The organism is Chryseobacterium polytrichastri (genome assembly GCF_900142445.1).
In the GTDB taxonomy this organism is placed as follows: Bacteria; Bacteroidota; Bacteroidia; order Flavobacteriales; family Weeksellaceae; genus Chryseobacterium; species Chryseobacterium polytrichastri.
The window spans coordinates 115,343-164,886 of the sequence record NZ_FRAV01000009.1 but is presented as its reverse complement, the minus strand read 5'-3'; the positions used below and the strand labels follow the sequence as shown (position 1 = coordinate 164,886).

The 49,544-nt window shown below is 32.8% G+C and carries 41 protein-coding genes and 17 tRNA genes (1 of these 58 cut by a window edge); 50 read left to right on the top strand and 8 right to left on the bottom strand.

Translation table 11 applies throughout. The features are described from left to right. Window positions 1-822: 822 nt before the first annotated feature. Complete coding sequence (locus BUB80_RS08005) at window positions 823-1,728, bottom strand: AraC family transcriptional regulator (protein WP_073292403.1); 906 nt, start codon at window positions 1,726-1,728, stop codon at window positions 823-825. 94 nt (window positions 1,729-1,822) lie between these two features. On the opposite strand from BUB80_RS08005, the gene BUB80_RS08000 reads away from it, so the two are divergent. The 34 genes from BUB80_RS08000 (at window position 1,823) to BUB80_RS07865 (ending at window position 23,830) form a co-directional block, all read left to right on the top strand. Next, entirely contained in the window at window positions 1,823-2,962 is a 1,140-nt protein-coding gene (locus tag BUB80_RS08000; RefSeq protein WP_073292402.1) for an acyltransferase family protein, read from the top strand. Window positions 2,963-3,180: 218 nt separating this feature from the next. Continuing rightward, window positions 3,181-3,825 carry a hypothetical protein gene (locus BUB80_RS07995; RefSeq protein WP_073292401.1) on the top strand — a complete coding sequence of 215 codons (645 nt, stop codon included), beginning with the start codon at window positions 3,181-3,183 and terminating at the stop codon, window positions 3,823-3,825. Beyond that, window positions 3,825-4,958: an AAA family ATPase gene (locus BUB80_RS07990; RefSeq protein WP_073292400.1), complete on the top strand. Its 1,134-nt coding sequence runs from the start codon at window positions 3,825-3,827 to the stop codon at window positions 4,956-4,958. The genes BUB80_RS07995 and BUB80_RS07990 overlap by 1 nt, the downstream gene beginning before the upstream one ends. Then, entirely contained in the window at window positions 4,931-5,674 is a 744-nt protein-coding gene (locus tag BUB80_RS07985) for a hypothetical protein (protein WP_073292399.1), read from the top strand. Before BUB80_RS07990 ends, BUB80_RS07985 begins: the two co-directional genes overlap by 28 nt. Next, window positions 5,665-8,058 (top strand): hypothetical protein, encoded by a 2,394-nt coding sequence (locus BUB80_RS07980; RefSeq protein WP_073292398.1) that lies wholly within the window; start codon window positions 5,665-5,667, stop codon window positions 8,056-8,058. The genes BUB80_RS07985 and BUB80_RS07980 overlap by 10 nt, the downstream gene beginning before the upstream one ends. After that, window positions 8,048-9,691 carry a hypothetical protein gene (locus tag BUB80_RS07975; RefSeq protein ID WP_073292397.1) on the top strand — a complete coding sequence of 548 codons (1,644 nt, stop codon included), beginning with the start codon at window positions 8,048-8,050 and terminating at the stop codon, window positions 9,689-9,691. The genes BUB80_RS07980 and BUB80_RS07975 overlap by 11 nt, the downstream gene beginning before the upstream one ends. Window positions 9,692-9,731: 40 nt before the next feature. After that, window positions 9,732-10,706 (top strand): soluble NSF attachment family protein, encoded by a 975-nt coding sequence (locus BUB80_RS07970; protein ID WP_228433726.1) that lies wholly within the window; start codon window positions 9,732-9,734, stop codon window positions 10,704-10,706. A gap of 854 nt (window positions 10,707-11,560) precedes the next feature. Then, window positions 11,561-11,633, top strand: a tRNA-His gene (locus tag BUB80_RS07960). Window positions 11,634-11,740: 107 nt separating this feature from the next. Beyond that, a tRNA-Ile gene (locus BUB80_RS07955) sits at window positions 11,741-11,814 on the top strand. Window positions 11,815-11,821: 7 nt separating this feature from the next. Next, window positions 11,822-11,895: transfer RNA gene (locus tag BUB80_RS07950), tRNA-Lys, on the top strand. A gap of 95 nt (window positions 11,896-11,990) precedes the next feature. Next, window positions 11,991-12,064 (top strand) — tRNA-Arg (locus BUB80_RS07945). 7 nt (window positions 12,065-12,071) lie between these two features. Next, a tRNA-Asp gene (locus BUB80_RS23590) sits at window positions 12,072-12,143 on the top strand. A gap of 68 nt (window positions 12,144-12,211) precedes the next feature. Beyond that, window positions 12,212-12,283, top strand: a tRNA-Pro gene (locus BUB80_RS23585). Between the two features lie 172 nt (window positions 12,284-12,455). Beyond that, window positions 12,456-12,529, top strand: a tRNA-Ile gene (locus BUB80_RS07940). A gap of 6 nt (window positions 12,530-12,535) precedes the next feature. After that, a tRNA-Asn gene (locus tag BUB80_RS07935) sits at window positions 12,536-12,607 on the top strand. A 173-nt stretch (window positions 12,608-12,780) separates the two neighbouring features. Continuing rightward, window positions 12,781-12,862, top strand: a tRNA-Cys gene (locus BUB80_RS23580). 168 nt (window positions 12,863-13,030) lie between these two features. Then, a tRNA-Cys gene (locus BUB80_RS23575) sits at window positions 13,031-13,112 on the top strand. A 172-nt stretch (window positions 13,113-13,284) separates the two neighbouring features. Then, window positions 13,285-13,366: transfer RNA gene (locus BUB80_RS23570), tRNA-Cys, on the top strand. 156 nt (window positions 13,367-13,522) lie between these two features. Beyond that, a tRNA-Cys gene (locus BUB80_RS23565) sits at window positions 13,523-13,604 on the top strand. Window positions 13,605-13,777: 173 nt separating this feature from the next. Next, window positions 13,778-13,915 (top strand) — tRNA-OTHER (locus tag BUB80_RS23560). Window positions 13,916-14,003: 88 nt separating this feature from the next. Continuing rightward, window positions 14,004-14,076, top strand: a tRNA-Glu gene (locus tag BUB80_RS07930). Between the two features lie 77 nt (window positions 14,077-14,153). Further along, window positions 14,154-14,227: transfer RNA gene (locus BUB80_RS07925), tRNA-Leu, on the top strand. A gap of 85 nt (window positions 14,228-14,312) precedes the next feature. Then, a tRNA-Phe gene (locus BUB80_RS07920) sits at window positions 14,313-14,388 on the top strand. Between the two features lie 78 nt (window positions 14,389-14,466). Further along, window positions 14,467-14,537 (top strand) — tRNA-Trp (locus BUB80_RS07915). A gap of 129 nt (window positions 14,538-14,666) precedes the next feature. Continuing rightward, window positions 14,667-15,152 carry a ribonuclease H-like YkuK family protein gene (locus tag BUB80_RS07910; RefSeq protein WP_054510553.1) on the top strand — a complete coding sequence of 162 codons (486 nt, stop codon included), beginning with the start codon at window positions 14,667-14,669 and terminating at the stop codon, window positions 15,150-15,152. A gap of 109 nt (window positions 15,153-15,261) precedes the next feature. Further along, window positions 15,262-16,038, top strand: coding sequence for an ATP-grasp domain-containing protein (locus tag BUB80_RS07905; protein ID WP_073292394.1), 777 nt, complete (start codon window positions 15,262-15,264; stop codon window positions 16,036-16,038). An 18-nt stretch (window positions 16,039-16,056) separates the two neighbouring features. Beyond that, window positions 16,057-16,620, top strand: a complete 564-nt coding sequence (locus tag BUB80_RS07900; protein WP_073292393.1) for a DinB family protein — start codon at window positions 16,057-16,059, stop codon at window positions 16,618-16,620. 4 nt (window positions 16,621-16,624) lie between these two features. Beyond that, window positions 16,625-17,638 (top strand): RNA ligase, Rnl2 family, encoded by a 1,014-nt coding sequence (locus BUB80_RS07895; protein ID WP_073292392.1) that lies wholly within the window; start codon window positions 16,625-16,627, stop codon window positions 17,636-17,638. Between the two features lie 50 nt (window positions 17,639-17,688). Next, window positions 17,689-18,279, top strand: coding sequence for an RNA ligase 1 family protein (locus BUB80_RS07890; protein ID WP_073292391.1), 591 nt, complete (start codon window positions 17,689-17,691; stop codon window positions 18,277-18,279). A 201-nt stretch (window positions 18,280-18,480) separates the two neighbouring features. Further along, window positions 18,481-19,425, top strand: coding sequence for an MBL fold metallo-hydrolase (locus tag BUB80_RS07885; protein WP_073292390.1), 945 nt, complete (start codon window positions 18,481-18,483; stop codon window positions 19,423-19,425). A 24-nt stretch (window positions 19,426-19,449) separates the two neighbouring features. Further along, the gene (locus tag BUB80_RS07880; RefSeq protein ID WP_073292389.1) at window positions 19,450-20,013 is read left to right on the top strand and encodes a metallophosphoesterase; all 564 of its coding nucleotides are present in this window, start codon (window positions 19,450-19,452) and stop codon (window positions 20,011-20,013) included. A 77-nt stretch (window positions 20,014-20,090) separates the two neighbouring features. After that, complete coding sequence (locus BUB80_RS07875) at window positions 20,091-20,636, top strand: 3'-5' exonuclease (RefSeq protein WP_073292388.1); 546 nt, start codon at window positions 20,091-20,093, stop codon at window positions 20,634-20,636. A 24-nt stretch (window positions 20,637-20,660) separates the two neighbouring features. Then, entirely contained in the window at window positions 20,661-21,209 is a 549-nt protein-coding gene (locus tag BUB80_RS07870) for a 3'-5' exonuclease (RefSeq protein WP_073292387.1), read from the top strand. A gap of 1,109 nt (window positions 21,210-22,318) precedes the next feature. Further along, window positions 22,319-23,830, top strand: coding sequence for a slipin family protein (locus tag BUB80_RS07865; RefSeq protein WP_228433724.1), 1,512 nt, complete (start codon window positions 22,319-22,321; stop codon window positions 23,828-23,830). Between the two features lie 126 nt (window positions 23,831-23,956). Here BUB80_RS07865 and BUB80_RS07860 read toward each other — a convergent pair whose 3' ends face one another. Beyond that, window positions 23,957-24,403, bottom strand: a complete 447-nt coding sequence (locus BUB80_RS07860; protein WP_073292386.1) for a VOC family protein — start codon at window positions 24,401-24,403, stop codon at window positions 23,957-23,959. 316 nt (window positions 24,404-24,719) lie between these two features. On the opposite strand from BUB80_RS07860, the gene BUB80_RS07855 reads away from it, so the two are divergent. The 3 genes from BUB80_RS07855 (at window position 24,720) to BUB80_RS07845 (ending at window position 27,870) form a co-directional block, all read left to right on the top strand. Beyond that, complete coding sequence (locus tag BUB80_RS07855; RefSeq protein WP_073292385.1) at window positions 24,720-26,237, top strand: TROVE domain-containing protein; 1,518 nt, start codon at window positions 24,720-24,722, stop codon at window positions 26,235-26,237. 744 nt (window positions 26,238-26,981) lie between these two features. After that, window positions 26,982-27,515: a DUF6584 family protein gene (locus BUB80_RS07850; RefSeq protein ID WP_073292384.1), complete on the top strand. Its 534-nt coding sequence runs from the start codon at window positions 26,982-26,984 to the stop codon at window positions 27,513-27,515. Between the two features lie 118 nt (window positions 27,516-27,633). Further along, complete coding sequence (locus BUB80_RS07845; RefSeq protein WP_073292383.1) at window positions 27,634-27,870, top strand: phosphate ABC transporter substrate-binding protein; 237 nt, start codon at window positions 27,634-27,636, stop codon at window positions 27,868-27,870. A 1,506-nt stretch (window positions 27,871-29,376) separates the two neighbouring features. Here the strand turns inward: BUB80_RS07845 and BUB80_RS07840 are convergent. The 3 genes from BUB80_RS07840 to BUB80_RS07830 form a co-directional block, all read right to left on the bottom strand. After that, a complete protein-coding gene (locus tag BUB80_RS07840) occupies window positions 29,377-30,879 on the bottom strand; it encodes a tetratricopeptide repeat protein (RefSeq protein WP_073292382.1) in 1,503 nt (500 codons plus the stop codon). Window positions 30,880-31,841: 962 nt separating this feature from the next. Then, window positions 31,842-32,177 carry a hypothetical protein gene (locus tag BUB80_RS07835; RefSeq protein WP_073292381.1) on the bottom strand — a complete coding sequence of 112 codons (336 nt, stop codon included), beginning with the start codon at window positions 32,175-32,177 and terminating at the stop codon, window positions 31,842-31,844. An 11-nt stretch (window positions 32,178-32,188) separates the two neighbouring features. Continuing rightward, a complete protein-coding gene (locus tag BUB80_RS07830; RefSeq protein ID WP_073292380.1) occupies window positions 32,189-32,617 on the bottom strand; it encodes a helix-turn-helix domain-containing protein in 429 nt (142 codons plus the stop codon). A gap of 719 nt (window positions 32,618-33,336) precedes the next feature. Between BUB80_RS07830 and BUB80_RS07825 the strand changes: the two genes are divergently transcribed. Then, entirely contained in the window at window positions 33,337-34,875 is a 1,539-nt protein-coding gene (locus BUB80_RS07825; protein WP_073292379.1) for a SulP family inorganic anion transporter, read from the top strand. Window positions 34,876-35,103: 228 nt separating this feature from the next. Here the strand turns inward: BUB80_RS07825 and fusA are convergent, their stop codons facing one another. Continuing rightward, window positions 35,104-37,170 (bottom strand): elongation factor G, encoded by a 2,067-nt coding sequence (gene fusA, locus BUB80_RS07820; RefSeq protein ID WP_073292378.1) that lies wholly within the window; start codon window positions 37,168-37,170, stop codon window positions 35,104-35,106. Window positions 37,171-37,746: 576 nt separating this feature from the next. Here fusA and BUB80_RS07815 point away from each other — a divergent pair. From BUB80_RS07815 to BUB80_RS07785, 7 genes are all read left to right on the top strand, one after another. After that, entirely contained in the window at window positions 37,747-38,412 is a 666-nt protein-coding gene (locus BUB80_RS07815) for an HAD family hydrolase (RefSeq protein WP_073292377.1), read from the top strand. A 5-nt stretch (window positions 38,413-38,417) separates the two neighbouring features. Next, window positions 38,418-39,242 (top strand): phosphoribosyltransferase family protein, encoded by an 825-nt coding sequence (locus BUB80_RS07810; protein WP_073292376.1) that lies wholly within the window; start codon window positions 38,418-38,420, stop codon window positions 39,240-39,242. After that, window positions 39,232-39,786 (top strand): TerD family protein, encoded by a 555-nt coding sequence (locus BUB80_RS07805; RefSeq protein WP_073292375.1) that lies wholly within the window; start codon window positions 39,232-39,234, stop codon window positions 39,784-39,786. Before BUB80_RS07810 ends, BUB80_RS07805 begins: the two co-directional genes overlap by 11 nt. Window positions 39,787-39,792: 6 nt before the next feature. Beyond that, the gene (locus tag BUB80_RS07800; RefSeq protein WP_175549577.1) at window positions 39,793-40,953 is read left to right on the top strand and encodes a toxic anion resistance protein; all 1,161 of its coding nucleotides are present in this window, start codon (window positions 39,793-39,795) and stop codon (window positions 40,951-40,953) included. 15 nt (window positions 40,954-40,968) lie between these two features. After that, the gene (locus BUB80_RS07795) at window positions 40,969-41,913 is read left to right on the top strand and encodes a hypothetical protein (protein WP_073292374.1); all 945 of its coding nucleotides are present in this window, start codon (window positions 40,969-40,971) and stop codon (window positions 41,911-41,913) included. Window positions 41,914-41,981: 68 nt separating this feature from the next. Continuing rightward, window positions 41,982-42,590: a TerD family protein gene (locus BUB80_RS07790; protein WP_073292373.1), complete on the top strand. Its 609-nt coding sequence runs from the start codon at window positions 41,982-41,984 to the stop codon at window positions 42,588-42,590. 86 nt (window positions 42,591-42,676) lie between these two features. Further along, a complete protein-coding gene (locus tag BUB80_RS07785; RefSeq protein ID WP_073292372.1) occupies window positions 42,677-43,720 on the top strand; it encodes a TerC/Alx family metal homeostasis membrane protein in 1,044 nt (347 codons plus the stop codon). A gap of 268 nt (window positions 43,721-43,988) precedes the next feature. On the opposite strand, the gene BUB80_RS07780 is transcribed toward BUB80_RS07785, so the two are convergent. Further along, complete coding sequence (locus BUB80_RS07780) at window positions 43,989-44,987, bottom strand: catalase family protein (RefSeq protein WP_073292371.1); 999 nt, start codon at window positions 44,985-44,987, stop codon at window positions 43,989-43,991. A gap of 178 nt (window positions 44,988-45,165) precedes the next feature. Here BUB80_RS07780 and BUB80_RS07775 point away from each other — a divergent pair, with 178 nt between their 5' ends. The 5 genes from BUB80_RS07775 (at window position 45,166) to BUB80_RS07755 (ending at window position 49,043) form a co-directional block, all read left to right on the top strand. Then, on the top strand, window positions 45,166-45,600 hold the full coding sequence (locus BUB80_RS07775; RefSeq protein ID WP_054510526.1) for an FKBP-type peptidyl-prolyl cis-trans isomerase: 435 nt from the start codon (window positions 45,166-45,168) through the stop codon (window positions 45,598-45,600). Window positions 45,601-45,724: 124 nt separating this feature from the next. After that, entirely contained in the window at window positions 45,725-46,675 is a 951-nt protein-coding gene (locus tag BUB80_RS07770; protein WP_073292369.1) for a hypothetical protein, read from the top strand. A gap of 66 nt (window positions 46,676-46,741) precedes the next feature. After that, complete coding sequence (locus BUB80_RS07765) at window positions 46,742-47,152, top strand: Rrf2 family transcriptional regulator (RefSeq protein WP_073292368.1); 411 nt, start codon at window positions 46,742-46,744, stop codon at window positions 47,150-47,152. Between the two features lie 58 nt (window positions 47,153-47,210). Next, complete coding sequence (locus BUB80_RS07760; protein WP_073292367.1) at window positions 47,211-47,864, top strand: NAD(P)-dependent oxidoreductase; 654 nt, start codon at window positions 47,211-47,213, stop codon at window positions 47,862-47,864. 12 nt (window positions 47,865-47,876) lie between these two features. After that, a complete protein-coding gene (locus BUB80_RS07755) occupies window positions 47,877-49,043 on the top strand; it encodes an MBL fold metallo-hydrolase (RefSeq protein ID WP_073292366.1) in 1,167 nt (388 codons plus the stop codon). Between the two features lie 74 nt (window positions 49,044-49,117). Here the strand turns inward: BUB80_RS07755 and BUB80_RS07750 are convergent, their stop codons facing one another. Next, window positions 49,118-49,544: the 3' portion of a M23 family metallopeptidase gene (locus BUB80_RS07750; protein ID WP_083547110.1), read on the bottom strand. It continues 608 nt past the right edge of the window; only the last 427 of its 1,035 coding nucleotides appear in the window; the start codon falls outside the window, past its right edge — the gene reads right to left on this strand; it ends in the stop codon at window positions 49,118-49,120.

Here is a 49,544-nt window from a genome sequence, read left to right as displayed (position 1 = left end):
ATGTAGAATTTGGTTTTCTTCTTCAAATTTTACAATCTCAAAATATTCAATCAACAGTTCAGGTAAAAATAATTTAAGCAGTTCGGCATCATTTAGCATTATACAAAAATAGCATTTTTTATTTTCTCCCCAACTTTTGAGACTGATCCAATAAAGCCCTCTCAATAAAAATTGCTATATAATTATCCCCAATAATATCCACACTCTTTGTCATCCTGGAAGGATCTAAACAATGTTTTTAAATCAAATTTTATATCTACATTTTACGAAAACCAATCACCAATCCATTCTTTTTTCATTCATTTAAAAATCTGCTTCATCCGCTTGATCTGTGAGAGATCATTCTTCTAAACTTTAGCCTCTTGTCTAAGTGAAGAATCCTTTTTACCACAATAAATGCAATCAGAAAAAAACAAAGCTTCATTATTATACAGAGTCTCCTACTCATTTAGTTGAAGGCTTTTTCGTTTGTTATGAGTTAGTAGGTTTAAAAATGAGATGTTGAAACATGGTTTTTCTGGGTGTCACCACAAACCTCACAGGTTTTCAAAACCTGTGAGGTTTAGATTTATACGGTTTCACTCAGCAAAGATTGATGTGCTTTGAATACTTCAGCAAATTATTTTTTTGACAACTATTTATCTTAAAGACAAAATTCTTAGCCCTGATAGTAGCGGTTACCCCGCAACACGGAGCTGGAGATGAGAGGGTTTTAGCGTTGGAGCGCATTGTGGCGTGAGGAGTATGAGCGAATAGCAGGAAATAGCTCCTGAAAAATAGCCTAACCTAGACTTTTAAAGATTTTAGATACTTATTAAATTCTTAATTTTTAATAGAATCGTGAAATAAAAATTCATTATTTACTTTTTCAGACTTCCTGTACTGCGTCGGTGTCATATTTTTAACCTTTTTAAAAACTCTGTTATAATAAGGGATATCATTGAATCCAGAGGCTATACAGATTTCTGCAACTGACAATTTTGTTTTTAATAACATCTGACATGAAGATTCAATTCTGAAATCAGTTAAATAGGTGAAAAAAGAGGTGCCAGTCATTCTTTTAAAAAATACACAAAATGATGATTTCTGCATGCCTACAGATTTAGAAATTTGTTCGAGGCTAATATTTCCTTGAAAATTTCTTAAAATAAACAAATGTATTTCCTGAAGTTTCTTTTCTTTTTTATTTTCAACGATGGGGCGCCCAACGATATGCATTTCTTTGCAATGAGAAATTAATTGTAAGAGTTTAATGAAAGAAGAGAGCCTTTCAATACTATCCTGATGAACCATAGAGGCCATTAAGGCTTGTAGCTTTTCTAGTAATTCACCTTCAAAAGAGACTGCGTTTTCATTGCTTTGAAGTTCCGAAATACTGGAATATAATTCAGGGAAGAGATTTTTGCAGCTGATTAAAAAATCATTCTCAATAACAATCGTAATATTTTCAATCTTTCCTTCTTCATCATGTACGGATTCATCAAAAGACCAACAATGCGGAATATTGGGAGGAATAAGAATAATCTCCCCTCTAGAAAAATTTTCAACTACATCGCCAATAATTCTGGCACCACTTCCGGTGATGATATAGGACAGCTCCCACGTTTGCTGCTGATGAAGAGGAACCTGTTGATTCCATATAATATGCACATGATCAAAATGAAAGGTATTATTGTTTGTAGTTGGATAATATTTTAATTTTGTGCTATTAAAAGATTTAGAAATCATAATAATGTAAATATAAGACAATAATTAAAAAATATAGAACAATATTTTTAGAGTGGTACGTTTTATTTTTACATTACATTTTTTTAAGTAAAATATGAATAACGCTTTAAATATTTCTCAATCGAGACCTCACTATGAAATTCTGGATGGTCTTCGTGGTGTAGCAGCCATTATGGTTATTTTTTTCCATGTTTTTGAAACATTTTCAAATGGGGATCATACCAAACAATTCATAAATCACGGATATTTGGCGGTAGATTTTTTCTTTATGCTTTCAGGTTACGTTATCAGTTATGCATATGATAATCGTTGGAGCCAGATGACTTTAAAAGATTTTTTCATCCGTCGTTTGGTAAGATTGCAGCCTATGATTATCATTGGTTCCTTGGTAGGAGCAGTTTTATTTTATTTCCAATATTCAGAAGGGTTGGGATGGGGTGGTATCTCGACAACTCCGGTTTGGAAATTACTGTTAGTTATGTTCATCGGGATGACAGTAATTCCTGTGGGAAAAGGCCTTGACATTAGAGGCTGGAATGAGATGCATCCGTTAAACGGACCTGCATGGTCACTGTTTTATGAATATATGGCTAATATTGTATATGCTTTATTTTTAAGAAAAGTTTCGAAATTTGTATTAGGAATTTTAGTGTTTATTGCTGCGGCAATTACCATTCATTATGCATTCACAAACCCACACGGTGACATTATTGGGGGGTGGTCTATTGATGATGCAACTCAAATGAGGATAGGGTTTACAAGACTATCATTTCCTTTCTTAATGGGTATTCTTTTAGCAAGAGTGGGGAAATTAAAATATACCAAGAATGCTTTTTTAACCACAAGTATTTTACTCATTATTCTGTTTGCATTTCCTCGTTTAGGTGGAAATACAGCGCCATGGAAAAATGCTTTTTATGAATGTTTTACCTTAATGATCCTGTTTCCAATTGTTATTTTACTGGGTGCTGGAGGAAAAGTGGTGGGTGAAAAAGCCAATCAATTCTGTAAATTTTTAGGTGATATTTCTTACCCTATTTATATTACCCATTTTCCGTTGGTCTATGTTTATATGGCTTGGGTGACAAATGGTAAACATACGTTGGAAGAACCGATATCTTGGATTTTGGGGTTTGTCACTGTAATTATATCCATTATCATGGCTTATGTTTTTATGAGATTCTATGACATTCCTGTAAGAAAATGGCTTTCGAAAAAAATAATCTCAAAATAGTAAATGATATTATCTGTATAAAGTTTAGTTTAATTCTCAAAAAGTAAATCTCGTTGTTTACTTATTCAGCTTACACTTGTTAAAAATTTCTTAAACATGGTGTAAGCTGATTTTTATTTTAACAAATAAGCAGAATTTTTGATGAATAATATTATTTAGTGCTCAATCATTCAATTAAAATTTTATTCTCTGAGAAATAATTTTATTTTTGTTAAATCATGGAAAACAGCTCGCCATTTTTAGATACTTTGTTTCTTCTTCGAAAAGAGGAATGCATTACCATCTTTTCAGATCTCAAAGAAATTTCAAAAAAGGAAGAACAAGATGCTGCAGATTATTTTGAAACTGAATTTGAAAAAGAAAGATTGGAATTTTTATCTGATCAAATTCTCTGCAACAAAGAGACGGCAATTTGGGCGGGAAAAATATTATATCACAGTGCTCAATTGTATTTAATTCGTAGAAATACAGCAAAGGATTTGAATACATTAATTCCGCCATATAAAGGAATAAGAGATATTTCTTCCAGACTTTCTGCAGATTTATCATTACGGTTTTTACCACAAATTGTTTCAGAATTACAGGTTGCTGATTCTGAAGATCCTTTGATTATACTATTGGAAGCAATTTTATCAGAATTTCATTATTCAGCGATTGGATTTGATGTGGACGTAGAAAAAGTAAATTGGGAAGAAGAATTAGAAGATAAAACCTATCGAAAACTATATCTCGAAAGAATTGTAGAGAACAAGGCATATAAATTAGCTGAAATTCCGTTTATTAATAAATTACTGATTGCAGAATTTGGGTTGCATAAAGATGCTTTTTGGAGAGAATTAAAAATAATAACTGAAGAAAATTAATGATACAAAATATAACTAAGCTGAATACAGTTCTTAATTACGTTAAGGAAACCTTTGTCGGCAAAAACGATGTAGTAGATTTATTGGGAATCTGCTTGTTGGCAAGAGAGAATGCCTTTTTGTACGGACCTCCCGGAACGGCAAAATCTGCTATCGTAAGAACCTTGTCAAAAACGGTGAAAGACGGCAAAAACTTCGAATATTTATTAACCCGCTTTACAGAACCAAATGAGATTTTCGGCCCTTTTGATATCAGAAAATTAAAAGATGGTGAACTTTTGACAAATACAGACGGCATGATGCCTGAAGCGTCAATGGTTTTTTTGGATGAGATCTTCAATGCCAATTCTGCGATATTGAATTCACTTTTAATGGCTTTGAATGAAAAGATTTTCAAAAGAGGAAAAGAAACAAAAAATCTTCCTGCGCTAATGTTTGTGGGAGCAAGTAATGTTCTCCCTGAAGACGAAGCTTTGAATGCATTATTCGACCGTTTTTTAATCAGAATTAATGTTGATTATGTACATCCGGATCTTCTGCATCAAGTACTTTTAGCCGGAAGAAAATTAGAAAATAATATTGAAACAGAAACCCCTGAGATTCTTTCGGATGAGATCAGAGAACTTCAAAGTTTATGTAGAAATATTGATTTGAAACCTATTTATGAAGTCTACCTAAATACAATTATCAGCCTTCGAAATACAGGGATTGCAATTTCTGACCGTCGAGCGGTAAAACTTCAAAATTTAATTGCAGCAAGTGCTTTAATTTGTGGAAGAAATGAAGCGATTCTTTCTGATCTTTGGGTATTGAAACATATTTGGGATAAAGAAGAACAGATTGAAATTTTAGAAGGAATTATCAACCGAACCATCGAAAAAGATGAAGATCCTAAATCTCATCCTCAGGCCTTACAAAACAAAACTCCGAATCCGGAGGAAGTAATGAAAGATGTAAAAATTCTTATTGATAAATGGGAAGGGGGAACTTTGAGTTTTGAAGAGCAAAATGTTATTAAAGATAAATTAAGATACCTTCAAACCCGATGCGACTGGATCAGAAATCCTGAACAAAAACAATACATTCAAAAAGAAATTGAAAGTCTATGGCAGAAGATTCTTCAAACCGCATAAAAGAATTTTGGGCAGAGCTTCCCAAAGCTGATGAAGATTTTCTGGGCTCCATTCGTGATTGGAAAAATGTGCAGATTGCTTTGGAAGAAGATGTGATATGGTTGAAAAACTTTACCGATGAACAAGCGGAGTCTGCGGAAATTCAGCAATTGCCCAACTTTTTATTATATGAACTAAGAGACGGATTATTATTCCGAAAAGATGCTTTGGTTCCCACTAAGAAGGTGAGAACGGCTTTGTTGTGGTCTCCGATTGATAAAGCTTTACGTTTGACTTTTCCACCTTCCAATCATAATTTTTTTGGAATTGATGAAAAAGTAGAAGTCAACTTAAAATCAAGTGAAGAAGAACAGCTTGCAATGGCGATGTTAAGTTCAATATCAGAGATAAAAAACCTGATTGTTGCTTTGCCGAAATTCAAATTAGAAAAACTTGAATGGATTGTGATGGAAGATCAAGCTTTATTTCTCGGAACTCCCTTGTTGAGTTTTCCAGGAAAGACCTATTGGATGAAAGATGGACATCTTTTGCCCACAGGTTTTGATTTTGAATTTAAAAATTTGAGTTCATTACTTCAAAAAAAGTATAATGAAAATGGAGACCAATGGCTTCTATGGAATGAAGATGGAAGTTATCTTTCAATTAATAAAAATGATTTCCGAAAATTGTCGGTAAGCTCATTTCGTCTCACTGAAAAAGCACAAGAATGGATGTAAGAGAATATTTTCAATCGCATGAAAATTATTTCTGGGAATGGACAACTGATAAAGATATTCATGACAATACTGGTTATAATGAAAACAATCTCATTTCGATTCCGAATGTAGGTACAATTGCTTATAGAGCTTATATAATTGAGGTTTTGAAAGAATTTCAATTAATAGGATTACCTGCTTTAAGTCCTCTTTTATTGGCTTTATATGCAACAAATGAAGGGTATTTAGATTTAAAAGGTATTAAAATTGAAATGCAAAAAAATCCAATGACAATGCAAAAATATATTGGAGATTGGATAAAACCTGCATTTCAATTTTTAGAAACATTAGAATCTTTACCAAGCAATTATAAAAAAGGTAGAAATAGAATTCTTCTTTTACAGACAATATTTAGCAATGAATTTGATTTGGTTTCACTTAAGCAATCTGAATATATATTAAATGAGTATCTAAGAAACCCACAAAAAATTGCCAATTCTGCTCAAAAAAATGAACTTACTGTTTGCAAATTTTCGAAAGACCTAAGAATCTTAGCGTCTTTACATAACAAATTTCCTACAGCCACTGTAATCATTGAAGCTATGAAAGGTAATATTAAAATTACTGATCTAGACGACGAAGTTATACAAGAAGAAACCACTATTGAAAACAATAAAGACTTTATTCAGGAACTGATCGAAGATCCAAAAACGTTTCAGGTTGGGAGCTTAATTAAAAGAATTTGGAGCGGTTTGAAAATCCCGATGAGACATCTTTCTCCCGGTGAACAACCGATTGGAGGAATTTCTGATATGACCAACAAAGGCGAATTATCAAGAATGCTTTTGTCTGAATTTGCCAATGAAGATGAGATTTTCATGAATCGGGTTGCCAATAATGAAGCCTTGTACATTCAGCGTGAAATTCCGCCTGAGGAAAATATTTTTGAAAGAATAATTTTAATTGATACTTCCCTTAAAAACTGGGGAACTCCAAAAATTTTAGCCTTTGCTTCGGCCATCGCTGTGATCAAGCATCCGAAGGCCCATTCTGAATGTAAAGTGTTTGCATTAGGGCAAACCAATGTGCTTATCTCTTTAGATAAAGTGGAAGAAGTGGTTGATAATTTAAATCAGGTAAGTCCGGTTTTAGAAGTTTCACAAGCTTTGGATCGATTTTTTCAGGAGGAACATAAAGAAAAAGATCTGGAAGTTTTCTTCATTACCCATCAGGAAAACTTAGCGAACGAAAATATTCAAAGAACCATTCACGAAAATAGAGATCGATTAAAATTTTTGGTTACCACTTCGGTGGATGGAGAATTGAATTTCTACAAACATCATAAAGGAACAAGAAAGCATATTCAAAAAGTGCTTCTTCCTTTAAAGGAATTGTGGGCAAACCCACCACAGAGAAGAAAGAATAGAGAGAATGATATTTCGTACAGCGGTAAAAGAACAGATCTTCCACTCAATTATCCTATTTTATTTCCGACACCAACTCATAAAATTGCTCAATTTTTATATGAAGGTGAATTTTTTATTTTAAGCAATAAAAAGCAGTTGTTAAGAACTTATCTGTCTGATAATTACTATAATAGAGATTATTATGATTATTACAAAACATACCACGGGTGTGAAGTTTTAATGGAAGATATTTCTGTAAAACCTAAAGGACAGTTTGCATTGGCGAAAAATAAACAGCAACAATTTATTTTATGTCAATACCAACCGGATAAGAAATTAATTTCTAAATTAAATTTAAATACCAAAGAATATTCGGAACTGAATTTGACGGGACAACACATTCCTGCAGATTCAAGGCTCACTTATTTTAGTAGGAATTTTTATTTATTTCATGCCCAAGCGCTTAATATTTTCAAAATAAATATTGACGGAAATATCTCTATTGAATCTGTAAAGAACGATGCGGAAATTCAAAAAAATGATACTAAAGTAGTAATCGAAGTTTTAAGATTAGACAATAGCGGGATTAAAATTTCTGGTAATTTCGGTAAAATTGGGATTAACGCTAAAAATAATTTAGTTGTTTCCGGAAATGAATTAAGTAGAAGCGAGGAGAGTTCGGTGAGCTTTTTAAAAAACAAATTTGATATTAAAATTCTTGCAGAACAAAACAAAAATAAATTCACTTTTCCAGACGGAAGCGAGATCATTACAGATTCCCGTGGAATGTTGACTTTTAAAAGCAGCAATGGAAATATTCCTACTTTTTATATACCCTCCGCAGAAAAAGGCTTTCTGTCATTATCTACCAATGTAGAATTTGGAGGGTCAGAATATTATCTGCCAGAAAATACATTGTTGAAAGTAAAAAAAATGGAAGATATGTATTCTGATTATCTGGAGAAATTTATTAATCAAATTTTGGAATATGGAGCTTAGAATAAAACCTTTTCCGAAAAATAGTTATCCTAAAAAAGGGCTTTTAATAAAAGGTTCTTCAGCATCGATTTGGCTTCACGAAATGGAAATCTTAGGAATTGATTTAAACCAAATTCAGTCATTTCCGATTCCTTCCAACGAGCCTAATATTATATACGGCTGTTTTTTAGTTTTTGATCAAAATGCACCAGCCGAAATTGGAAAAAATTCTTATTTCCAATGCTTTGACAATAAATTATTCATTCCTGAAAATACCATTTTTTATCCTAAAATAAATCCTGAGGACTGGCAAAATATAGAGGCTGAATTTTTGATCATGCATCCTGAATTTGGCTTGGTTAAATTATCAGAACAAATCGATTGGATTTCCTTAATTCAAGAGCCTGTAAAATCTAATATCATTGTTCGGAAACCATCAAACGGAGTGAAGGTTCCTCAGAAAATTGAGAGCTTTACGGTAGAAATGGATGATGAAAAAGTTTTGGAAGCTCTTCAAAAGTCTCAGACAGAAGAAGAGTGGATGAAAAATCTGCCTTTTGATATGAAGAAAGTAATGGCAGGGAATAAAAAGGAAATTGAAAAGTATTTATTATACATTGAAAAATATCCTGAGAGAGCTGTTGAACTTGGGGTTCCTTTAGATATTATGGGAATTTCCAGAGGAAATGGATTTGGGAAATTTAAATTTGGTGATAATTGGTTTGGAAGATTATTCGGAAAAAATGATAAATCTTCAACCGGATCAGGAAAGAATTATCAATGGATAATTTGGGTGTTTTTGATCGTAACCGCAATTGCAAGATCTACTTTTAACTCTCATAAAGAAAAATCTGTAGTTGATGGACAAAGTGCAGGAAAAGTAATGAATAAACTTCCTGAAAATACCGTTGCCTTTGAATCCGGAGTTACGGAAATTGATATGAAAGTGGATTCTATGTATGGAAGAGAAAGGATGAGATTAATGAATAGTTATAAGGAGGCTATTTCAAAACCTTCAGCACAAAAATGGTTACCCGATATTGAAAAAGATATAAAGAAATTTAATACGAAACAAACTACGGCAAGAGATTCTCTTAAAACAATTTACAGTAAAAAGATTACAAAACATATTGAAAGCAGATCTGAAAATATTAAACGAAAAATTTCAGATTCATTAAAAAAAGTCAGTTCAGGAAAACCTGCCAATGAAGGTATTGTACGAAGTATTTGGCATAAGAAAAAAGTATTGATGGCAGATTCTTTAGGCCGTCTTTACGGAACTCTTGATTTCCCTCCAATGCGTCATGAATTAGAAACAACCACGGACATTTCCTCCAAAGAAAATGATGCTAAAAAAGAGGTTTCTTTTGTAGAAATTATTTGGCTAATCATTTTTATGACAGGGGCTGTAGGGCTTTACTCATTTGTTTTAAAGAAAAAATCAATGAACATTGGTGGCGGAAATCTACCCACAGGCATTAAAGTTTTTTTGATGGTTGTTCTTCTTGCCATGTTAATGTATATCTTTTATCCGCTGATAGAATCTTTTGGGTACAATTGGTTTGTCTGGATTCTTATTATCAGTGTCATTCTTCTGCTTTACCGCTTGTTTGCAGAAGATAAATCAATTTTGAAATCAGACGAAAATGAATAGGCAGAAGTTTATAGATAAATTCTTGAGATGCCTTTTAATTTTGGCAGTCCTCAAGATTATTGGAATATTCGCACAGCTTTTCCATCAAAGCTTTTGGAGCGTTGTCGGGACTTTATTTTTGTTTCTTATTGTTGCTGCCATTGCTTTTTTTGTCATCATTGGTTTAAAAGATAAAGAGAAGGATGCGAAAAATTCCGGAAGAAAGGCTTCAGGAGGTGGGGGTACTTTCTATTTAGAAAATTCACTTTTTGATAGGATCAGAAGTAAATATGAAGAACTTGCTCAAAAATATGTGGATGAAAAAGACTACCTGAAAGCAGCAAAGGTTTATATGAATTTGCTTCAAGATAACTATCGTGGAGCAAAGACATTAGAAGACGGTGGTTTTTATAATGAAGCAGCGGTGATCTATCTTAAAAAATTAAAAAATAAATCTGAAGCGGCAAACTGTTATGAAAAAGCAAAACAATATAGAAAAGCGATTGATCTTTATAAAGAACTGGAACAAAAAGAAAAAGTTGGGGATTTGTATATTGAAATTCATGATATCAAAAATGCTCATGCCTATTATCAAATGGTAGTTGATGATTATGTAAACAACAATCAAATGGTAAAAGCGTCTTTAATCTATCGCAAAAAGATGGAAACCCCAGAGGCAGCCCAGCAAATTTTATTAAAAGGCTGGGAGGAAAATAAGGATGCTTTCAATTGCCTTAATAATTATTTTGCTAATATTTTTGATGTGAAAAAATTAGAAAGCGAAATTCAATATTTATATAGCAAGATTCCATCGGATAAAAAAAATATCTATCTGGAAGCTTTGAAATATGAGTTTAAAAAAGATGAAAAGCTACAACCTACAGCCCGAAATATAGCATACGAAATTATAGCGGAAAAAGTGAATACCCATTCCGAAATCGTCAATGAGCTGAAACATTTCAACCCGAAAGATGAGATTATTTTGAAAGATATTTCCAGGTTTAAAACTGGGAGGAATAAAATGTTTAGGAATTGATAATTATCAAATAACAAATTCCCGTCATTGTGAACCGAAGGTGAAGCAATCTGTTGTAAAACCTACCTTTTTTATTGAGATTGCTTCGTCACTACGTTTCTCGCAATGACGAAATAACCAATTAATTACAAAAAAGATTTATCTTTGCCACAACAAAATTATGACAATACAAAGAGCACATATCAGTTTAAATCTATGCGATCGCCCGTCAATAAAGGGATCGTTTGGATATGAATGGATGATATGGAATGAAGCGAAATGTGCTTGCTTTGGAAATTATTTACTGTAAACTCGTAAAAATTTAATCAAAATACCACAAAAACGCTTCGACAATCGAAGCGTTTTTTGTGTTTTTAGGTCAGAAATTATTTAGAATGAAAAAAAATAACCATAAAAATGAAAATTTAATAATTAACAATGAACATTTAATACGATAAATAAGCGTGATAAGTAAACCCGATGAGAGACAGTCATTTAGGTAATTAAGATATCTGTAATATAATACGGACAGGAATTCTCTATTCTTAATATTAAATTTAATCAATTGATTTACAGTAAGTTGAAATAAAAATAAATTTGCGAGTTAAAAAAAATCATATTTACTTTGCAACCGAAAATTGAAAGCAACAGGTTTTCAACATTTCAAAAACTTTTTAACATAACAAGAATATAATGAAACAATTACATAACATATCTAATCAGTATTCAAGACTACACGGACAAGAGCCGATGGGATGGGTATGTATTCTTGATAGTGAATTTATAATGAAAAGGTGCTTATATAGGTGGGTCAGCTAATGAACTGACACGTCAAAAATATAGAGCGCCTCCCAAAAAGAGGCGCTTTTTTTTATGGTTTCTTTAGCTTATTTGGTAAAGCGTCGGTCTGTGGCACCGGAAAACAGGGTTCGATCCCCGGAGAAACCCAAAAATGTGAATGGTCAATAGTGAATTTTATTTCATAAGTGAATTAAAATTGACAAGCAAAGCAAAGCAAAGCAAATTGACAATTGACTATTCACAGGTTTAAAAACAATCGCATAGCTCAATGGGTTGGAGCATCGGTCTGATACGCCGAAGGTTGAAGGTTCGAGTCCTTCTGCGATTACAAAAATAATCTCATAGCTCAAATGGTTAGAGCACCGGTCTTTTAAACCGGGGGTTGAAAGTTCAAATCTTTCTGGGGTTACTAAAAGTGAATGGTCAAAGGTGAATTTTACTTTGTAAGTGAATTTAAGATTGACAAGCAAAGCGAATTAACAATTCACTATTCATGTTAACTAAGGTTCCGTGGCTCAATTGGATAGAGCATGGGTTTTCTAAACCCAGGGTTACAGGTTCAAGTCCTGTCGGAATCACAAAAAAGGTCTATTGAGGTAATGGCTAACCTGCCTGACTGTCGCTCAGGCACTGCGAGTTCGATTCTCGCATAGACCGCAAAGGTTCATGGATAATTTCTGATCCGACTGTCTCTCGGAAAAGAATTTTGAAGTGAATCTGAAAAACTGGAAGGATAACGGTGGTTGTTTACCCGCCTTGGACGCGGGAGGTCGCAAGTTCGAATCTTGCTTTCCAGACAATTTACTCCATTCGTCTAATGGTTTAGGACGGCTGCCTTTTGAGTAGTAAGTAAGAGTTTGACTCTCTTATGGAGTGTAATAATGTGAATGGTCAATAGTGAATTTTGCTTCGTAAGTGAATTTGAAAATTGATAACAAAGAGGATTAGCAATTGGCAGTTCACATAAAAGATTTCGTAGTTCAATTGGTTAGAATATCGGTCTGATACACCGAAGGTTGAAGGTTCAAGTCCTTCCGAAATTACAAAAAGATTTTGTAGCTCAATGGTAGAGCGCCGGTCTGTTAAACCGGAAGTTGAAAGTTCGAGTCTTTCCAGAATCGCAACTAACTAAATGTTAATTGTTTCAAAGAAGAGAATAAAAGTTTGTCGAGCGAAGAAGTTCTTATATCAAACTAAAAAATAATGACAGGCTTTATTTTTCTTCAACAAAGTAAGAGTTAAAAGTTAATTGGAAAAAATTACTCATTACCAATTGCTAATTACTTATAAAAATGATGGTTCGCCGAAGTGGAAGAGTCGGGGCGGTCTGCAAAACCGTTGTGAAAACTGAGTGGGTTTGAATCCCATCACCATCTCAAATAACTAAAATGAGATTAGTTCCGAAGAAAAAGAGTTTGTCGAGCGAAGAAGTTCTTATATCAAACTAAAAAATAATGACAGGCTTTATTTTTCTTCAAAAAAATTAGAGTTAAAAGTTAATTGGAAAAATTACTCATTACCAATTGCTAATTACTTATAAAAATGATGGTTCGCCGAAGTGGAAGAGTCGGGTCGGTCTGCAAAACCGTTGTGAAAACTGAGTGGGTTTGAATCCCATCACCATCTCAAATAACTAAAATGAGATTAGTTCCGAAGAAAAAAAGAGTTTGTCGAGCGAAGAAGTTCATACATCAAACTAAAAAAATAATGACAGGCTTTATTTTTCTTCAACAAAGTAAGAGTTAAAAGTTAATTGGAAAAAATTACTCATTACCAATTGCTAATTACTTATAAAAATGATGGTTCGCCGAAGTGGAAGAGTCGGGGCGGTCTGCAAAACCGTTGTGAAAGCTGAGTGGGTTTGAATCCCATCACCATCTCAAATAACTAAAATGAGATTAGTTCCGAAGAAAAAAAAGAGTTTGTCGAGCGTAGAAGTTCTTATATCAAACAAAAAATTAAGACAGGCTTTGTTTTTCTTCACAAATTAATAAGTAAAAATTACTCATTACCAATTGCTAATTACTTATAAAAATGATGGTTCGCCGAAGTGGAAGAGTCGGGGCGGTCTGCAAAACCGTTGTGAAAACTGAGTGGGTTTGAATCCCATCACCATCTCAAATAACTAAAATGAGATTAGTTCCGAAGAAAAAAAGAGTTTGTCGAGCGAAGAAGTTCATACATCAAACTAAAAAAATAATGACAGGCTTTATTTTTCTTCAACAAAGTAAGAGTTAAAAGTTAATTGGAAAAAAATTACTCATTACCAATTACTTATTACTCATTAAAAAGGAGGTACGCCGAAGTTGGAGAGTCGGGGCAGACTGACATGAGGAACGAATTGAACGATTCCTTAAAAAATAAAAAGTAACAGAGTTAAAATCTGTTGCTTCATTGCTGAGTAGGTTCGAATCCTACTGCTTCCACCATAAAAATCAGCTGATAATGTAACGGCAGCATGCAGGAAATGTACTCTTGTTGTTTAGGTTCGATTCCTGGTTGGTTGATTTTTTTAACGCTCCATTCGTCTAACCGGTTAGGACGCCTGCCTTTCGAGCAGAAAACAAGGGTTCGATTCCCTTATGGAGTACAAAATATGAGTAATAAGTAATGTGCAATGAGTAATTATATTGAACGTTTTTAATATTACCAATTACTCATCAATTTGCGGGAATGGTGGAAATGGTAGACACACTTGATTTAGGATCAAGGTTTTGAGGGTTCGAGTCCCTCTTTCCGTACAATACATAAGTAATGAATAATAAGCAATGAGTAATAATAAAGAAAAATATTACTTATTACCAATTACTCATTACTTATAAACTTGGAAGAGTGGTGTAGAAGGTCTGCACGTTAGTCTGAAAAACTAAAGGTACAGGTTCAATTCCTGTCTGTTCCACCAAAATATAAATAATAAGTGATGTGCAATGAGAGTAATAATAAAGAAAAATATTACCCATTAATCATTACTTATAAAATTACTTCGATAGTGTAATGGCAGCATCTCAGTCTCCAAAACTGATGGTATTGGTTCGAATCCGGTTCGGAGTGCAAAACGGTGAATAGTCAATCGTGAATTTTGTTTCACAAGTGAATTTAAAAAATTGACAAGCTAAGCGAATTGACTATTCACAATTGACATTATTAACAAATAAGTATTTAAACAAACATGTAGAAAAAATGGAAACGCAACAACAAACATGGCAAAATATGACTGGGAAATTTTTCCAACATTCTATCACACAATTGGTAGAAGAAGCCATCCTCCGCGAACAAGCTAATGGACATCGACTGAAAGTTTGTGTGGGTTCAGACTCACATGTTTATGGTGACGCCATTAATTATGCTACGGCAGTAGTGTTTATTCGTGAGGGAAAAGGAGCGTTTACCTTTATCAGAAAAGAAAGAGAAATACAGAAGATCAGTATCAAAGAGCGAATGTTGAATGAAGTAAACAAATCCGTAGAAATCGCTTATGCAATTTGCTCTATTCTGGAAACTTATGATGTGGAAATGGAGGTACACGCAGACATTAATACCGACCCGGATTTTAAATCCAACGTAGCATTGAAAGATGCGATGGGATATATTCTTGGAATGGGATATGTGTTTAAAGCAAAGCCTTACGCATTCGCAAGTTCTAATTGTGCTGATATGATGGTATAAAATAGCTGGAAGTAGGATGATGGAAGTTTAAAACAATTCGATTACTTCCATCCTCCAGCTTCAAGCTTCCATTCAAAAAATTAAAATAAGAACCTTAAAACGAGTAACCATGTATTTTTTAATTCAGGCTAATGTGTATTTAGACCCAGATCATTATAAAATTTTTGATGCCTTGGAAGAGTTAAACATTGATTATGATGTCATTAATATTCCGCCAACTGCAGAAAAAATAGATTTCGAAACAGGCAGAAATGATGTTTTCGTATATGGCTCGGTGACAATTGCAAGATTGGCAAAACAAAATACCGATTGGTTTCCTGGTTCTTTTTATGGAGGTAATCACTTATATGAAGTGTATGCTACATATTATGGTGAAAATCTTCTTAATCACAAAGTTTCTGTTCACAAAATTTCAGAAGAATTGAGTTGGGGGAAAGATGAACTCAAATTCATTAAACCGTACAGCGAAGCGAAAATTTTTACAGGAAGAGTTTTCAATAAAGCAGAATGGAAAGATTTTGTTTTTGAATCCCTGGAAAATAAAACCAACAGAATTACAAAAGATTCTTTAGTTCAGATTTCTGAAGCGAAACGGACAATAAAAGAAGCTAGACTTTGGATTGTTGGTGGACAAATTATCGATGGAGGATATTATAAATTTAATGATAATGCTCTTTTCGAAGAACATGTTTCAGAAGACGGATTAAGCTTTGCCAATGAAATGATTCAACTTTTCAATCTTGCAGAAGCCTTTGTAATGGATATTTGTTTAACGGATGAAGGCTGGAAAATTGTTGAAATAAATTGTATCAATAGTTCCGGATTCTATCCTAATACCAACGTGAAAAGTATTATCAAAGCATTGAATATTTATTTTTCAAATTAAAAACTTTAAAAACTTGTAATGGACATTTTTAGATTAATTCAAGATATAAGAAAGCATTTGAATCTCAGTTTTGATGAGGTTGACAGATGGTTTGATAAAAATAAAGCTACGTTGAATCATCGACCTTCAAATGGAGGTTGGACGATTCAACAGATTTTAGAGCATGTTTATCTTACGAACTTCTATTTGTTGATTCTCATTGAGAAAGGTTCAAAAAAAGCAATGCGAAATTATCTGGATCTTGATTTAAATCTTGAAATTAAAAAATACAGTTTCAATAAAAAAAGGTTTGAAAAAGTAGGTGAGTATGGAGCTTTTGAATGGATAAGACCAGAACATATGGAACCAAAAGGAGAATTAAATTTAAATGAAATCAGAAGTTTAATTTCTCAGCAATATCATCAGTGTTTAAATTATTTAGACTTGATGAAAAACGGCGAAGGTCTCCTCTGTAAAACAACAATGACAGTGAATGGACTGGGGAAAATCAATGTGTATGAATACATTTATTTTCTTTCACTTCACGCTCAAAGGCACGTTACTCAGATGAAGAATAACGAATTAGAAACTATTAAAAATTAAAAAAATGATTTTCAAAACATATAACGCTATAGAAAATGCTTACCAAGCCCGTGTGATCGATCAGATCAAGTTACAAGGTTTTGGGGATGAGATTTTCATTGTACAGGAAAAGGTTCATGGTGCTAATTTCTCTTTCTTTACCGATGGAAAGGAGATTAAGATTGCCAAAAGAACTGCTTTCATCGAGAAGGATGAAAAATTCTATAATGCACATCAAATATTAGAACGTTACAGAAAAAACGTAATTGATGTGTTTCATAAAGTTAAAAATATCTATCCGGATTTGGAAACCGTAGTGATCTACGGTGAATTGTTCGGTGGAGGTTACAAACATAAAGAAGTGGAACCTGCTGAGGATGCAGTTAAAGTACAAAAAGGTATTGAGTATGCACCTTACAACGAATTTTATGGATTTGATATTAAGTTGAATGGGATTACCTATTTGGATACAGATGTAGCGAATGCAATTTTTGAAGAAGCAGGATTTTTCTTTGCTAAAATATTATTCCAAGGAACATTGGAAGTTGCTTTGGGATTCCCTAATGCTTTTAATTCTAAAATTCCGGCATGGTTAGGATTGCCTGAATTAGAGGATAATAGGTGTGAAGGAACAATTGTTAAAACTTTGAAAACCAAATATTTTGGAAACGGTGCAAGAATCATTTTGAAAAATAAAAATGAAAAATGGATTGAAAAATCTAAAATGGTTAAAAAAGATAAACCTGTTCAAAAGGAAGTTCATTTCAGCGAAACTGCCCAAAATATTTGGGAAGAAATGAAAAAATATGTAACCGTAAATAGGTTGAATAACGTGATAAGCAAGATTGGTGAATTTGAACCCAAAATGATTGGGAAAGTCATTGGTCTTTTCTCACAGGACATTTTGGAGGATTTTGAAAAAGATTTCCCGAAAATTTTCACAACGATAGAAAAAGGTGAACAGAAAAGAATCAATAAAAAATTGAATTCTTTGGTTATTGAAATTGTAAACGAAGAATTAATTTCAGCAAAAATATAGTTTCAGCAATTATACCAATGAAGATTTTTTTAATTTAAAAACAATTAAAAATGAAGAAGATAAGTACATTATTCAAAAAAGATATAAATAATTTAGGCAGAGTTATTAACGAAATTAATCTTGAAAACAAATGGGTTTTTGACGGAGAAGCTATTGCTACACAAAAGTTTGATGGTTCTGCATGCGCAGTGATCAACGGTAAATTATACAAAAGATATGATGCGAAGAAGGGTAAAATAGCTCCTGAAGGTGCGATTCCGTGTCAGGATGCAGATTTTGTTACTGGCCATCATCCGCATTGGGTAAAGTGTGATATTAATAAAAAAGAAGATACATATTTCTGGGAAGGCTTCCATGCTTTGGCTGAATTGGACAAAGTAGAAGATGGTACATACGAACTTATTGGTGAAAAAGTACGAAGCAATCCGGAAAATATTAAAGGTCATTTATTGGTTAAACACGGAACTCATATTCTTAGTTTAGAAAGTTTAGATTTTGAATTTATCAAAAACTTTTTAAGTAATTCTGAGAATAATATGGAAGGTATCGTTTTCCATCATATTGCTGATAACCGTATGTGTAAGATCAGGAAATCTGACTTTGGTGTACGTAGAAGATCGGTAAAAGAACTTATTGTGTAAAATAAAGATTAAGTTTCGGTAATTCATTTTATCGAAACTTTTTTACGTGTTAAATTTAAACCACAGAATAATCGGTTTATTTGTGCAGGGAGTTTGTCATTCTGACGAAGGAAGAATCTCTTCTTTATATTAAATAGATTCTTCACTCCACTTCGTTCCATTCAGAATGACAATAGGAATGGTTAATAAAAAATAAAAAAAATGTTACAAGCAGAAATAAAAAGTCTTTTAAGAGAAGACATTAGCATATTAATAAAAGTTCCCAATTCAGGAAAACACTATTTGTGTGATTGCGGGGAAGCGAGTTTACTGACAGTGAAAGAAATACAGTCGGTTTCAGCGATATTTATAAGCCATACCCATATTGATCATTTTTCAAATTTTGATGGAATTTTCAGACATCAAATTGGAAGCGGAGAAAAAATTGTGATTTGCGGTCCGAAAAATATTCATCATCAAATTGAAGCAAGGTTAAAATCTTACACTTGGAATTTAGTAGGTGAAAACGCTATCGAATATGAAATCAGAGAAATTGTTTCAAAAGAAGAAATTAATGTGTATAAAATTCGTCCACCACATTGGAATCTTGAATGGGTTAAAACCCAACATTTCCTTTTTGAAGATGAATATGTGAATGTTGATTTCGCAATTCTTGATCACAAAACAGATTCCATAGCTTATTTATTCAAGGAAAAAGATTCAGTCACTTTTAATGAAAATACTTCCGAATTTAAAAAAGGAAAATGGATCAGTGAATTGAAAACCGCTTTTGAAAATAACAATTCAGATAAAGAAATTGAGATTGAACAAACAGTATATAAAGCAGCAGATTTATTTCATTTGTTGGAACGTAATGCAGGATATAAGCTAGGTGTAATCATGGATCATGCAGTATGTGAAAACAATTATGAAAAAATAAAAACTGTTTTTAAAGAAGCAGATATGGTTTACATCGAAACATTTTACAAAGATGAAGATCAGGAATTTGCTAAACAAAACTATCACAGTTTTGCTACTGCATCCGGAAAAATCATGAATGAATGTGAAGTGAAAGAAGCAATTCCGATTCACTTTTCAAGAAGATATACAGAAAGCGACAAACTGGAAATTGAAACAGCTTTTTATAAAACATTTCGAGAAAATTAATTAAAAATTTAAACAAGACAAAAAATGAAACCCAATATATTTTTTACAGCAGACCATCATTTTGGTCATGAAAATATTATAAAATTTTCCGAAAGACCTTTTGAGTCTTTGGAACAGATGAATGAAGAACTCATCAAAAGATGGAATGAAAGGATCGGTAAAGACGATACTGTTTACCATTTGGGTGATATGAGTTTAGGAAAACCAGATTTCACCAAAGATATTTTAGATAGATTGAATGGTAAAATCTATTTGATAAAAGGCAATCATGAATATTCTGCTCTTCGAGTAGCAGATAGATTCGAATGGATTAAAGATTATCATGAATTTTCAATTGAAGATGAAGAAGCAGTTCATGGTAAACAGAAAATTATTCTTTTTCATTATGCGATGCGTACCTGGAATGCGTCACATCACGGAACATGGCAACTCTACGGTCATTCACACGGAACTTTACCGGATGATGAAATGGCATTGAGTATCGATGTGGGCGTAGATTGTCATAATTTTTATCCGATTTCTTACGAAGAAGTTAAAGATTTGATGAAAAAGAAAAAATGGACACCACCTTTTGCTCCAAGAAGCTAATATGAGTAATGAATAATTGGTAATGAATAATGTAAAAATCATTTATCATTTACCAATTATCATTTATTAAATTAATTATGAAAACAACAAACACAATATTAATCATCGACTTAGAGGCCACGTGTTGGGAAAACAATAGAATTCCCGCCGGACAAAAAGTAGATATTATAGAAATAGGAATTTGCGAATTAAATATAACAACACAAGCAATTTCCAAGAAACAAAGTATTTATGTAATTCCAGAAAGGTCTAAAATCAATAAATTTTGTACAGAGCTTACAGGAATTACTCCGCAGATGATAGAAGAAAAAGGAATTTATTTTGAAGAAGCCTGTGAGAAAATAAGTGATGAATATGATTCAACTTCCCTTACTTGGGCTGGTTTTGGAAACTTTGATAAAGAGCAGATCATGGAACAGTGTGATGAACTCGGCATTGAAAATCCTTTTTCAGAAAATTATATAAACGTGATGTATCAGTTCAAAAAGTATAATGGACTTTTTAAAATGATGGGTTTGAAAAGAGCCCTGAATTTCATGAACATGGATTTTGAAGGAAATCATCACAGCGGAGCAGATGATGCTTACAATGCTGCTAAAATTTTGAGAGAGATTTTGCAGTAAATTATTAACAATTAAAAATAAAAAGTGAAAACAACAGATAATATATTAATTATAGACCTCGAAGCCACGTGTTGGAATGACCGTCCGCCAAGAGGTCAAGAAAGTGAAATCATAGAAATCGGTGTTTGTATCATGGATGCAAAAACCGGTAAGGTTTCCAAAAATGAAGGGATTTTAGTAAAACCCCAATATTCAAAAGTAAGTCCGTTTTGTACGGAACTGACTTCCATTACTCAGCAAATGCTTGATGATGAAGGTATTTTATTGGAAGATGCATTAGATATTTTGAGAGCAGAATATGATTCTGAAGAGTTGACCTGGGCAAGTTATGGAAACTACGATTTAAACATGCTTCAAAATCAGGCAAGAAGATTCAATGTAGATTATCCTTTGAGTGATGACCATATTAATGTGAAAACTTTATTTGGGCAATTGCATCCGATTGTCAGAAAAAGTGTCGGAATGGCAAGAGCGTTAGGAGAATTAAATTTCAAGCTTGAAGGTACTCACCATAGAGGTGTTGACGATGCAAAGAATATTGCGAAGATTTTGCATTGGTGTTTGCAACAATAGTAATATTGCAACTTTGAAACTAAACATTTTTATATCGGCTCCCTTTTTATAGAGGGAGCTTTTTTATTTTCAAAATTATCCTGTCATTGCGAGGAGTGAAGCGACGAAGCAATCTCAACGGAAAATAATAGATTGCTTCACTTTCAGTTCGCAATGACCTAAAACACAATCAATTTTTATCGAAGATAAAATCCTTGCGCCTTATATACAACCCATTATCATTAAAAAATAGCGCCTTTGCGAAACTCCAACAAATAAAAAGTAAAACTTTTTTACAAATATATTTTCTACGCAAAAACACTGCGCAATACTACACTTACTTTGCATCATCAAAACAAAACAACACTGAAATTTTGAAAAACAGATTTTAGTTAAGATATCAGGCAAGTCTTGTTGGGTGTTTCTATATAGCACTATTGCAGAAGAATTTATTGAGAAATATTATTGATTCTGTTCAACTTAATTTGAAGGTTTGAGGAGTTTGCCAAAAAACTTCCATTATTTGCTATTATACGAAGGTTCGAATCCTTCTATTTCCGTAAGGGAATATAACTCAGTCTGGTTAGAGTGAATAGTTTTTTTTTGCGAGGGTTCGACTCCTTCTCTCAATGAAATTGAGATAGCTCAGGTGGTTAGAGCACTACACTTCCCATGTAGTTGAAGATAGACTGAAAATCTATTTTTTACAAAGTTTTTAATGTTTTTCTTTAAAAACATCTTAATAGAGAAAATTTGAGTTTTTTCAGTTGTTCAATCAACATTTTTGAAAAAGCCAGTAAGAAAGATTTTTTCTGAAAGTGAAATTCAATTGATGAATACCACAATTGAACGGAATTTTCTAATAAGAATGATTTTCTGTGTGAGCGATGGTAGCAGATGTTCTTTTTTGTAAGAGAAAAAGACAGAAGTAAACGTAGCAACCCGAGCTATTGCTTTTAGCGATGGTAAGGGACACACCCAAGGTCCTACTGATTGGAAACTAAGTTTAAGAACAGTATTCTGAAATGATTGGAGCTTTTTGAAACCTCTTTTCTTCCGCCATTTTTGGAATAAAAAATCTCGGTTTTCTCTTTTTAATTAAAATAATAACACTTAAAAAATAAAATAGAATGATAAAAAATGTACACATTAAAGCATACCAAATGGGTTTGGTCTTCAAAAATAGAAACTTAATTGAAGTTCTAAAAGAGGGTAATCATTATTTGTTTGGAAATAAATCGGTAGAAATTTATGAAATGAAATCCCGTTTCGAAGCAGGTGAAGATTTACCTATTTTGTTGAAAAATGAAACGCTTAAAAACCTTTTGGAAATTGTAGAGGTAAAAGATGGTGAGATCATTTTACTGTATGAAAATGAGAATTTTAAAGATGTTTTGAACGTTGGGAAATATGCATTCTGGAAAGGAGTTGTAAATAGAGAATTCCGAAAAATAGACTTAACAAAAGTTGAAATATCAGAAGAAATCTCTAAAACAACCTTGGAAAATATGAAGGTGAAAAGTTTTGTAAGAAAGTTTGTTGTACCTCACCATTATAAAGGATTATTGTTAATTGATGGAAAATTAACTCAGGTTCTTGAAAGCGGTACTTACTCCTTCTGGAATAATGAAACTTCTGTTGATATTAAAATTATTGATCCCAATTACGAAATAAAGTCCCAGTTTGCAACGCATGAAAATGTAGTTGTTTTACTAAAAAACGAAACGCTTAAAAGCCTTTTGGAAATTGTAGAGGTAAAAGATGGAGAAATCATTTTGGTATACGAAAACGGAACTTTAAAAGATGTATTGAATGTTGGACAGTATGCGTTCTGGTTAGGTATTACAGATAAAGAATTCCAAAAAGAAGATTTAACAAAAGTTGAAATTACAGAAGGTATTTCCAATACAATCCTAGAAAATGCAAGATTGAGAAATTATGTAAGAAAATTTATTGTTTCGAATCAACATACAGGATTATTGTTAATTGACGGAAAATTGACAAAAGTTTTAGAAGTGGGAACCTACTACTTCTGGAACAATGAAATTTCTGTTGAGGTAAAAGCCATCGATATGCGAATGCAGCAAATGGAAATTGCAGGTCAGGAGCTTTTGACAAAAGATAAAGCGATGCTTCGTATCAATTTTTATGTGCGTTTTCAAGTGGAAAATATTGAGAAAGCATTAATGGAAAACAAAGAATATGATAAACAATTATATATTTTAATGCAATTAGCACTGCGTGAATTTGTTGGAGCTTTAACATTGGATGAATTGTTGTTGAAAAAAGATGCTGTAGGAAAAGAAATCCTGGGAAACCTTGGAAACAAAGCTGGAGATCTTGGTCTGAAAGCTTCTGATGCAGGAATTCGTGATGTGATCTTAACCGGAGAAATGAAAGAAATTATGAATCAGGTTTTGATTGCTGAGAAAAAAGCTCAAGCAAATAGCATCATGCGTCGTGAAGAAACGGCTTCTACAAGAAGTTTGCTAAACACTGCAAAGCTAATGGAAGAAAATGAAGTCTTATGGAAGCTGAAAGAAATGGAATATATGGAGAAAATCGCCGATAAAATTGGGGATATTACAGTTTCCGGAAATAGTAATATTCTTTCTCAGCTGAAGGAGATTTTTGCAAAATAAAAACTAATAACTGTCATTATAGAGATGGGCTTTGTGAAAACAAAGCCTGTCTTGTTTTGTTTAATCAATTCAGATGATAATGAATTCATTAAAAGAGGAACTTAAATTAAGCTCCTCTTTATTTATTTATTTATTTTCCAGCCACTTCTCATAAGAAATCACCCCTAACTCAGGTTTGCCATCGCCTTCCAAAATCGAAATAAATTCAAGTTGATTTCCATCTGGATCATTGAAATATATTGCTAAAGCAGGCATCCATGAAAAAACCATAGGTTCATCAATACCGTCTTTTAAGAAATTATAAGGTTTTAAGTTTTTATTTTTTAAAAACTCAACAGAATAATTTAAGATATCTTCCTTCTCAGCTGAGAACGCGAAATGTCTTGGCTGTAAATTTTCTTTTTGTTCCCATAAACCCAGCATTGCTTCTTTTCCTTCTCCAATCCATAAAAATGCAATCGGGCGGGTTTCATCTCTATGGGCTAATTTCAATCCTAACACGTTAGTATAAAATTGTATTGCGTTTTCTAAATTGCTTACTTGTACATGAGTTTCATATAATCCTTTTATCATAGCTTACATTTTAATGTACACAAAGCTAGACAACGGATTTCCAAAAACTCCAAATTAGCAATTCCTTTATATAAAACGAATGATAGATTTTATCTAAACACGAACCGCATTAATGTTTTCACAAATATCACAATCAATCATTCGTGTTTTTAGTGCAAAAATTTGTGTCATTAGTATTTAAATCAAAAAAAATAAAAACTTTTTCACGAAAATTTCAACTACGCAAAAACACTGCGTAAAACTGTCCTTACTTTGCATAAGAAATCAGAGAGGAAATGATAATCCTCCAAAATGTTTAACTATAAAAACAGTAACCATGAAATTTAATTTTTTAAGAAAAGAGAATAAAGTAGTAATGAACTACCAAGGTGCAAAGGCATATACCATGACGCCTGCAGAAGAACTATATAGTGCTGTTGTGACTACAGGATTATCAAACACTTCGTATGAAAAAGGAAATGAAAGATTGGTAAGAATTCAGTCTCTGATTACAAAAAATGATCCGGAATTCGTTGCAAAATTGGCGGTTTATGCGAGAAAAGATATGTATCTGCGTTCTATTCCATTGGTTTTGACAACTGAATTGGCGAAACAAACCTCAGGTACAGATTTGGTAAGCAGAACGGTGGACGGAGTTATCCAAAGAGCAGATGAAATCACAGAATTGCTTGCGTATTATCAATTGGCGAATGAAAGAACAGATTTGAAAAAATTGAACAAACTTTCAAAGCAGATTCAAAAAGGTTTGGTAAAATCTTTCAATAAATTTGATGAATATCAATTCGCAAAATACAACAGAAAAGCTGAGGTTACTTTGAAAGATGCTTTGTTCTTGGTTCATCCAAAAGCAAAAGACGAAAATCAACAAGCCATTTTCAACAAAATCGTAAATGATTCGTTGGAAACTCCATACACTTGGGAAGTTGAGCTTTCCGTTTTAGGTCAGACAAAATTTGCTGATGATGCAGAAAAAAAATTAGCTTTCAAAAACAAATGGGAAGAATTGATTTTCAGTAATAAACTAGGGTATATGGCAACGTTGAGAAACCTTAGAAATATCTTAGAAGCCAACGTTTCATCAGATGCAATGTACAAAGTGTGTAATTATTTATCAGATGAAAGAGCAGTTAGAAATTCAAAACAATTGCCATTCCGATTTTTGTCGGCATATAGAGAATTGAAAACAATCGATTCACCTTATTTGTCATCAATCTTGGAAGCATTGGAAGATGCTGTGATGGTAAGTGCAAAAAACATCAAAGGTTTTGGTTTTGATACTTCGGTTGTGATTGCGGCAGACGTGTCTGGTTCAATGCAACAGCCTGTTTCTCCAAAATCTAAGGTCTTGTTGTATGATATCGGATTGTTGATGTCGATGATGTTGCAGTCACAATGTAAAAATGTGATTTCAGGTATGTTTGGAGACACTTGGAAAAGAGTTCCGATGCCTAAAAACGGTATCCTGAGAAATGTAGATGCATTTTACAAAAGAGAAGGTGAAGTGGGTTACTCTACAAACGGTTATTTGGTGATTGAAGATTTATTGAATAGACGTGAAAAAGTGGATAAAGTAATATTGTTCACCGACACTCAGCTTTGGGATAGCAATGGCGGTAGAAATTCCTTTGAAAACTCATGGAATCAGTACAAAAGTTTCAACCCGAATGCAAAATTGTATATTTTTGATTTGGCAGGTTACGGAAAACAACCGTTGGATGTCAGAAAAAATGATGTATACCTTATCGCAGGTTGGTCAGACAAAATTTTCGATGTATTGAATGCGTTGGAAGACCGAAAATCAGCGGTAGAAATGATAAAAAAAGTAGTGCTGTAAAAGGCACTGCTTTTAAAAATAAAAACGAATACCCATTAATTTTTTAGAAGCTATTTCCCGCTTTCCACTATATCTTTTTCGCCAACGCTTTTTTCAAAGCCTATTCAGAAAAAGGATGTCGTTGCAATCGGGGCTAGGAAAATGCAATGTTTTAATTAACAGTTAATTTGTCATTCTGAATGAAACGCAGTGAAGTGAAGAATCTATTTTAGAGATTGCTTCGTCATTTCATTCCTCGCAAAGACCTAAAAGCATCGGTGTAAATTTTTAATTTTAGCCGGAGTTTCCAAGTCTTGAACTTTTGGTTCTTTTGCTTCAAGGCAAAACGAATGAAACATAAAATAAATTTTAACTGCGTAAAAAGAATGCGTACTGCAGCAATATCTTTGCTACAACAAAAAACAATAACCATAAAAACTTAAAAAGTAAGTGTCGTAAAATAGAGTTACTTCGGGGGACAGCAATACAGGTTCGAATCCTGTTTCCTATTTTGGAGTGGCGTAAATGGTATCGCTCTGTCAATAAGTCTCTGTTTGAATTTTTACCTTACTTAAAAAAAATAACCGATGCCGTAAGAAAAGAAATACTTCGACTTCCAATTGAAAAATGAGTCTTTTCGCTATGTTGCTCGGTTTAAACTAACCAATGTCGTTACCATAAGAGTTTCATCGTCAAACTTCCAATTTGAAAAACATTCAAAAGCTCTTATAACTTGTTGCTTGGTTTTTAATTTAAATATAAATCATGGAAAGTATTTTCTACAGAATTGAACAAGATTTGAAAGCAGGCAGAAAGAAAAAAGCCTGCGACAGATTAAGAAATCTGATTAATGAATTTCCTGATGATATTTCATTAAGGGAAAAATTAGGACAGATTTATTACGATTCAGGGTTTAAAGATGAAGCTGGAAAATTTTGGATATTTTTTGAACCTCAGAATTTTGAAATGAAGGAAGCTGTTGAAATTTACAGAAATTCATTAAGTAATTCAGGAAATGCTATTTTAAAAGATATCGTATTTAGAGGAGATCGAAACCAACTTCCTGAATATGCCCAAAAAAAATTAAAAGAATTGGAATCGGACAGTTTTAAAAAGACAAAACATATTCCGGATTTTAAGCCTAAGCAAAGGGAAAAAGGAAATTATAAAGAACCAGAAAGGAGTTTTCTAGGTAAAATTGGAGTTTATCTTTTAATAACAGCTATTATTTTGATTCCTATATTAGGATTGGTAAAGCTTTTTGAAATTATAAATTCAATCTTTTTTAATAAATTTTAGCTACGTAAAAAGAATGCGTACTACAGCAATATCTTTGCTACAACAAAAAACAATAACCATGAATTATTATAAACCATGTCTTAAAGAAGCACTGTATTGAGGTTAATACTCAATACTTATGAAAAGATTAAAAACATTAAGACAATCTTTCGGAATCAATGAATATGGATTAATTGATTTTCCGAATAAAATTTCAAATGTACAGGTTTCCAGAGTTTTATATGGAGACAAAATGGGTTGTTCATGGTGTTTTCCACATGGCTATGATACAATTAATTCAAAAGAAGTTAAGTTTCAAAGAAATTGGAAAAAATACAGAAAAACCCAATGGAAAAATAAAAAGCAAGTGTCGTAAAATAGAGTTTCTTCGTTAAAGGGCGGTTTTGCAAGTTCGAATCTTGCTCCCGAATAATTCGGGATGGTGTAATTGGTTATCACGTCGCAGTCAAGTCTCTGTTTGAATTTTCACCTTGCTTTAAACAATCGATGCCGTACAAAAGAGTTCCTTCTACTTTACATTGAAATTAAAACTCTTCTTAAACATTGCTCGATTTTAAAATTATTTTAACAGAAAAATCAAGTATCGTTTTAGAATCATACTTCGAGATTGAGTAAACATTTGGGTCGCAGGTTCGAATCCCGCCTTCTTTGTTGTAAACGAGATATAGCTCAGTAGGTAGAGCAAAATGCACGGAAGATTCTATAATTATTACATTGATTTAAAAGATAAAAGAGTGCCGTAGAAAAGGCTTACTTCGATTAAAATTTAGACTTCAAAATCTATACAAAGTGCAATTTCCCGAATAATAGTAAGGAGCGGGTGCATGTCTGTCTTTTCGCTTTTAGCCTCTTTTTTATTGTAAAATTTATGCAAATAAGTGTCGTAGAGAAAGGTTCCTTCGTAAATATAACGGTCCTAAGGTAGCGTAATTCGGGCGACCGAACTAGCGAGGTTGGGTTGAAAACCAACTGGGCAAAAGTTTTCGTAAGAAAATGTAAGTCTCTAGTAGATGTAGAATTGCCGGCTCACTGCCCAAAACGGGTAAGAGCGGCGCTCTGAAAGAGCACACCTTTTTCGCCTGTTGCCTTATTTGCATTTAAAATAATAAAACAAGTGCCGTAGAATAGCGTTACTTCGCTCATTACGACGGGGTCGCAGGTTCGAGCCCTGCCTTTTCCACAAACTAAAACACAAACTATAAATAGGAAAAGTAGCTCAGTTGGTTAGAGCACGACTACGTTTTTTGCTTATCGCCTTGTTTTTTTGAAATATAAAAGTGTCGTAAAGAAAAATTGCTTCGTACCATCTATGGGGAGGAATAACGAAGTCGGTTACTCCGGCAAGGTTATCCGGTTCGATTCCGGCAAACGAATGCCCCCCTTTAATTTTTTTGCTTATTACCTTTTACTTATAAAAGCCCGATAAATTTATTTTTATCAGGCTTTTTTAAAATATTAAAATTTGAATGTTGTAATGTCTTTATCACACATCAAAAAGAAAAGGGCAATACCTAAATATTGCCCTTGCTTTTCATTTTTTAATTGGCTAAAGTTTATACGTTTAACCGATTTCAAAATTTCATCATTGTGTGTTTTGTAAAATTTAAATCAATGTGTTTCTTAAAGAATTCAACTGAAGCAATTTTCTAATTTTTAACTTATATCAGAAAAGAATAAGGGGCAATATTCTTATTGATATACATTTTTCATCATTTGTGTTTTTTATAAGCTCCACTCTTAACACTTGATTTATTTTACTGAGACAAATAGAAGAAAAAAATTATTGATATCAAAAAAAGAGATATACCATTTGTATACTATTGTAGTTTAAGTATTTGTTATTCAGTTGCTTTGTTTTTGACTAATCTTTGTTTGCTACAAGATTTCTTAGCCATATTCCCATATCTTCTTCAGTTTGCATGCTGAATTTTTTTCGCAAACTTTGTTTTCTGTTGCGTATAGTGTTTACAGATTTGAAAGTGTATTCTGCAATATCTTTAATTGTAAAGCCTAAAAAAGTATAAGCACAAAGAATAAGTTCCGATGTTCTTAAATTAGGACTGTGTTCCAACAGTTTTTTTTGAAATTCTGGATACACTTCTTGGAAGCGGAAATAAAATGAAGGATCATTTTTCTTGGCTAGGTCTATAACATCCGTATAAGCATCGTTTACTTTTTGTTGAAGCTCCTGCGTTTCAAAACTTTTTTGATAAATAATCTCTTCTTTATCCTGCAATGAGCTGTTAGCTTCTTTAATAATTGTTTCTTTATGTTTAAGGTTCTTTCTTAAGATCCAGTAAATAAAAAAGAATAGGATTATTAATACCAAAACACCGGTTAAAATCCATATTAATCTTTGATTTTCAGATGATTTGTATTCTTCTTCTTGATCTTTTAAAAGAATTTCAAGCGCATGTTCTACATTTTTATTTCTTTCTGTCAATAATTTTTTTTGCAGATTTAGATAAGTAGATTGATATTCATTTTGCTTCTCTTTGTTACCCAGCTTTCCATACAGATCAGAAATTTTATCATACAAATCATTATTAACGAAATGGTATGGAGTAATAGATTGATCTTTTATATTTTGAATGGCTTTTTCATAATAACCTATTGCTTCATGATATTGTTTTTGGCTAGCGTAATAATCTCCCAATGAAGTATAGTTAAAGAAGATGATAGGATCATTGTATTTTTGGTTGATCTTAATGCTTTTCTGATAATAATAAAAAGCAGAGTCTGGTTTTGTTTCAAGAAGTTCGGTACCTTTATATCTATAGAAATCAGATAATTCTAAATGCGAATCTCTTTCTGGAAGTTTTTTTAACTCATTATAGCATAATTGAGAGTAATATTTAGCAGAATCAGGTTTCGTTGATCCAATATTTAAATAGGTTCTTTGAAGTAAAATAATGGCATCTTTGTCCTTTTCTCCTTTCAATAGCTTTACAATACTAGGTAATTCTTTATCAAATTGAGATGTTAAGCCTAAACTATAATAGTTAAATGCTTTTACTTCTTTGAGCTGCGCCTGGATGAGCTTGCTCTTTTTAGAATACGGCTGCTGATAGGCTTTATTTATATAAACAAAGCTTTCTTTTTGTAATTCTAAAAAAGATAATGCACGCGCGATGTTATAATAACATTCTGTTATTTTTTTTGAGTCACCAGATTCTTCAGCTAAGAGACTTGCTTGTTTAGCATATTTTAGCTGATCTAGATTGTTAAATTCCTGTCGGCTTCTCTCTGCTTTTTGTAGTAAATTATCTATTTCTTTAAACTGATCTTGGCAAAACGCAAAGTTGGAAAGAATAATAGCAAAAAATACAATACTGTTTCTTATAAAATAATTTGTTGTGATCATACTAACTTTCGCCCCTTAAAGCTGTATAATTGTTATTGGGATTATTACAAATTTAAATAATTAAACTGAAAAATATAGTAAATAATATTTGTTTTCATTATTTGATTAATAATGTAAATGTAATTTATTGAATTTGATATTTTTTTTAATCTGTAGAAAGCAGTTGTAGAAAAAAGGAAACTAATAGTGGAAGGGTAAGTACTTGGGTTAGAAATATTACCCTTTTCCCGCTATTAATTTTCATCATTGTGTGTTTTGTATCATGTAAAATGGGGGCGATTTATACAGATACAGATTTCATCATTTGTGTTCTTAAACTTACCGTCTTCAATTTGAGGCAATCTGGTAAGCTTTCTTTCATTTTTACTTTTTAATAAATCTTTCGGTTAATCTGATTATTTTTTCATCATTTGTGTTGTAATCTTTTTTTGCTAGATGTTTCGATTGATTTACTGATACAAATAGATACAAAATTCATGAAATTGTCAAAAAAACCGCATACCATTTATGTACTACTTTTAGTTAAGTATTTGGGTATTAATTTTTTAATTAGTTTTTATCAAATTGAGAAATTAATTTAACAAATCATATTTAATAAATTATTCTGCTGTGAATATTGATTTTTTTTTAAGATTTACTATTATGTCACGAATTTTAGGGGTAAATTTTATGTTGTATTGTGTACAATTTCAATAATAAGTTTTAAAAATGATAAGCTTTAAAAAAAATGGCAGTTAGAATTTTATTAAAATATGTATTGGGTAATTATATTTTATTATAAATGATTTTGTAAAATGAGTGTATCGCTTTACCGGAGTAAGTACATATTTTATAACTTCAAGTTCTAATGAATATGTGATTTTTTTTCGATATGATAACATATGAAATAATAAAGGAGGGCTTATAGAAAATAGAAATATTGATAAATAAAAAAACAGGTGACGATTCACCTGTTTCCTTTATTATGTTAGAGCTTCGAATTCTACTTCAAAAGTCTTTTTCCATTTTGCCAATGTTGTTCGGCTAATTTTATATTTTCGAGACATATAACTTGTAGAAAAACCATGCTTCTTTTGATATTGTAAAAGCTTCAGCATTGTTTTCTTATCATATGTTTTTAATTTTTGATTGTTTTTTTGAGCTTCTTTTGATTGTTCAAATAACTTCTCATTAAAATTTAATACATCTTCACTGCTATTCAGATTATTAAGAAGTTCTTGGATTTTGGGTTCTTTTAATTTTTCAGGATGTTCCAGCCTTAGCATATCCTGATAAATCTTTTTATAATTAGGGCGCATGAGACTTTTATTTATTCGTTAATAGTATTATTCTTCTGTAGCCAACGGTGTAGCGTACTTTTTGGTATTGAATATTCTCTAATTACTTCACTTTGAGTCATCTCACCAGAGAGAATTCTTTTAATAATAAATTCTTTAATTTCCTGTGTATATATGTTTTTCCTGAAATAAGGTATTTTTTCAGATTTATTATGGTTTTTATTAACTGCTGATGGGGGAGCATATAAAATAAGATGCGAACTATAGAGTCTGAAAAAATCATATTCTAATAATTTACACCATCTTAGCAGAAGCTCTGTATCCATAGATTTGCTGGCTAACAATTCTTCAACAACCTCTTCTTCTTTATGTAAGAAATTACACATTCTTTCCATTGTAATTTCTTGTTCTGCAACTCTTTCTTTAATGAATTGTCCTATATGTATTTCTTTGTATAACATTTATTAAATAAATATTTGGGTATTAAAACTTTGCATTAAAAGAAAGAATAGGTAGCTGTTATATTTTTTTAACCGACCTTTTAGGAATCAGTTTTTTTATTCAAAAATAGTGTTTGAATGCAATTGTTGTAATAGTATAAAATCTGTATAGATTTTACTTACTGCAAAAATTTCAGTAAAATGAATATATGGTTTACTACAAAATCATTAATATATAAGGTATAATGATTTTTTTGTTTTCAGGTAGTTTTTATGTAAAGAATTCTTGCCTTTCTCAATGCTTTTAGCGATTATTCTTTTTTGATTCTCATCCAGTTCGCTTAATAAAACCTATATACTTATTTCAAACTTTCTTTTTTATAAGTATGAATAATATATTTATTACCTATTAAAGCTTTTTCATGCAATTCTCTTTATATAATTTGTTTGCTGTGATTCATTTCAATCTGCTCTTTTTTCCTGTAATTCGTTTCATTAATACAGGAAAAAAATTATCAACTTCTCTGTTTTCAAATATATAAAAAATAGGAGTTAAACCAAAAGAATGAATTAATAAATATTGTTAAAAATGAAATTTTAGTTAAAATTTAACATAATAAATCTACTTATTGGTGAAGTAATATAAGTTTTTCTCTATTATGACTAGGGATTTAAGCCGATCTGTATAATTTGATTTTATAATTGTCTAAAATGCTTGAAGTACATACCTTTGCACCGAAATGAATACCTATATTAATATTTTCAATCTTTCAAAGAAAATAAATTACAAAAATGAGTTACTCGCTGGTTTTACAGTAGCGATGACCATGATTCCTGAATCTCTTTCGTTTGCAATTTTAGCAGGACTTTCACCTTTAACAGGATTGTATGCTGCATTCATGATGGGGCTAGTAACTGCAATCTTAGGAGGCCGACCAGGAATGGTTTCCGGTGGAGCTGGTGCTACTATTGTTGTTTTAATTGCTTTAATAAAAACCCATGGCATAGAATATCTTTTTGCAACTGTCATTCTTGCGGGGATTTTTCAATTGTTGGTTGGCGTTTTCAAGCTTGGGAAATTTGTAAGATTAATTCCTCAACCTGTAATGTATGGCTTCCTAAATGGTTTGGCGGTCATCATTTTCATGGCCCAGATCGAGCAGTTTAAAATTACAGACAGCAATGGAGTTGTCAGTTGGCTTCAGGGGACATCCTTATATATTATGGGTGGATTAACTGCTTTAACGATTGCCATTGTTTACTTTTTTCCAAAAATAACAAAGGTGATTCCTGCTTCTTTGGTTGCTATTTTAATTGTCTTTGGAATTGTGTTAGGGTTTAATATTAATACGAAAACCGTTGGAGACATAGCCAGTATTAGTGGAAACCTTCCAAGTTTTCATCTTCCGCAGATTCCATTTTCATTAAAAACGTTAGAAATTATCTTTCCGTATGCCATGATTATGGCAGGAGTAGGATTAATAGAATCTCTTCTTACTTTGTCTATGGTTGATGAGATTACAGATTCGAAAGGAAATGCAAACCGTGAATCTGTTGCACAGGGTGTTGCCAATATTACCAACGGATTTTTCGGAGGAATGGGAGGTTGTGCCATGGTAGCGCAGACTTTGGTTAATTTGAATGCAGGTTCAAGAGCGAGGTTGTCCGGAATTATAGCATCCATTACCATATTAATTATCATCTTGTTTGGAGCTCCCTTTATTGAGAAAATTCCGATGGCAGCTTTGGTGGGAGTCATGATGATGGTTGCAATAAGTACATTTCAATGGGTTTCGATTAGAATTGTGAATAAAATGCCGAAGTCTGATATTTTTGTTGGGATTACGGTGGCTTTGATCACGATTGTTTTACATAATTTGGCGTTAGCTGTTTTAATAGGAGTGATAATTTCTGCATTGGTTTTTGCTTGGGATAATGCGAAAAGAATTAGAGCAAAAAAATATGTTGATGAAAAAGGAGTAAAGTATTATGAAATATACGGACCTTTATTTTTTGGTTCTGCAACAGCGTTTACAGATAAATTTGATCCCGCAAATGATCCTGATGAAGTAGTTGTAGATTTTAAAGAAAGCAGAATTGTTGATATGAGCGCTATTGATGCTTTAGATAAATTGTCAAAAAGATATGCTCAACAAAACAAAAAATTATATTTAAAACATTTAAGCGAAGACTGTAGAAAGATGCTTAAAAATGCAGAAGCAATCATTGAAGTTAATATTAAGGAAGATCCTACCTATAAAGTAATGCCTGAAGAGTAGGAGAGTTGTAGAGTGCTAGAGTTTGAAGGTTTGAGAGTGTAATTGGATTGTAATTTGGATGATTGAAGTTTAAAATAGTACGCAAACATCTGTGCAGATCTGTGAAATCTGTGGGAAATAAAAACATCCGCAAGAAAAAAAACTGCGTAATCAGCAAGAGAAAAAAAATGATCATTCACTCCATAACCCAAACAAGGACTGCAAAAATAAATTTACAGCCCTCGCTTTTTAAGTTATTACTAAATTTGAAATAAAATCTGGCACTAAAGCATAGTGCGACAATTTCATACTGATGGAAGCTCTACCACTTGTCAACGTTCTCAGATCAGAAATATATCCGAAAGTAGAAGCTAAAGGAACTTCCGCAGTGAATATTTTTCTTCCTGACCTTTCATCTATAGAAGTGATAATTCCTCTTCTCTTATTGATATCAGCCGTTACAGCTCCTGTATATTCTTCAATACTTTGAATTTCAACTTGCATGATGGGTTCCAATAATTTTGGTTTGCACTGTTTTGCAACAGCTTTGTACCCATCTCTCGCAGCAGTTTCAAAATCATAAGCCGCAGAATCTACACTGTGTGTGGAACCATCCAGAAGACTTACTTTCATATTTTCTAAAGGATAACCACTTAACGGGCCATTTTCCATAGCATCTTTGAAACCTCTTTCAACATAAGAAATGAATTCATTAGGAATCACTCCGCCCTTAATTTTGTTGATGAATTCCAAACCGGGTTTGTCATTTTCTCCAGGTCCGATCTCAAAAGTGATGTCTGCAAAATGTCCGCTTCCACCGCCTTGTTTAACGAGTTTTTCTCTGTGAGTTTTAGTCTCCGTTAAAATCTCTCGGTACGAAACTTTAGGTTTTCCCTGATTGATCTCGATTCCGTGATTCAATCTGATCTTTTCTAAAGTCACTTCAAGATGTAATTCACCTAAACCACTCAATAAAGTTTCTCCCGTTTGTTTGTCTCTTTCAACGACTAGGGACGGATCTTCTTCCTGAATTTTAGCTAAAACCAAGCCGAAGGATTTCTCATCAGCATTCGTTTTGGGTTCAATTGAAACTCGGATAACCGGAGCCGGAATTGTAATCGCTTCCAATACGACAGGTTTTTGAATAGAGGCTAAAGAGTCTCCTGTTTTAGCATCTTTTATTCCTGTTAAAGCAATAATGTCACCCGCTTTTGCTTCTTCAATGGTTAACGTTTTATCCGACTGCATTTGCAAAATCCTAGATATTCTGAAATTCTCATCGGTTCTCACATTGAGGACAGTATCACCGGATTTTATCTTTCCGGAATATATTCTTACCATCGCCAGCTTCCCCATATGTTTATCGATCACCACTTTGAAAACCAATCCTGAAAAAGTTTCTTCTTCATTTCTTTCCAGCTCAATGGTTTCTTCTGTTGTTGGATTTTTTCCTTTAATAGAAGTCAATTGATTAGGAGCAGGAAGATAACTTACAATCGCATCAAGCAAAGGTTGAACGCCTTTATTTTTAAAAGCAGAACCACATAAAACAGGAACAATTGCTCTGGCTTGGCAGGCTCTTTTTATCGCTTCAATCATCATTTCTTCGGAAATTTGAGTTTCAGAATTCATAAAAGCTTCAAAGAAAACTTCATCATATTCAGCCAATGTTTCCATTAATTTTAATCTGAATTCATCTGCTTCCGTTTTATAATTTTCAGGAACTTCCTTTTCAATAATCGTTTCGCCATTTTCATCCATCCAATACAAAGCTTTTTGTTTGATTAAATCAATAACGCCTTCAAAGTTATCTTCAGTACCAATAGGAATTTGTAAAGCCAAGGGAACTGCGTTCAATTTAGTTTTGATCTCGTTTAAAACTGCAAAGAAATCAGCTCCAATTCTATCCATTTTATTGATAAAACAGATTTTTGAAATTCCATGTTTCTCTGCTTGAAACCAAACATTCTCAGTCTGTGGTTGCACTCCCGAAGAAGCACAGAAAACAGCGACAACGCTATCTAAAACACGTAAAGAACGCTCAACTTCCACGGCAAAATCAATATGTCCCGGAGTATCAATAATATTGATATTAAAAACATGTTGGTCCTTTTTCCATTGGGTTGAAATGGCTGCGGATGAAATGGTAATTCCTCGGTTTTTCTCCTGAATATCTTTATCCATCGTTGTATTCCCATCGTCTACGTTTCCTATCTTGTGGATCATACCTGTGTAATACAGTAATCTTTCCGTGAGTGTTGTTTTTCCGGCATCTACATGTGCTATTATCCCTATATTTCGTGTGTTGTATTTCATTTTGTTAAATTTAAATTGTTGATTTTTAAGGTTGTATTGGAATTCTTAAGCGTGTGGATTTATTAATCCTACCTTTTTATTTTAGTAAGAATTTTTTTCTTTGCGTTAAAAATTGAAGACAACCAACTTGAATTTTAGAAAGCTGGAAATTGGGTAGCAAAAAAGACCTATCTGGATAGATAGGCCTTTTATTATATTTTGATTTTATAAAGGTCGATACTATTCAGATAAATATTCAGTGCTACCAAAGAACACAGCTCTGATAGGATTGTTTAAAGTTATAATATTTATCATTTTTGTTGACATTGTTGATTTTTAATCGGTTGCGAAATTATAAAAAAAAATGAAACAACAAAAACTTTTTATCATTTTTTTTGAATTTAAGGAAATCTGTTCTTAATTTGCTAATAACTGTACAAATCATAAAGTTTCATAAAACAGAGAATGATCACTTTGGATTTATGATAAAAATTTTATCTTTGGGAAGAATTGGAAAATTCAACGCAAATTGATGATGAGAAAATTAAAAATCTTTTGTAACAAAAGAGCCGAATAAAATTTTTAACTTATATCGTTTTGAAAGTAGATATAGACATTCACAACCACCATCATTTTTCTTTTGATCTGTGGCTTACCTTAATAAAATCTCATCCTGAATTTAAAGCAAAAAGAGTTGAGCTGTTCTCCTCGTTTTTTAACATTGATAAACCCATTGATGAGGTTGCGAAATTCGTAAAATATTACGATGATCTTTGCAATACAATTAATGAAGTGTCAGGAGGTAATATTGATACTTTTGAAATTTATTTATTGATTTTAGGATCGTTGAATGCTGACTTGAAACAGATTAATAAAGATCAATTAAACCAATTCTATGCAAAGAGCGAAACGCTTTTTCTGGAATATAAACCCGTTATCATTTTTGAAAATATTCATCAGTTTTTTGATGAAATTAAAAATCAGGGAAAGACGATTAATATTTTAAGTAACACAGGATTTATCAAAGGTAAAACAATGAGAAAATTCCTGATTAATGAAAATCTTGATCAGTATATTGATTTTCATATTTATTCGGATGAATTGAATATCTCTAAACCCAATCCTCTCGTTTTTCAGGAGGTAAAGAATAGAGCAAATCAAGAGTTGGAGATGAACCAAATTCTACACATTGGAGATAATCCGATTGCCGATTACAAAGGAGCAAAGGATTTTGGATTTAACGCATATTTACTAAAAAACTAATAAAAATGAATAAAAGGTATAGTTTACACCACATTCATTCGGCGGATGAATTTACTTTTTCGCCTGCTGAATACAGCTATTTTAAATATGGCGATAAATCATATGCTGAAAAATTTGCAAAGGAATTATTTGACGGATTTATTTCTGAACATGAAGATATTTTAAATACAGAGAAAGAAATTGTGGTTTTGCCAAGTCCTTACATGGCGATTCCTACAGCTTCTAATTTTTTATGTTTTTATTTTAAAAAGTATCTGGATTTTTACTTATTTCAAAAAGGAAAAAAATCGAGTATTTTATCAAAAATTAATAGAAATCATACCTATACGACAGATTATGGGAATTTGAGTTTTGAAGACCGTAAAAATCTGATAGCCAATGATACTTATTATCTGGATAAAGATTTTTTAAGAGGAAAACTTTGTATTTTTATAGACGATATAAAAATCACAGGAAGTCATGAATATACAGTGAATAAAATTTTGGATGAATTTAATGTAGAAGCAGATTTTTTATTCATGTATTATGCTGAATTAATGAATTTTGAATTGGATCCTACCATTGAAAATTTCTTTAACTATTATGCAGTAAAAAATGTAGAGCATGTAGTGGAAGTAATGGTGAAACCAAGTTTCCAATTTAATACAAGGATTGTAAAATATATTTTAGGCCTAGATTCAAGTAATTTTGAGTATCTTACGTCTAAAGTAACAAATGAGCATATGGATAGTTTGTTGGAGCTGGCAATCAGCAACAATTATCATTTAATAAAAGAATACGAAAACAATATAAACACTTTAACGCAAACTGAATTATATTATGGCTATTAACTTACAAAAAGGACAAAGAGAAAATATAAATGCCCCTAAATTTACAATTGGTTTAGGATGGGATACCAACAATACTTCTACAGGAGGAGCTTTTGATTTAGATGCTTCTTTATTTTTATTAGGAGAAAACAAGAAATTGGTTTCAGATAACCATTTTATTTTTTATAACAACCTGGAGTCTCCGGATAAAGCAGTGATTCACTCAGGAGATAACTTAACAGGTGATGGAGACGGTGATGATGAGCAAATTAAAATTGATTTAACTAAAATTGATTCTGCTATAAAGGAAATTACTGTAGTAGTTACCATTCACGAAGCTGAATCTAGAAAACAAAACTTCGGACAGGTAAGGAATTCTTTCATCAGAATTGTGAATACAGAAACGAATGAGGAAATCTTGAAGTACGAACTAGACGAAGATTTCTCTATTGAAACGGCGGTAGAATTCGGAAGAATCTACAACAGAAACGGAGATTGGAAATTCGAAGCTGTAGGCGCAGGTCAGAGAGAAGGTCTTGACAAATTTGTATCAATGTATCAATAATTTATTATGGATAATCAATCAAACCAACCCATTGACCCACTTCAGTCAATTGAGCCCCTTAAGACATTTGAACCCGCACAACCGAGTCAGCCTAATCCGGGAACTCCACCGGTTCTCGTTGATAGAGATGGAAATGTAAATTTAACTCAGATTCAAAGTGCAGACCTTCAGAAATATGAAACGGCTGCCAATGCTATAGATGAAACCAACCCTGGTTCTATCGTAAATTTTGGGTCTGAACTTCAAAAAACATTAGCCAACCAAAGTGATAGTTTTTTAAATAACGTAAGAAGATCAAATTCTGGCGAAGTAGGAGAGCTGATCAATAATTTATTGATTGAGCTTAATTACGTAGATGTAGACGAAATCAATGGAGGCAATAAAGTAAAAGGCTTTTTTAGCCGTTTGCCTTTCATGAAAAAAGTGATTACTCAGGTAGAAAACTTATTTGCTAAATATGATAAGATTGTTACCAACATCGATCAGATCTCGCATAAAGTAAATGCCGGAATCATTACTTCAACAAAAGACAACGCTGTTTTGCAGACTATTTTTGATAGCAACGTAAATTCTATCAAACAAATTGAAGACCTTGTGATTGCAGGGAATTTAAGAATGGAAAAAGCGGCTGGTGAACTTGCACAAATGGAAGCTAATGTTCAGAATTATGCAGATTATCAAATTGCTGATAAGAGAGATTTTATCAACAGATTAGATAGAAGGCTGGCAGATCTTAAAGTAGTACGTTTAATTATGATGCAGTCTCTTCCACAGATCAGATTGGTTCAGAACAACAACGTTTCTATCGCAGAAAAGGCACAGACGATTCTTACTACAACGTTACCCGTTTGGAAAAACCAGCTTTCATTAGCGGTTGCCATGCACAGACAGCAGCAAAATATTGAGATTCAGCAGAAAGTATCTTCTACAACAGAAGAGATCTTAAGAAAGAATGCAGAACGTTTGGGTCAGAATTCTGTAAATGTTGCCAGAGCTAATGAACAGACTATTGTATCTGCTGAAACATTGAGAGAAACAACAGCAATGTTGATTAATACTTTAAATGAAGTAAAACAGATCCAAAAGCAAGGTACAGAAAGCAGAAGAAAGCTGGATCAGGATCTACAGTCATTAGAAAGCGAATTAAAAGCAAATATTAGAGGTTAATAACAAGGTATTAAGGTGGATGATGAAGCTGTAAGCATACTATCTCAAAGTAAAAGAAGATTAACCAAGCTTAAACTTCTCTCTAATTTTTTTGAAAATGTTGACATAATATCAATCTATATTAAAACAGATATTATACACAATTTATTTCAGGAAAATAAGACGTTAGATTACAGTAAACTTGAGCTTTTTCACCTTCAGTATACCGATAGTTTAATAGAATTGCTAACCAAGATCAAAAAGAAAAAGGAAAATGATCTGTTGGCTGTTATTAACGAGATTAATATTAATAATCAATATATTGAAGCTTTCGAGGAAAAGAAAGTTGATAATTTTGAAACGGACAGGAAAATCTACAGTGGTATATTTTCTCAACATTTAAGAAACCTGTATAAAGATCTTACAGAGGATAAATTTACACTGAATTGGAATGATGTTTTATATTTTCACAAAAGATATGCAGCAGAATTTTACAGAACGGAAGCTGATGAGTCGAAATTAAAGGCAAAGACAGTTCCTTCTTACCAATATCAGGATTATCTGATAGAAAGAAAATTATTGGGGAAACTTAATATACAGAGTTTTAAAGTTCGTTTCGTGTGTGGGTATCGTATCGGAAGAGATGAATATGAATTGTTCAAGATCTTTCAGTCTGATGAGCATTTTATTTTTAGTATTGAGGAGAGGAAAATGTATTTGGTTGATGATGAATTGTCTGATTTAGATACTTCTGAAAATGAATCTAATCAAGCTTCGATCATTAATCAGTTGAAAAGAAAAAATGAAGAATTGGAAGAAACCATTCACGAAAGAAAACGAACCTTGCCGGGCGATGTAGATGCTGTATTGAAAGATTATCTTCGAAATCTCGAAAACGTAGATATTATGAATAAAATATTTGATGTGAATGAAGAAACCAATATTCTTCGCGCCATGTTGAATTTAAATTTAAATAATTAAAAAGTAGAAGGGCTAATTGTTTTTGGCATTCTATCAATAAAAAATAATAAATAACTAAACATTAAAAGATGGCTATTAACTTACAAAAAGGTCAAAGAATAAACCTTACGAAGGAAAACGGGTCGGCTCTTACGCAAGCTTGCGTGGGAATCAACTGGGGAGCAATTGAGAAAAAAGGTTTTTTTGGGACTAAAAAAGAAGCAGTAGATTTAGATGGAAGCTGTATTTTATATGATTCGAATAAAAATGCTACAGAAGTAATTTATTTCGGAAACCTAAAATCTAAAAACGGTTCTGTAAAGCACAGTGGAGATGATTTAACAGGTGATGTAGATGGAGATGATGGTTTTGATAATGAAGTAATCACGGTTGATTTTAGTCAATTGGATGCGAGTGTAGAGCATGTTGCAATGGTATTGAATAGTTATAGAGGTCAGGATTTTGGAACCATTCCTTTTGCTTCTATCCGTATTTATGAAGGAAGCCCTAAAAATGTAAGAGAGGTTTTTGCTAAATATGACATTGCGAATGATGCATCTTTTAAAGGTCATGTTTCTATGGTAATGGGCGTTTTTTATAAGAGAAATGGAGAATGGAAATTCAATGCAATTGGAGATCCTACAGCGGACAAAAAATTGGAAGAAACGATAAAGACCGTTCAGCAAAAATATTTGTAAGAAATTATAAATCAATAAAATAATTAAAACGGCAATAATTGTGTATCATACAGTTATTGCTTTTATCATATAAAAACACATATATAGTGGAACAACATCAAAGTATTTTAGAATTACACCCTGGCCTGGTCTGGGGATTTGCGATAACGGTGGTTATCATGTTACTCCTGGATTTAGGGGTTTTCAATAAGAAGAGTCACGAAGTTTCCTCTAAGGAAGCTACGATTTGGTCAGTGGTATGGATCTCGCTGTCTATGATTTTCTCGGGCGTTGTGTATTGGGTTTATAACTCAGATTTAGGTCCCGGAAGCCACGCACTAGCGGTGGAAAAATTCACACAATACCAAGCAGCGTATTGGGTTGAAAAAGCACTGTCAGTAGATAATTTATTTGTATTTATCCTTGTTTTCGGATTCTTTAAGGTTCCTAAACACCTTCATCATAAGGTATTGTTTTGGGGAATTATTGGAGCCTTGATATTCAGAGCGATATTTATTTTTGCAGGCGTTGGTCTTATCAACTTAACGTATTTACCTGAGATGACTATTTTAGGGAAAGCTGTTCAGATTAATATTGTCATGGTACTTTTCGGTTTGTTTCTTGTGTATGCAGGTATCAAATCTTGGGGAGGCGGTGACGATGATGATGATGAAGATTACAGCAATACTGCCGGGGCAAGATTGATCAAAAGATTCTGGAAAGTTTCAGATAATTATGTTGGGGATAAATTTTTCACCGTTCAAAACGGAATCAAAATGGCAACTCCTCTTTTGGTGGTTGTAGCGGTTATAGAATTTACGGATGTACTTTTCGCAGTGGATTCAATTCCGGCGATCTTTGCAATCTCAAATGACCCGTTTATCTTGTATACATCAAACATTTTTGCAATCTTAGGTCTTAGATCATTGTATTTCTTGTTGGCGAACTTCATTCATATGTTCAGCAAGTTGCCATATGGTTTAGCCATTATCTTATCTTTCATCGGGGTTAAAATGCTAATAGCACCATGGATTCACATTTCATCACCAGTTTCATTAGGAATCGTGGGTGGAGTATTGGTAATCTCGGTTCTTTTATCAATTATATTTCCTGATAAGGAGAAAGACGAAGAAAATAAAATTGAAGGATAATATCAATTATCATTAAATAAAATACATGAAGGCTTTACATATTGTAGAGCCTTTTTTATTGATTGGAAAATTGATTTTTAATCATAATCATTAATGAACATTGCTGAATGAAATGCCTTCGCGAACGAAAATACACATAATCATTTCAAAAAAAACTTAGCGAACTCTGCGTTAAAAAAATAAACAAATTCTCCCTCAAATCTGAAATCTCGAAACTTTCCAAAAATTTACCATTCACTTGCGAAGCAAAATTCACCATTCACCTTCCTTATTTATATTTCAAAAGCTTATTGATCTTCAACCTAGTTTGTAGAGACACTTTATAGGCTTCATTTCGGAGTTTCTGTATTCTCCCGACCGGTTGGAAGAAAGGTTTATTTTCAAACGGATTAAAAGATAACAACTCATTTTCACAAGAGCGAGGATTAAGAAGTGAGTCTTTCTCTATTTTTACTTCTCCGATTTTAATAAACGGAGCTTTTTTCCATTCAACATTCAGTTTATTGATGGGTTGTTTTTTTAGATCATAACAAACCTGAATAAGAATATCGGCTGTAAAATCATTTGACTTAAAATAATCTTCAAGGGCTTCTTTAGTCTTTACTTTCTTTCCAAAGTTCTTATCTACTCCTTTTGGACTCAGTTTTATTTTAATCATATGATCTCCTAGACGATAGGCTCCAACCGAATGATAATCAAAAGACAGAAAAAAATCATTTCTTTTAGTCCATAGCTTGAAAGCATTCTTTATAAACGAACCTGTTAAGGTGGATGGAATGATTTTTAAAACCTGCATCATTAAAGAAAATGAACTCCATTTTTTTACAAAAAACCGATTAACCGAAGTAAATAATTTCAAAAAAGTACTCACGGAATTCACTGGAAACAACGGGAAATTCACCAAAGGATAATTGGCAATTAAACTTCCGTTTTCATCTTTTATTTTTACCGAAAAACCATACGCAGGAATGTCTCTCTCAGGATTTTTAATTTTCAAATGAGCATTGGAAAGCCTTATGGTTAAATCAAATTTTTCCTTGTCAAAAAACTGCTTTAGCTCATTGGGAATATTGGGATCTATAATGAATTCACCTTTTAGAACGGCATAGGTTTTAGCATGCGCATTTCTTGTAGCGTGGTTAACGTCACTTATTAAAGAAGATTGCTCTACAAAATCTGCAATACTTTTTTTGCAGACTTCCAGAAGTACTTTTTCCTCCTCGTTGAGTTCGTCAAATTTCTTGTTATATTTTACTGGATCTGGCATTTAGTTTTTAAATTCAATTATAACGCCAAGTTCCGAGATATGTGTTACGACAACATTAAACTTATTTGAATTTTTTGAGAGCTGGAAAATAAGAGCAATTATACGGGTCCAAAACTTCCATCCTCTTGCTTCACTCTTCCATCTACAAAATCTTATCTTTGTAAAAAAAAAATCAATTATGGGAGTAGCAGACTTGTTATTTAAGCGTAAAAAAGAATTGGCAGAGAAGAACCTTAACGATGGTAAGGAATACATGGAAGAGTATGGTAAAAGAGAAAGCGTAGTGCAGTTGCCAAGTGGTTTGCAGTATGAGATCATTACCGAAGGAGATGGTGCAAAACCAGGTCCTAAATCTATGGTTAAATGTCACTACCACGGAACTACGATTGGAGGCAAGGTTTTCGACAGCTCTGTAAAAAGAGGAACACCAGCTTCTTTTCCTTTGAATAAAGTAATTAAAGGATGGACAGAAGCACTTCAATTAATGCCTGTAGGAAGCAAATGGAGATTAATCATTCCTGCACACTTAGCGTATGGAGAGCAAGAAGTGAGCAAAGATATCGGACCAAACAGTACACTTGTTTTCATCGTAGAGTTGTTGGGGATTAAATAATCTTACCTTACTTATCAATAAAAAATTTACCTGAGCTTCGGGTAAATTTTTTTATTTCATTATATTCGTATAGCGTTAATCAACTAAGGTTAATTCTATTTTTACACAAATAATACAAACCCGAATGAGAAAAATATTTTACCTTTTAACTGTTTTTAGTGTAATAACATCCTGTGTTTCTAAGAAAAACCAGGCGATAAAGCAGAATATCCTTACGTTAAAAGACAGCTATTGTAAAGCTCCTTTTCAATATAATTATTCCTATAAATTACCTTCTTACAATTCAGATTCTATTGTATTAGCCAATAAAGATTTGAAGCCGATGTTTTCTGATCAGAGCATTTTGATCTTGAATGCACTGGGTAATCTGGATGAGGTGCATAAAATTATAGAACTTAAAAAAGATTCTTCTCTAACTTCTCAGGTTAAAGTATTACAGCTTAAAACCATTATCAATAGTAAAATAACCATTTCTCTAACGGAATTAGATGCTGTTGCGGCAGAATTTGACTGTGAAGGTGAGCGCGTTGCCCAAATTGGATCTTATGTAGATAATCTGAATGATTCTAAAAGTAAGAAATTGATCTTATATTCTATTGTTGCGGGTGCTGCAGCCTCTATCGCAGGTGGAATTGTAAAAGATGATGCCTGGAGTAGCGCCATCGATATTGGTGGGGGAGCTTTGGGAGCAGGCTTTGGATTGGCTACGCTTAATCCGAAAGGAAAGAAGGTGGAATTTGTACATTCAAGAAATCTTTTAAGAGATGTTTGGAGAGAGAAATTAGAGTCTCCGAACTTTCCACCCTTTATTTGGTATATGTATACCGAGAAGAAATTTTCAAATAAAGAGGCCCATTCTATTATTCAGAGTATGAAAGAAAGGTGGTTGCATTATCAGTTTGATGATAATAAAATACAAGCTGATCAGTCTGTTATTTTTAGTGATGGCGGGTATTACAGGTCGGATGATCTTCATAATAGAGCAGCAATGCTGAATCAAATGCAGTCGGCTACACGAACGATTAATCAGAATATCAATTATTTACTGTTGGATTTGGATAAATTAATTCTTTAAGAAAATTTTAACTGTAATAAAATTTGTTACATTTAAAAATTGATGTATCTTTGCCATGTAATTAAGATGAACAATACAAGATTTGCTACGGCGATACATATTATGACCTTACTGGCTAAAAGTCCGCAGGAGTGGCTAACTTCTGAGTGGATGGCGGGCAGTATTAATATAAATCCGGCGGTTGTTCGTAAAGAGATCAGTGTTCTTAGAGAAGCAGGTCTAATTACAAGCCGAAAAGGTAAAGAGGGTGGAAGTCAGCTTTCAAAAGGTGCAGATTCTATAACGATTTCTGAAATTTATTCAGCAGTGAAAAATTCTGAAGTGTTAGGAAAAAAGAATAATAATCCGAATCCTGTTTGCAGCGTCGGCCGTGAAATCAATAATCATCTGAATGATTTGTTTGTAGAAACAGATCAGTTAGTAGTAAAATTTTTAGGAGATAAGTCATTGGAGCAATTCACAGATCAGTTTGATTAAAATTTTTTTATATCTAAATGTAACAATATTTATTACAATTAATTTAAAATAAAATAGTATGAAAAAAGTAGCAGTAATTGGGGCAACAGGATTTGTTGGAACTCAAGTCGTAAACGAATTAGCAAACAGAGGATATGCGGTAGAAGCTATCGTGAGAGATGCTTCTAAAGTGGAACAGAATGACAAAGTATCTGCCAAAAGTATCGATATCAATAACATTGATGAATTAGCAGAAGCATTAAAAGGAAGTGATGCTGTTATCAGCACATTCAACGCAGGTTGGACGAACCCAAATCTTTATAACGATTTCCTTACAGGTTCTGAAAACATTGAGAAAGCAGTTGAAAACTCAGGTGTTAAAAGATTAATCGTTGTAGGTGGAGCAGGAAGTCTTTACACGCCTGAGAATATTCAGATTGTAGACACTCCAAATTTTCCTGAAGCTTACAAACCAGGGGCAACGGCAGCAAGAGATTATTTAAATAAAATTAAAGAAAACAGCACATTAGACTGGACATTCTTTAGCCCTGCCATTGAAATGAATCAAGCGAATGTAGGAACAAGAACAGGAAAATACAGAACTTCTTTAGAAACTCCTGTGGTAAATGAAGAGGGAAGAAGCATTCTTTCTGTAGAAGATGTTGCAGTAGTTTTGGTTGATGAATTGGAGCAAAATAACCACATTCGTGAGCGTTTTACCGCTGCTTACTAATTAAGAAAGACAATGATGTTAGGAAAGAGATTATTATCACTACTCACCTTATTGAGTTTTGTAAGTGTTGTATTTGCCGGAAACTTGAAGATCAAAGTGTATAATCCGGGTTCAAAAGCGATTTTTCCAATTACCTCAACCATTATTTATGGAGATAAAGAGGCAATACTTATTGATGCGCAGTTTCAAAAGCAATATGCTGAACAACTTGTAAAGGAAATTAAAGCAACCGGAAAGAATCTGAAAACAGTTTTTATTTCGCACAGCGACCCCGATTTTTATCTTGGATTGGATGTTATTAAGAAAGCTTTTCCCAATGTGAGAATTATTTCCACTGCACAAACGGCTTATCTTATTTCGGCTTCAAAAGATGATAAACTGGCAGTTTGGAAACCTCAACTAAAAGAAGATGCACCTTCAGAGATTATTATTCCGGAAGCAGTAAATTCAATTCCTGATTTGGAAGGGAATAAAATTGAGATTAAACAAAATCCTGATGATTCTGCGCATAGTTTTCTTTGGGTTCCTTCTTTGAAAACAGTTGTAGGTGGTATTTCAGTTTCTGTAGATTCTCATCTCTGGATGGCGGATACACAAAATCAAAAAGCAATTGACGAGTGGATAGGGCAAATTGATGCTATGAAAGCATTGAATCCTACACAGGTTGTCCCTTCACATTTTGCAAAACAGTCTCTCTCACCAACTGCTCTTGATTTTGTTAAAAATTATCTTGAAAATTATAAGAAAGCAGTCACAGAAAATAAAACTTCAGAGTCGATTGTGAATTTTATGGTAGCAAAATATCCAAATCTTCCTGGAAAAGATGAATTGACGATGGGGGTTAAAGTTTTCTTGGGCGAAATGAATTGGGATTTAAGATCACCTTATCCAGCCATCGGACGAAAAGTAGAAGTGAACTTTGGAACCACTCAATTTGTTTTAGATTTTAAAGATAATAAAACAATGTCTTTTGTAGGAGCAGGTGGAATTACAGATACCGTTGAATACTATGCAACAGAAGTTTCTATAAATGTCTTTATGGTCTATTGGAAAGAGCCGAAGCTTGGTATCAACGTTGTGAATGTTCAGGATTATAATAAGAATATTATTTATTCAAATATCCTGAAAGCAGATGGGTCATCAAATCATCCAAAAGGGACGATTAAAATTATTCAATAATTCTTTCTTCTAATATAAAAAAGTTTCGGCGGCACCAAAGGTGCCGCCGAAACTCTATCAAGCATAATCATTTTTTATAAATTCATAAACAATTTCGGATTTACCGGCGTATTGTTTTTGTGTACTTCGTAATGAAGATGGGGTCCTGTAGAACGTCCGGAATTTCCGGATTTTGCGATCACCTGGCCTACTTTTACTTTTTCATTTACTTTCGCTACCAATTGAGATAAATGTCCGTATAATGTAGCGAGTCCATTTCCGTGAGATACGATCACACAGTTTCCGTAACCTCCTTTTTGACCTGAGAAAATAACGGTCCCAGCAGCAGTTGCGATAACATCGGTCCCAAAAGCAACACCAATATCCAATCCTTTGTGGAATTGCATTTGATCTGCCTCAGCGGGTGGATTGTTTTTTTCAACAGGCGCTTTAGATCCTGAGTTAGAATTACTGGCAATAGATTTTGTAGAAGTGGTAGCTGGGGCCGAAGCAACAGGCGCT

Bases quoted from the DNA above. Each gene is read 5' to 3' on its own strand.
- BUB80_RS08005 (WP_073292403.1), bottom strand. From the start codon at position 1,728: ATGATTTCTAAATCTTTTAATAGCACAAAATTAAAATATTATCCAACT.
- BUB80_RS08000 (WP_073292402.1), top strand. From the start codon at position 1,823: ATGAATAACGCTTTAAATATTTCTCAATCGAGACCTCACTATGAAATT.
- BUB80_RS07995 (WP_073292401.1), top strand. From the start codon at position 3,181: ATGGAAAACAGCTCGCCATTTTTAGATACTTTGTTTCTTCTTCGAAAA.
- BUB80_RS07990 (WP_073292400.1), top strand. From the start codon at position 3,825: ATGATACAAAATATAACTAAGCTGAATACAGTTCTTAATTACGTTAAG.
- BUB80_RS07985 (WP_073292399.1), top strand. From the start codon at position 4,931: ATGGCAGAAGATTCTTCAAACCGCATAAAAGAATTTTGGGCAGAGCTT.
- BUB80_RS07980 (WP_073292398.1), top strand. From the start codon at position 5,665: ATGGATGTAAGAGAATATTTTCAATCGCATGAAAATTATTTCTGGGAA.
- BUB80_RS07975 (WP_073292397.1), top strand. From the start codon at position 8,048: ATGGAGCTTAGAATAAAACCTTTTCCGAAAAATAGTTATCCTAAAAAA.
- BUB80_RS07910 (WP_054510553.1), top strand. From the start codon at position 14,667: ATGGAAACGCAACAACAAACATGGCAAAATATGACTGGGAAATTTTTC.
- BUB80_RS07905 (WP_073292394.1), top strand. From the start codon at position 15,262: ATGTATTTTTTAATTCAGGCTAATGTGTATTTAGACCCAGATCATTAT.
- BUB80_RS07900 (WP_073292393.1), top strand. From the start codon at position 16,057: ATGGACATTTTTAGATTAATTCAAGATATAAGAAAGCATTTGAATCTC.
- BUB80_RS07895 (WP_073292392.1), top strand. From the start codon at position 16,625: ATGATTTTCAAAACATATAACGCTATAGAAAATGCTTACCAAGCCCGT.
- BUB80_RS07890 (WP_073292391.1), top strand. From the start codon at position 17,689: ATGAAGAAGATAAGTACATTATTCAAAAAAGATATAAATAATTTAGGC.
- BUB80_RS07885 (WP_073292390.1), top strand. From the start codon at position 18,481: ATGTTACAAGCAGAAATAAAAAGTCTTTTAAGAGAAGACATTAGCATA.
- BUB80_RS07880 (WP_073292389.1), top strand. From the start codon at position 19,450: ATGAAACCCAATATATTTTTTACAGCAGACCATCATTTTGGTCATGAA.
- BUB80_RS07875 (WP_073292388.1), top strand. From the start codon at position 20,091: ATGAAAACAACAAACACAATATTAATCATCGACTTAGAGGCCACGTGT.
- BUB80_RS07865 (WP_228433724.1), top strand. From the start codon at position 22,319: ATGATAAAAAATGTACACATTAAAGCATACCAAATGGGTTTGGTCTTC.
- BUB80_RS07860 (WP_073292386.1), bottom strand. From the start codon at position 24,403: ATGATAAAAGGATTATATGAAACTCATGTACAAGTAAGCAATTTAGAA.
- BUB80_RS07855 (WP_073292385.1), top strand. From the start codon at position 24,720: ATGAAATTTAATTTTTTAAGAAAAGAGAATAAAGTAGTAATGAACTAC.
- BUB80_RS07850 (WP_073292384.1), top strand. From the start codon at position 26,982: ATGGAAAGTATTTTCTACAGAATTGAACAAGATTTGAAAGCAGGCAGA.
- BUB80_RS07845 (WP_073292383.1), top strand. From the start codon at position 27,634: ATGAAAAGATTAAAAACATTAAGACAATCTTTCGGAATCAATGAATAT.
- BUB80_RS07840 (WP_073292382.1), bottom strand. From the start codon at position 30,879: ATGATCACAACAAATTATTTTATAAGAAACAGTATTGTATTTTTTGCT.
- BUB80_RS07835 (WP_073292381.1), bottom strand. From the start codon at position 32,177: ATGCGCCCTAATTATAAAAAGATTTATCAGGATATGCTAAGGCTGGAA.
- BUB80_RS07830 (WP_073292380.1), bottom strand. From the start codon at position 32,617: ATGTTATACAAAGAAATACATATAGGACAATTCATTAAAGAAAGAGTT.
- BUB80_RS07825 (WP_073292379.1), top strand. From the start codon at position 33,337: ATGAATACCTATATTAATATTTTCAATCTTTCAAAGAAAATAAATTAC.
- fusA (WP_073292378.1), bottom strand. From the start codon at position 37,170: ATGAAATACAACACACGAAATATAGGGATAATAGCACATGTAGATGCC.
- BUB80_RS07810 (WP_073292376.1), top strand. From the start codon at position 38,418: ATGAATAAAAGGTATAGTTTACACCACATTCATTCGGCGGATGAATTT.
- BUB80_RS07805 (WP_073292375.1), top strand. From the start codon at position 39,232: ATGGCTATTAACTTACAAAAAGGACAAAGAGAAAATATAAATGCCCCT.
- BUB80_RS07800 (WP_175549577.1), top strand. From the start codon at position 39,793: ATGGATAATCAATCAAACCAACCCATTGACCCACTTCAGTCAATTGAG.
- BUB80_RS07790 (WP_073292373.1), top strand. From the start codon at position 41,982: ATGGCTATTAACTTACAAAAAGGTCAAAGAATAAACCTTACGAAGGAA.
- BUB80_RS07780 (WP_073292371.1), bottom strand. From the start codon at position 44,987: ATGCCAGATCCAGTAAAATATAACAAGAAATTTGACGAACTCAACGAG.
- BUB80_RS07775 (WP_054510526.1), top strand. From the start codon at position 45,166: ATGGGAGTAGCAGACTTGTTATTTAAGCGTAAAAAAGAATTGGCAGAG.
- BUB80_RS07770 (WP_073292369.1), top strand. From the start codon at position 45,725: ATGAGAAAAATATTTTACCTTTTAACTGTTTTTAGTGTAATAACATCC.
- BUB80_RS07765 (WP_073292368.1), top strand. From the start codon at position 46,742: ATGAACAATACAAGATTTGCTACGGCGATACATATTATGACCTTACTG.
- BUB80_RS07760 (WP_073292367.1), top strand. From the start codon at position 47,211: ATGAAAAAAGTAGCAGTAATTGGGGCAACAGGATTTGTTGGAACTCAA.
- BUB80_RS07755 (WP_073292366.1), top strand. From the start codon at position 47,877: ATGATGTTAGGAAAGAGATTATTATCACTACTCACCTTATTGAGTTTT.